General features: G+C 65.0%; 47 protein-coding genes (1 of these 47 only partly in view). 21 read left to right on the forward strand and 26 right to left on the reverse strand.

Translation table 11 applies throughout. From position 1 onward, the window contains the following. Positions 1-462 precede the first annotated feature (462 nt). On the forward strand, positions 463-1,272 hold the full coding sequence (locus ACODSD_RS19570; RefSeq protein WP_488878103.1) for a hypothetical protein: 810 nt from the start codon (positions 463-465) through the stop codon (positions 1,270-1,272). A 609-nt stretch (positions 1,273-1,881) separates the two neighbouring features. Beyond that, positions 1,882-2,976 (forward strand): hypothetical protein, encoded by a 1,095-nt coding sequence (locus tag ACODSD_RS19575; protein WP_488878104.1) that lies wholly within the window; start codon positions 1,882-1,884, stop codon positions 2,974-2,976. Positions 2,977-3,666: 690 nt separating this feature from the next. Here ACODSD_RS19575 and ACODSD_RS19580 read toward each other — a convergent pair. From ACODSD_RS19580 to ACODSD_RS19615, 8 genes are all read right to left on the reverse strand, one after another. Beyond that, positions 3,667-4,590 carry a LysR family transcriptional regulator gene (locus ACODSD_RS19580; protein ID WP_107801104.1) on the reverse strand — a complete coding sequence of 308 codons (924 nt, stop codon included), beginning with the start codon at positions 4,588-4,590 and terminating at the stop codon, positions 3,667-3,669. A 217-nt stretch (positions 4,591-4,807) separates the two neighbouring features. Further along, the gene (locus tag ACODSD_RS19585; protein ID WP_488878105.1) at positions 4,808-5,206 is read right to left on the reverse strand and encodes a hypothetical protein; all 399 of its coding nucleotides are present in this window, start codon (positions 5,204-5,206) and stop codon (positions 4,808-4,810) included. Positions 5,207-5,230: 24 nt separating this feature from the next. Further along, positions 5,231-5,611, reverse strand: a complete 381-nt coding sequence (locus tag ACODSD_RS19590; RefSeq protein ID WP_227106066.1) for a hypothetical protein — start codon at positions 5,609-5,611, stop codon at positions 5,231-5,233. 296 nt (positions 5,612-5,907) lie between these two features. Beyond that, positions 5,908-6,819, reverse strand: coding sequence for a GNAT family N-acetyltransferase (locus tag ACODSD_RS19595; protein WP_488878106.1), 912 nt, complete (start codon positions 6,817-6,819; stop codon positions 5,908-5,910). Continuing rightward, positions 6,816-8,090: a phenylacetate--CoA ligase family protein gene (locus ACODSD_RS19600; RefSeq protein ID WP_488878107.1), complete on the reverse strand. Its 1,275-nt coding sequence runs from the start codon at positions 8,088-8,090 to the stop codon at positions 6,816-6,818. Before ACODSD_RS19600 ends, ACODSD_RS19595 begins: the two co-directional genes overlap by 4 nt. Continuing rightward, positions 8,087-10,510, reverse strand: a complete 2,424-nt coding sequence (locus tag ACODSD_RS19605; protein WP_488878108.1) for an acyl-CoA reductase — start codon at positions 10,508-10,510, stop codon at positions 8,087-8,089. The genes ACODSD_RS19600 and ACODSD_RS19605 overlap by 4 nt, the downstream gene beginning before the upstream one ends. A 1-nt stretch (position 10,511) precedes the next feature. Continuing rightward, positions 10,512-11,645 carry a LuxE/PaaK family acyltransferase gene (locus tag ACODSD_RS19610; RefSeq protein ID WP_488878109.1) on the reverse strand — a complete coding sequence of 378 codons (1,134 nt, stop codon included), beginning with the start codon at positions 11,643-11,645 and terminating at the stop codon, positions 10,512-10,514. Between the two features lie 29 nt (positions 11,646-11,674). Next, positions 11,675-12,865: an MFS transporter gene (locus ACODSD_RS19615; RefSeq protein ID WP_253315151.1), complete on the reverse strand. Its 1,191-nt coding sequence runs from the start codon at positions 12,863-12,865 to the stop codon at positions 11,675-11,677. A gap of 567 nt (positions 12,866-13,432) precedes the next feature. Here ACODSD_RS19615 and ACODSD_RS19620 point away from each other — a divergent pair. From ACODSD_RS19620 to ACODSD_RS19645, 6 genes are all read left to right on the forward strand, one after another. Beyond that, on the forward strand, positions 13,433-13,918 hold the full coding sequence (locus tag ACODSD_RS19620; protein ID WP_488878110.1) for a putative pterin-binding protein: 486 nt from the start codon (positions 13,433-13,435) through the stop codon (positions 13,916-13,918). Positions 13,919-14,310: 392 nt separating this feature from the next. After that, positions 14,311-16,383 carry a M60 family metallopeptidase gene (locus ACODSD_RS19625; protein WP_488878111.1) on the forward strand — a complete coding sequence of 691 codons (2,073 nt, stop codon included), beginning with the start codon at positions 14,311-14,313 and terminating at the stop codon, positions 16,381-16,383. Between the two features lie 230 nt (positions 16,384-16,613). Continuing rightward, positions 16,614-17,570: a choline ABC transporter substrate-binding protein gene (gene choX, locus ACODSD_RS19630; RefSeq protein WP_488878112.1), complete on the forward strand. Its 957-nt coding sequence runs from the start codon at positions 16,614-16,616 to the stop codon at positions 17,568-17,570. Next, entirely contained in the window at positions 17,567-18,469 is a 903-nt protein-coding gene (gene cdhC, locus ACODSD_RS19635) for a 3-dehydrocarnitine:acetyl-CoA trimethylamine transferase CdhC (protein WP_107801498.1), read from the forward strand. The genes choX and cdhC overlap by 4 nt, the downstream gene beginning before the upstream one ends. A 1-nt stretch (position 18,470) precedes the next feature. Continuing rightward, positions 18,471-19,433 (forward strand): L-carnitine dehydrogenase, encoded by a 963-nt coding sequence (locus tag ACODSD_RS19640; protein ID WP_107801499.1) that lies wholly within the window; start codon positions 18,471-18,473, stop codon positions 19,431-19,433. Beyond that, entirely contained in the window at positions 19,426-19,896 is a 471-nt protein-coding gene (locus ACODSD_RS19645; RefSeq protein ID WP_488878113.1) for a thioesterase family protein, read from the forward strand. Before ACODSD_RS19640 ends, ACODSD_RS19645 begins: the two co-directional genes overlap by 8 nt. A gap of 8 nt (positions 19,897-19,904) precedes the next feature. Here the strand turns inward: ACODSD_RS19645 and ACODSD_RS19650 are convergent, their stop codons facing one another. Further along, the gene (locus ACODSD_RS19650; protein WP_488878114.1) at positions 19,905-20,840 is read right to left on the reverse strand and encodes a GlxA family transcriptional regulator; all 936 of its coding nucleotides are present in this window, start codon (positions 20,838-20,840) and stop codon (positions 19,905-19,907) included. A gap of 327 nt (positions 20,841-21,167) precedes the next feature. Here ACODSD_RS19650 and ACODSD_RS19655 point away from each other — a divergent pair, with 327 nt between their 5' ends. The 6 genes from ACODSD_RS19655 (at position 21,168) to ACODSD_RS19680 (ending at position 26,763) form a co-directional block, all read left to right on the forward strand. Then, a complete protein-coding gene (locus ACODSD_RS19655) occupies positions 21,168-21,893 on the forward strand; it encodes a substrate-binding periplasmic protein (RefSeq protein ID WP_227106043.1) in 726 nt (241 codons plus the stop codon). 463 nt (positions 21,894-22,356) lie between these two features. Then, complete coding sequence (locus ACODSD_RS19660; protein WP_107801503.1) at positions 22,357-23,478, forward strand: Re/Si-specific NAD(P)(+) transhydrogenase subunit alpha; 1,122 nt, start codon at positions 22,357-22,359, stop codon at positions 23,476-23,478. Positions 23,479-23,488: 10 nt separating this feature from the next. After that, entirely contained in the window at positions 23,489-23,785 is a 297-nt protein-coding gene (locus ACODSD_RS19665; protein WP_019101645.1) for a proton-translocating transhydrogenase family protein, read from the forward strand. Between the two features lie 9 nt (positions 23,786-23,794). Next, positions 23,795-25,171, forward strand: a complete 1,377-nt coding sequence (locus ACODSD_RS19670; protein ID WP_107801504.1) for an NAD(P)(+) transhydrogenase (Re/Si-specific) subunit beta — start codon at positions 23,795-23,797, stop codon at positions 25,169-25,171. A 174-nt stretch (positions 25,172-25,345) separates the two neighbouring features. Then, the gene (locus ACODSD_RS19675; RefSeq protein ID WP_227106042.1) at positions 25,346-26,020 is read left to right on the forward strand and encodes an META and DUF4377 domain-containing protein; all 675 of its coding nucleotides are present in this window, start codon (positions 25,346-25,348) and stop codon (positions 26,018-26,020) included. A gap of 65 nt (positions 26,021-26,085) precedes the next feature. Next, the gene (locus ACODSD_RS19680) at positions 26,086-26,763 is read left to right on the forward strand and encodes a DUF4377 domain-containing protein (RefSeq protein ID WP_488878115.1); all 678 of its coding nucleotides are present in this window, start codon (positions 26,086-26,088) and stop codon (positions 26,761-26,763) included. A 194-nt stretch (positions 26,764-26,957) separates the two neighbouring features. On the opposite strand, the gene pgi is transcribed toward ACODSD_RS19680, so the two are convergent. From pgi to zwf, 5 genes are all read right to left on the reverse strand, one after another. Continuing rightward, positions 26,958-28,616, reverse strand: a complete 1,659-nt coding sequence (pgi, locus tag ACODSD_RS19685; RefSeq protein WP_107801507.1) for a glucose-6-phosphate isomerase — start codon at positions 28,614-28,616, stop codon at positions 26,958-26,960. A gap of 5 nt (positions 28,617-28,621) precedes the next feature. Beyond that, positions 28,622-29,473, reverse strand: a complete 852-nt coding sequence (hexR, locus tag ACODSD_RS19690; protein ID WP_048415130.1) for a transcriptional regulator HexR — start codon at positions 29,471-29,473, stop codon at positions 28,622-28,624. 4 nt (positions 29,474-29,477) lie between these two features. After that, entirely contained in the window at positions 29,478-30,503 is a 1,026-nt protein-coding gene (locus ACODSD_RS19695) for a glucokinase (protein ID WP_107801508.1), read from the reverse strand. Next, on the reverse strand, positions 30,484-31,161 hold the full coding sequence (pgl, locus tag ACODSD_RS19700) for a 6-phosphogluconolactonase (RefSeq protein ID WP_488878116.1): 678 nt from the start codon (positions 31,159-31,161) through the stop codon (positions 30,484-30,486). Before pgl ends, ACODSD_RS19695 begins: the two co-directional genes overlap by 20 nt. A 369-nt stretch (positions 31,162-31,530) precedes the next feature. Beyond that, positions 31,531-33,009, reverse strand: a complete 1,479-nt coding sequence (gene zwf, locus ACODSD_RS19705; protein ID WP_107801510.1) for a glucose-6-phosphate dehydrogenase — start codon at positions 33,007-33,009, stop codon at positions 31,531-31,533. 254 nt (positions 33,010-33,263) lie between these two features. On the opposite strand from zwf, the gene edd reads away from it, so the two are divergent. From edd to ACODSD_RS19720, 3 genes are all read left to right on the forward strand, one after another. Beyond that, a complete protein-coding gene (edd, locus tag ACODSD_RS19710; protein ID WP_235085418.1) occupies positions 33,264-35,114 on the forward strand; it encodes a phosphogluconate dehydratase in 1,851 nt (616 codons plus the stop codon). 2 nt (positions 35,115-35,116) lie between these two features. Further along, the gene (locus ACODSD_RS19715; protein ID WP_048408066.1) at positions 35,117-35,743 is read left to right on the forward strand and encodes a bifunctional 4-hydroxy-2-oxoglutarate aldolase/2-dehydro-3-deoxy-phosphogluconate aldolase; all 627 of its coding nucleotides are present in this window, start codon (positions 35,117-35,119) and stop codon (positions 35,741-35,743) included. A gap of 184 nt (positions 35,744-35,927) precedes the next feature. After that, entirely contained in the window at positions 35,928-36,749 is an 822-nt protein-coding gene (locus ACODSD_RS19720) for an HDOD domain-containing protein (protein ID WP_107801512.1), read from the forward strand. Between the two features lie 209 nt (positions 36,750-36,958). Here the strand turns inward: ACODSD_RS19720 and ACODSD_RS19725 are convergent, their stop codons facing one another. Further along, on the reverse strand, positions 36,959-38,872 hold the full coding sequence (locus ACODSD_RS19725) for a ribonuclease catalytic domain-containing protein (RefSeq protein ID WP_488878117.1): 1,914 nt from the start codon (positions 38,870-38,872) through the stop codon (positions 36,959-36,961). A gap of 113 nt (positions 38,873-38,985) precedes the next feature. Between ACODSD_RS19725 and ACODSD_RS19730 the strand changes: the two genes are divergently transcribed. Next, positions 38,986-40,575, forward strand: a complete 1,590-nt coding sequence (locus tag ACODSD_RS19730) for a GGDEF domain-containing protein (RefSeq protein WP_488878118.1) — start codon at positions 38,986-38,988, stop codon at positions 40,573-40,575. 171 nt (positions 40,576-40,746) lie between these two features. Here ACODSD_RS19730 and ACODSD_RS19735 read toward each other — a convergent pair whose 3' ends face one another. The 3 genes from ACODSD_RS19735 to argH all read right to left on the reverse strand — a co-directional run bounded on the left by ACODSD_RS19735 (position 40,747) and on the right by argH (position 45,224). After that, complete coding sequence (locus tag ACODSD_RS19735) at positions 40,747-41,514, reverse strand: DeoR/GlpR family DNA-binding transcription regulator (RefSeq protein ID WP_019103455.1); 768 nt, start codon at positions 41,512-41,514, stop codon at positions 40,747-40,749. A 120-nt stretch (positions 41,515-41,634) separates the two neighbouring features. Further along, positions 41,635-43,239, reverse strand: coding sequence for an EAL domain-containing protein (locus tag ACODSD_RS19740; protein WP_158274404.1), 1,605 nt, complete (start codon positions 43,237-43,239; stop codon positions 41,635-41,637). A gap of 599 nt (positions 43,240-43,838) precedes the next feature. Continuing rightward, complete coding sequence (gene argH, locus ACODSD_RS19745) at positions 43,839-45,224, reverse strand: argininosuccinate lyase (protein WP_107801515.1); 1,386 nt, start codon at positions 45,222-45,224, stop codon at positions 43,839-43,841. Positions 45,225-45,383: 159 nt separating this feature from the next. Between argH and ACODSD_RS19750 the strand changes: the two genes are divergently transcribed. The 3 genes from ACODSD_RS19750 to ACODSD_RS19760 all read left to right on the forward strand — a co-directional run bounded on the left by ACODSD_RS19750 (position 45,384) and on the right by ACODSD_RS19760 (position 48,758). Beyond that, a complete protein-coding gene (locus ACODSD_RS19750; protein WP_107801516.1) occupies positions 45,384-46,376 on the forward strand; it encodes a sensor histidine kinase in 993 nt (330 codons plus the stop codon). 145 nt (positions 46,377-46,521) lie between these two features. Continuing rightward, positions 46,522-47,100 (forward strand): TMEM175 family protein, encoded by a 579-nt coding sequence (locus tag ACODSD_RS19755; RefSeq protein WP_081556483.1) that lies wholly within the window; start codon positions 46,522-46,524, stop codon positions 47,098-47,100. A gap of 125 nt (positions 47,101-47,225) precedes the next feature. Then, positions 47,226-48,758 (forward strand): catalase, encoded by a 1,533-nt coding sequence (locus ACODSD_RS19760; RefSeq protein WP_488878119.1) that lies wholly within the window; start codon positions 47,226-47,228, stop codon positions 48,756-48,758. A 429-nt stretch (positions 48,759-49,187) separates the two neighbouring features. Here the strand turns inward: ACODSD_RS19760 and ACODSD_RS19765 are convergent, their stop codons facing one another. The 8 genes from ACODSD_RS19765 to ACODSD_RS19800 form a co-directional block, all read right to left on the reverse strand. Further along, complete coding sequence (locus ACODSD_RS19765; RefSeq protein WP_488878120.1) at positions 49,188-49,637, reverse strand: hypothetical protein; 450 nt, start codon at positions 49,635-49,637, stop codon at positions 49,188-49,190. Positions 49,638-50,654: 1,017 nt separating this feature from the next. Beyond that, complete coding sequence (locus ACODSD_RS19770) at positions 50,655-52,070, reverse strand: alkaline phosphatase family protein (RefSeq protein WP_107801520.1); 1,416 nt, start codon at positions 52,068-52,070, stop codon at positions 50,655-50,657. 4 nt (positions 52,071-52,074) lie between these two features. Then, positions 52,075-52,965: a TatD family hydrolase gene (locus tag ACODSD_RS19775; protein WP_199225975.1), complete on the reverse strand. Its 891-nt coding sequence runs from the start codon at positions 52,963-52,965 to the stop codon at positions 52,075-52,077. Beyond that, complete coding sequence (locus tag ACODSD_RS19780) at positions 52,952-53,650, reverse strand: EboA domain-containing protein (RefSeq protein WP_488878121.1); 699 nt, start codon at positions 53,648-53,650, stop codon at positions 52,952-52,954. Before ACODSD_RS19780 ends, ACODSD_RS19775 begins: the two co-directional genes overlap by 14 nt. 16 nt (positions 53,651-53,666) lie before the next feature. Continuing rightward, positions 53,667-54,608: a UbiA family prenyltransferase gene (locus tag ACODSD_RS19785; RefSeq protein ID WP_199225976.1), complete on the reverse strand. Its 942-nt coding sequence runs from the start codon at positions 54,606-54,608 to the stop codon at positions 53,667-53,669. Then, complete coding sequence (gene eboE / locus ACODSD_RS19790; RefSeq protein ID WP_488878122.1) at positions 54,605-55,840, reverse strand: metabolite traffic protein EboE; 1,236 nt, start codon at positions 55,838-55,840, stop codon at positions 54,605-54,607. Before eboE ends, ACODSD_RS19785 begins: the two co-directional genes overlap by 4 nt. Then, positions 55,827-57,059 carry a 3-dehydroquinate synthase gene (locus ACODSD_RS19795; protein ID WP_253315581.1) on the reverse strand — a complete coding sequence of 411 codons (1,233 nt, stop codon included), beginning with the start codon at positions 57,057-57,059 and terminating at the stop codon, positions 55,827-55,829. The genes eboE and ACODSD_RS19795 overlap by 14 nt, the downstream gene beginning before the upstream one ends. A 140-nt stretch (positions 57,060-57,199) precedes the next feature. Next, a protein-coding gene (locus ACODSD_RS19800; protein WP_227106029.1) for a ferritin-like domain-containing protein crosses the window boundary here: on the reverse strand, positions 57,200-57,462 show its 3' end. The gene runs 799 nt beyond the window's last position; 263 of the gene's 1,062 nt are visible here — the last part of the coding sequence; its start codon lies off the right edge, out of view; its stop codon occupies positions 57,200-57,202.

Raw genomic sequence — 57,462 nt, forward strand, 5'->3', positions numbered from 1 at the left:
AGGACAACAACTTAAGGCTCAATCCACGGTTTCGGGGGGATTTTAAGTGTGTGTGTCTGGCTGAGACTCGACAAAAGCAGGGTTACCAATAGGCCGATCACTGCCGGCTTTGATCATTGTTGGTGAACGGGGTGTTACTGCTATTCGACCAAAGCAGCCCTTCGCATATAGATAGAGATGACGGTTTTCCGATACGAAAGCAGCCATCTAAGAATCTAGCAAAACGGAGGGATTCACTCGCCATGTGTGAGCCGTACGATTTGCCGGGAACTCAGCGGTGGGGTATCGTTGAGTTGGGCCCAGTATCGAGCGATTCGGCGGTGTCGTAAGCTGCCACATATAATGGAGTACGGCGCAAGTGCTGGCTCGTTTTTCCCATCCAGAATTGCCTCCGAACAGAGTAGCAAGTAATGCCATGCAAAGCTCTCTGTATCCCGACGATCACTGAATACTGAGTGTGCAATGGATAATTTTGGCGCGCTTCCGAGATTAGGATGGAACTTTGTTCGAAAGAATCCGCATATGGGGTTGGCAGCGCTGCTCTTTATCGTGGGCATCATTGCTCTTCCAACAAAGCTTGCGATAATTTCAGGTGCTTTGTTTGGAGCAGGTGCATCCCTGCTAGGGGCATGGATAAACGAATTAAACGCGCGACGTTCTAAAGCCGAAGAAAAAACGCGAACTGAAGCCGACGCGCGGCGATACTTTGCCGCAGAACTGAACCGAACTATCCAGCAGGTTCTGTATATTCACGAACGAGCGTGCCCGAACTACATGGCAGCAGTAAATGAGTATATTTCGGTTGAGAACACAGTAAAACCGAACGATCTTCAGACTGATTTTCTTCCAGAGATGCCTGTATTGTATCCGAGTGCCCCACAATTTCGCGAATTGTCCGGTGACGACGCGACGGCTCTTATTGCCTTTTATGATTCGCTCCATGCACTAGATAGCTTCGTGAAGAACTGGTGGCAGAGGGAAGGGCAATTGTCGGTGAACATCTTCAATCAGATACTCCACCTTAGCGAAAGAAGTCTTTCTCTCGCGCTAGTGTGTATTCAGCGGTTCGACTTAGAGAAGTTGTGCCCGCCACAATATGAGGCTTGGGGAACATTGACGTCTCGCATCGTACGCTCGCGATCTTTCGCAAAAGAAATGCTGGAGAAACACATTGATCGAATCGAGGCCTATCACAAGCAGCCAAACGCATCGGTAGTGGCAGCAAATCCAGTAGCGCGGCGCGGCGCGACGTCAACCGGGCGCCATCGATAATCAAACCGGAAACCACCGATCGGACGACACTACCATTAGATTCAAAATAAGTCGAAATTCCGACACTTGTTGGGTTTCATTCAGTGGTCATCATTGATCAGATATTGCTGCATTGTCGACTGTACGCATACGTGCATAACAGCAGAAAGCGGCCGTTCATAAAAATATGCGCGACTGCTGACTTGGTTCAGGCATCTGCTTGCTCGAAAATCTTCAATGTATCCTCTACCTCTATGCCGAGGTACCGCACCGTATTTTCCAGCTTAACGTGACCCAACCCCAGCTGAGTCGCTAGCAGATTTTAGGTGTGTTAATAGATCAGTATGACATTAACCCACCTCATCCAGCAGGATTCCGTAGATTGATCATTCCAATCCTGCCACCTCAACCCAATGATGCACGATCCGTGTGTATTGGCATGTAGAGATATGAGACGAAAACTTGACCCTGCCAATGCATTCTTAATTATTCTCACTGCGTAACTTTGCGACCACAACAGAATAGAGAGAACAAGTATGAGCAATAAAATAATACTCCAAAGGAAATGCTTAAATTTTTCTTCGCTGTCATTTATGGCCGCCCCATACGAAAAAAGGCATATGCACAATTATGGCTGAAACAAAATTTTGTGTGTTTTGTGGAAAACCTCCAGAGTCAAAAAATAAAGAGCACATTCTCCCTAAATGGCTACTCAACTTGACAGGTGATCCGAGGCGAGTCGTAAATCTTGGACACAATTATACAACCGGAAAAAAGGTTTCCTTCGCTTGGCAAGCATTAGTTGTTCCTGCTTGTGAACAATGCAATAGTGAATATGCCGCTCTTGAAGATAGGATAAAACCAATTATCGAGAAAATCCTTAACCGGGAATGCTTACCTGCATCGAATTACGCTACTTTATTAGACTGGTTGGACAAGGTCCGTGTTGGTCTTTGGCTTGCATATCATTTAATACAAAAAAATCCAAATAAAATTTCACCAAAATTTCACATCAAACAGCGGGTACGTAAAAAAGATCGTTTGCTTGCCATATACCCCACACCAGGTCAAAAAAAAGGACTAAACGCATTTGGTGTTGAGACACCACTATTTCACCTACAGCCCTCATCTTTTTGCTTGAGGATAAATGACATTTTAATTTTAAATGCATCATCAGACTATTTAATTGCAAAGAGATGTGGCCTACCAGCTCCTGAAAAAATCGAACTTGACTTAGACATTAACTTGTTAAATCTTTCTAGATTCTCTCTTTCTAGAAAGTTAGAAGCAGAGATCCTGTCATATACAATTCAAAAACCCTCCGTATACATTCTACAGCCGATTATTCCTGCAATAGAAAATGTACTCCCTATTTTGTTGGCAGGAGAAAGAAATTCAGCCGACCCATATGTATGCCAATTCATTAATGGCGACCATTTTGAAGGCGTGGGAAAACTTATTGAGCAACTACCTGGAAAATCACGCCGCATAGATGACAATAATGAACTTATAAAATTCCAAAATATTACTGATCAAGATATGAAAAAAACTGGAGATCTTGTTGCTCAGGTATATGAACTACAAAATTGGTTGCAAAAAAGAATCAAAGCAGTATCCACAGACAACAATAGAACAATAGCCTGGAACAAAAAGCAAGAAGAGCTAACTCTAATAAATTTAGAGTGTGCAACATATTGTCGTGAATTGGGAATGGGGAAATCATGAAAATTTGCGACAGAGCAATTACACCAGACCTAAGCCAAATGCTAGTAATAGATATCCTCACACTACGTTCCATGAAGCCGCCTAACTATTCCGTTGAGAGGGTCTGCTTGCAAGCTGCGCATGCAAATCCCCTTCGTAGTTCCAGGAGCCCTAGTCACGTTGGCATTGAATAATTCCTTGGACCGGGATTCGTCACTAAACCAAGCAAAAATTCCAGGGGGCACATACGGAGGCACCATTAAAACAACCAACAATAAAAAACAATTAAAAATAGATTGTTACAACATCAATTCAATCCCTGTCGGGGCATTGGATAAGCGACGAAATAAAAAAGCAAATAAATTCAATTCATTAAACCACCAATTCGATTCCGTAAAAAGCTACCGATATTCCAGCCTCCTTGAGTTCAATCAGACTGAGCCTTGTCCAAAAATGTAATGACTAAACTGTCCCTGGACCAATTATTAAGATTGCACTTTTCGGATCATCGGCTGTACATCATCGGGTCGCTTCCGATTGATATGGCATCGTAGTCGCTACGGAAAATGCCGATCATTGGCAGGCACATTAATTTTTAGGTACACGGATAGGTACACGATTTCAGAATTTCAACAGACAATACATTTATTTTCAATGCGTTAAGTAAATTTAAAACATTCTGCATCGAAGCCCTCCCCTCCCACGTCGCCGTTAGGCCGCCAGCGTCACCCCGGGGTGGAAGGCTATCGTCGGCAACACCTCGTCCAGCACCTGCAAAAACGTGAAGGCGGCCGGCGACAGCGGCACGCCGCGCCGGGTGAACACGTGGACGTCCCGCTGTAGCTCGGCCGACTCAAACAAGCGGTAGGGCAGATCCCGCGCCGACGGATGGGAGGCCGCCAGCGCAGACAACACGCAAGCGCCCACCCCGGCGCGGATCAGGCAGAACTGCATGTCCAGATTGGTGACGGTGATCTTGCTGGCCACCTGCTGCCAGAGCTCGGGATGGCTGCGCTCCAGCGCGGACATGATGCTGGTGTCGCTTTCATCCTGCAGCAAGGGCCATTGCCGCAGGGATTGGCAGTTGAGCGGCCCCGCCGGCGGCTCGAAGCCCGGCGGAAACATCAGCCCCAGCCGGGCGGACAGCAGCTGGCGCTTGTCCAGCTTGTCTCCGGCCGCGCCCACATAAGAGCCGATGCCGATGTCCACCTCGCCCGATTCAATGCGGCGCACCACGCCGCCGCTGGTATCGTCCAGCAGACGCACATGGATGCACGGGTAATCTCTTCTCAGCCGTTTGAGCACCTCCGGCAGCACGCTGGACGCAAAAGCCATGCCGCTGGCCACGTAGACGCTGCCGCTGCTGCCGGCGGATTTTTCGCGCAGATCGGACAGCAGCAGTTCAAAGTCGTTCAGCAGCCGGCGGGCCACCGGCAGAAAGGCGTTGCCCTGCGTGGTGAGCGCCACTTTGCGGGTGGTGCGCTCAAACAGCGTCAGCCCGATCTCCTGCTCCAGCTCGCGTATGGTCTTGGTCAGCGTGGATTGCGTCAGAAACAGCTGGCGGGCCGCGGCGGTGAAGCTTTCGGCTTCGGCAACGGCCGAAAAGGCGCGCAGGTGGCGAAGGGAGATATTCATGACGAAGTGGAATTGATTGGCTTTATTAATTCATTTTACACCAATAACTTTCAACGCTTGCGCGTTTGAAGTTCACGCCCTTCATCATGGAACGGCCATCCCGGCTTTGCCGATAAAACTCAAGCGCAAGCCGCTGACGCCGGGTTTTGGCCGACATCGAATCCCCCAGATCGTCACCCACCGCAGGCCTCAGAACCTGTTCAAAGTCCGCTGCGCTTCAGCGGGATGGTTGAACCGCTTCTAAGGCCCCGCCCCTTTGGACGGCGTCAGGGTCCGGTATCGGCGCGCCCACCAGCGCCAGGCGGGCGGTAGTTACGTTGCGGAAGCCCGCCAAGAGATAACATTGCCGCGCGCAGAGATCTCGGCTGCTCCATTTCCCGGACGCCCACATCGCCAATAAGGCGGCGCGGGCCGGCTCGTGCTTGCCCTGCCATCGGCTCCAATAATAAAAGTCCGCCAACGCCCGCTTGATCTGCCGCTGAACAGCCGCGGTGTTGTCCGGATGGAGCGGGTTGCTGTCCTTCAGCGCAATCACTCCCAGGCGCATCTCGTAATCGACGATTAAACGCGCCGCGCCTTTGAGCGCCTCATTGTGTTGGATCAGCAGTTTCATCATGGCCATGCCCTCCCTGTCCAAGCGTCACAGCACGCCGTTGACGTGCTCCAGACCGCGTTGCAAACGCTGCTGTATCGGCTCCAGCAAGGCCAGCGCTTCCTCGCTGCTGAACAGCAAGGGCTCGTCGCGGCGTTCCAGCAAGGTCAGCAGCGCCAACAGCCCGGTGTGGGCGGCGCGCATGTCCATCACCCCGCTCAGCAAGGCGGAGTCCAGCTCGATATAGCAATCGTTCAGTTGGCGGCCCAGATCGCCCAGCAGCAGCACATTGCCGGCGGCGGCGGGCAAGCGCTGAGCGCAGGAACGCAGTTGCTCCATCACCGGCGCGGCGGCGGGTTCGGGGCGTTCTCCTGCGCCATGGGGACAGGCGGGAGGGGGCATTGCGGGGGGAAAGGTGGAAAAGGTCATCACGGTCTCCATGTCAGCTTTGGAAACCTGCCCAGGCGAGGCTGAGGCAGGCACGTGACAAGGGTAGAAGACCGGCTAGTTCTACAACGACCGGTAGCCCATGGGGCTCCCTGCCACGGCCCGCCCCGAATGGGTACGGCGTGGCAACAGACGTAACAGCGCCAAAGCGGACCGTTGTGTCTGCGGTAGAACTAATTTATGGGCTTCTACCCCCTGCGGCGTGAGATTGGGCACGACGCGGGACCAAGCCTAAACAGGCTGGCAGAGGCCGTCAAGGCGCTGGGGAGGCACGGGCCTCAGGCGGCAACCGCCGCCGCCACCTGCCGGCTCAACTGATGCAGACGATTGGCCAAGGGGCAGCTCAGCGCCAGTTCCTGCCGGCCGTGTCCGCGCAGCAGCAACGCCTGCCAGCTGCCGTCCGGGCCGGGCACCAGGCCGCCGCAGACGAAGCCGGCCTGTTGCAAGGCGTCCGCCGCGCGCGGGGCGTCCGGCCCCAGCGCCAGCCTGACGTAGACCAGCCGCCCGGCCGGCAGCGCCGCCACTTCCCGCAGCCGGCCGCCGCTGACGTCCTCCAGCCCCACGTCCAGCCGCCGGCCGTGGCTGGCGATGCTGAGTCCGCCGGCCGGCCCCTGCGCCGGCGGCGGCGCGCTGCCGAAGGCGCGGGTCAGCGGCGTCAGCCATTCCCGCCACGCTGCCGGCCAGTTCAGCGCCGGGATCGGCCGGCTTTGCAGCGGCAGGCAGCCCAGCACGATGCTTTCCGGCTGCGGCTGGCCAAACGGCGAGGCCACGTAGTCCAGCAGCAGGCCGGTGGTGTGGAAGCCCAGGGTCTTGGCCAGGCGCTGGCTCTGGCCGTGGGACGACACTTGCTTGATGGTGAGCATGCTCAGGCCCAGGGCAATGCCTTGGGCGCGCAGATGGCGGCCCAGCGCGGTGGCCAGGCCCTGGCCGCGCGCGTCCGGATGCACCACGTTGAGCGCCAGCTCGGCGCTGCCCGGACAATGCGGGTCGCGCCACAGCGCGGCGTGGCCCAGCACCCGGCCGCCGCTCACGGCGACGGCGGAATGCCAGCGGCCGGCGGCGTTGTGGCGGCGGATCATAGACGGCAGATACACGTCGGGATAGACGTAGTGTTCGCCGTAGATGGCGCGGAACAAGGCGCTGACGCCGGCGGCGTCGTCCGCCTGGAAATCGCGGATGGCGATGCTCATGCCGCCACCTCGTCGTAAGCGCGCTGGTCCACCACGCGCATCAGCTTGCCGGAACGCGGATGGGTGAGCATGGCCTCCGGCGCGCAATAAGCGACGTCCAGCCGCAGCAGGCCCTGGCGGCAGAGTTCGGCCAGGGCCGGCTGCGCCGCCAGCAACAGTTGGCGCAGCGGCTCCGCCGCCGGGGCCGGCGCGTATTCGCTGGCCACCCGCAGGCTGAGGGTGTCGACGCCGTCGCGGCGGCCCACCAGCAGCTGCCAGGCCAGCACGCCGTCCTGCCCCCGCAGCAGCGGGTCCAGTTCGTCCGGGAACAAGGACAGCGTGCAGACGCGCACGCGGTGGCCGCGGCTGGCGCGCCCTTGCAGCGCGAACTTGCGTTCCGGCCGCCCGGCCGGCTCGCGCCAGCAGGCCAGATCGCCGGTGGGATAGCGGATCACCGGCATCAGCCGCCGTTGCAGATTGCTGACCACCAGCAGGCCCTTGCGGTCCGGCTCCGTGATCGGCAGGCCGCTGGCCTCGTCGATGATTTCGACGATGGTGTCGGCGTCGAACACGCGGTGTTCGCCCTGGGCGCAATCCGGCCCGGCGGCGCCGATCAGGCCGGCGTCCACGCTGGCGCAGCCGATGGAGCCGATGCGGGCATTGGGAAACGCCCGGCCCAGCAGGGCCAGTTGCTCGGCGAACAGGCTTTCGCCGCCGTAAAGCAGGCAGCGCACGCCGGGCAGCGCGCGGCCGGCCTGTTGCAGCCAGCTGGCGAAGCGCACCAGCTGCACCGGCACGCCGGCCAGCACATTGATGTCCAGCGTGTCGATGGCGTCGGCCAGCGCCGCGTCCTCGACATTGCAGGTGAAGGGAAACTCCACCACCGGCGCCGGCGAGTGCGACAGCGCGCCGTGGATGAACAGCAGGCTGGTGTAGAGATCGCCGGCGAAGAACAGGTTGGCGACGCGGTCGCCGGGCAGCAGTTGCCGGCCCAGGCCCTGGCCGAAGGCGCGCACGAAGGCCTGCCATTCGTCCCGGCGGAACACCGACAGCTTGCCCTCGCTGGTGGAGCCGCCGGTCTTGAACACATGGCCGTCCGCCAGCGGGCCGCTCAGCACCGGCCAGTTTTCCAGCGGCTGGCATTGGCGCCAGTAGTCCGCCGGCTCGATCAGCGGCAGATCGCTCAGCGTCCAGTCCGCCGGCAGCTCGCGGTACAGCGCGCTGAAAAACGGCGAGTGAGCGCGGGCGTGTTCCACCAGCCGGCGCAGCCCGGCCTCCGTGGCGGCCTTCATCGCGCCGGCTCCGTGTTGCGGCGCAGGTCCAACACCAGCGGGGTCTTGCCGCTTTGCGGATGGCGCTGGAACTGGCCGGCCGGGGTGGCGATGACGTCCAGTTGCAGCAGGCCGCCGCTGACCACCTCGTTCAGCATCGGGTGTTGCAGCAGGCGGGCGCGCACCTGCGCGGCGTCGCCGTCGGCCAGCACCCGGATGCGGTCGCCGCCGCTGGCGGCGTGGTCCACCAGCCATTGCACAGCCAGGCCCAGCGGCGCGGACAGCGCTTCCGGGTTGACGAAGATGGTGCCGGCGCGCAGCAGCGCGCCGTGGCGGCCGGTGAGCTGGAAGCGCGGCGCCGGCAGGCCGCAGCCGCAGCGGCCGGGCAGCCAGCGGCCCAGATCGCCCAGGTCGTAGCGCCGCACGCTCTGGCCTTCCCGCGCCAGCGAGGTGAAAGCCAGGCGGCCGACGGCGCCGGGCGCGGCCGGGCGGTCGCTGTCCTGCTCCAGGATTTCCAGCCACTGGATATCGGCCAATAGATGGAATTCGCCGTCGCGGCCGTGGCCGCAGGCGTGACCCAGCGGGCCGGCGTCCACCGATCCGTACATCGCGGAGCGGATCAGCTCCACGCCGAAGCCGGCCAGGAACTGGCGCTGGCCGTCGCTGATGTGTTCGCCGCCGCAGAACAGCTTGCGCACGCCGCCGTAGGCGCGCAGCGCGGTTTCCTCGCATTCGAACAGGCGCTGCAAGGTGCCCGGCATCCCCACCAGGGTGTTGACGCCTTGGGACACGATGAAGTGGGCGATCTGGCTGAAGTCGTCGTCCACCGGGCCGCCCATCGGGTATTGCGGCACGCCCAGCTTGTCCAGGATGGTGAAGAAGCTGAGCATGCCGCCGTAGAGGTTGCCGCCGTAGAGCAGATTCATCACCCGGTCATGCGCCGGGTCCAGGCCGGCGGCGAGCAGGCCGTCCGCCGCCGCCTGCATCTGGCGGTGGTAGTCGCGGTAGCTGAAGCCGGCCAGTTTGGGTTCGCCGCTGCTGCCGCCGCTGCGGAAGAACAGCTGGGCGGCCGGCCCCATTTCGGCTTGCTGGAAGGCCGTTTTGTCCATCACCGGCAGCGCGTCCAGGCCGGCCGGCGGCGGCGGCAAGGCGTCCAGCGTCGCATGGCCCGGCAGTTGGCCGTCGCGCAGGCTGACCGACACCCGCCGCGTCAGCCGGCTCAGCGCGTACACGCCGTCGTGCGGCTCGCCGGCGTAGCCGTCGTGCATCGCTCCCGCCGGGCACAGCCGGCCGACGCCGGCGTCCAGCAGCAGGCGGCTGAGCGCCGGCAGCTGTTCCGGCGCGGCGATCAGCCCGCAGCTTTGCAAATGGGTGCGCCAGGGCAGCAGCAGCTCCACCAGCCGCGCGCGCGGCGCCGGCCGCAGTTGCAGGGTGCGGAACAGCGGCGAGGCCGCCAGTTCCTGGCGCTGCGCCCAGGCCACGCGCCAGCCCTCGCCCTGCTCCACCGCGCCGGCCACGCCGGCGAAAGACTGGTCCAGCCGCAGCATGGCCAGCTGGCTGGAGATTTCCGCGGCTTCCTGCACGTCCGGCTGCAAGGCCGGCCAGGCCGGCGCACGCCGCGCCAGCGCGGCGGCCATGGCCTGGGCCGCGCCGCGCAAGACGGCTTCGTCCTCGCTGTCCACCAGCAGGCATTGCGGGCTGGAGCAGGCTTGCTGGTCGAAACGGCAGACGTCGTCGGCCAGCGCGTCGTAATCGGCCTCCGTCGCCGCGGCCGGGTCCAGGTAGGCGAAGCTGATGCGGTGGCCCCAGGGTATCCAGCGGCAGCCGGCCGGCACTTGGCGGCGGATCGCTTCCAGCGCGGCGTCGCCGCCCCAGGCGGACACGGCGTCGGCGCGGGCCAGCAGGCCGGCCAGTTGGTCGGTGGCCAGCGGCAGCACCGCCACGTGGGCGGCCAGATCGCCGGCGGCGTCGTGGCTCAGAAAATCGGCCAGCAGCCGCGCGCTGCGGCCTTGGTCGCTGCCGCTGGGGCGCAGCCAGTTGACGTTGCCGGCCAGCAGGCTTTCCAGTACCGCCATGAAGGGCAGCAGCGGCGCGTTGGCCGGGGTGATGTGGGCCACCAGGCCCAGCGGCCGCCAGCTTTCGAAGCGCGGCTGACGGTAGTCGAAGCGGCGCAGCGAGAAGGCCTGTTCGCCCAGCTCGCGGCCGACCTTGGCTTCCAGCGCCTCGCGCCGGCAAAAACCTTGCAGCGCGTCGACGGCGGCGGCATCCAGGCCCAGGGCCTCCGCCCGTGCCGGCAGCGCGGCGGCGAAGCGCTCGGCGCAATCCAGCACCGCGTCCAAGGCCGGCGGCCGGGCCAGCGCGGCCGGCAGGCCGGCTTGCAATTGCGCCAGCGCGGCGGCGGCGTCCGCGGCGGCGTTCAGTGTTCCGTTCAATAGATACATATCAGGATTCCTTGATCAATTCGGAGGCGGCCACCGCGCAGCTGCGGCTCTTGCTGGTGCCGGCGCGGCCCAGCAGTTCGAACCAGTCGGTGGCCAGGCCGCAGCCGCAGCTCTCGGCCGGATGCAGCACGGCCAGATCGCCCATCACGATGCAGTGGGCCGGGCTGGAGGTGATGTAGGGCGACAGCAGGTTGAGGAAGCCGGCGGCGCCGTAAGGCTGCGGCCGCAGGCTGGCGGTGTCGCGGATCACGGCGCGGGCGTAGCTGGGCAGGTGGAAGCGGTGGCGTTCGCATTCCACGTAAGGCACCGGGTGCTCCACCGCGCCGTAGCCGTCGCGGCAGCGCGCGTCCGGAATGCCCAGTTGCTCGCCCAGCCGCCGGTACAGCTCGGCCTTGGGAATGGCGCGGTCGGCGTGGGTTTTCCAGCCGCCGCCCAGGAACACCAGCGATTCCGGGTGCAGTTGCAGCGGCGGCAGGCCCAGTTCCCGCATCCGTTCCAGCGCGAACCACAGGAAGGCGGGGAAGCCCAGCATGCGCACCGGCAGGCCTTGTTCGGCGAAGTCCTGCAAGGCGCGGATTACGCCGAAGGGATCGAACTCATTGCCGTGGCCGTTGTGGCGCAAGGCGTAACAGGCCTGGTTCACCGGCGCGTACTTGCACAGGAATTGGTCGGTGTAGGCGGTGCCCAGGGTGATGGCGCCGGCCGGCTCGTAGCTGAGCAGCAGGTAGTTGCACGGCTGTTGCGGCGTGTCCCAGCCGTAATGCCGGAAGATGCGGTCCACCATGCTTTGCGCCGCGCCCAGGCTGCGCGCGTCGTAACGCATGCGGCTTTTCTGGCCGGTGGTGCCGGAGGAGGTCAGCTCCAGCGCGTCCTGGCCGGCGGCGCTCACCACCAATTGGCGTTTGAAGTAGTTGGCGAACAGCGGCGGCAGCCGCGACCAATCGTCCAGACCGTCCAGACCGTCCAGCGCGGCGGCGTCCAGGCCGTTGGCCTGCAGCCAATGGCGGTAGCCGGGCGTGTGTTCGCAGTGGTAATGGCTCAGCTCGCGCATGGCGGCGTCGAACAGACGGTCGCCGTCGGCATCGGCGCGATAAGGGTGTTCCAGCGCACACAGCGCGTCGACATGGTTCAGCATGGTGGAGCTCCGGGAATGAGGAAGGGGATTCAAGCCGCTTGCAGCGCGTAAGCGCGCTGCTTGAGCAAGCGCCACAGCGGCCAGGCCGCCAGGCCGGCGCCCAGCGCGGCCCAGCCGGCGAAGGCTTGCAGGCCGGTGCCTGCGCCCAGCCAGGCCAGCGCGCTGCAACCCAGGCCGAGCAAGGCGGTGGAGATCATGCCCAGCATCGCCGCCACCGCGCCCTTGCCGCTGTCGCTGGCGTAGAGGGTGAAGCGGTACAGGGTGGCGTGGCCCAGGCCCAGGCCGAAGGCGTACAGCGTCAGGCCCGCCGCCAGCGCCGGCAGCGCGCCGCTGGACCAGGTCAACGCCAACATCGCCGCCAGGCCGCCGAACAAGGGCAGCAGCGCCAGCCGCAGCACCCGCTCCAGCTCCAGGCGCGCCGCCAGCCGGTTCAAGGTCAGATTGCCGGCGATCAGGCCGCCGAACACCGGCAGCTGCCACAGGCCGTATTCAACGCCGGACAGGCCCAGGCCGCGCATCAGCAGCAAGGGCGACAGGCCGATCCAGCCCACCAGCGGGATGGACAGCAGGCCCAGCGCCACGCTGCCCTGCATGAAGGGGGCGTTGCGCAGCAGCGCCGCGTACTGGCGCGCGCTGCGGCCCAGGCGCAGCGGGCTCGCCGCCAGCCGGCTGCCGTCGCGACGCTCCGCGCCCAGGGTTTCCGGCATCCAGCGCCACAGGCCGACGGCCACCAGCGCCGCCAGCGCGCCGATCAGCGCGAACAGGCCGCGCCAGGGCAGCAGGCCCAGCAACAAGCTGCCCAGCAGCGGGCCGACCAGCGGCGACAGCAGCGCGATATTGGCCAGCAAGGCCATCAGGCGCACCGCGTCTTTTTCCGGAAACGCTTCTTGCAGCGCCGGATAGCTGACCACCATCACGAAGCCCAGCGACAGGCCCTGGATGAAGCGCAGCAGATTGAACAGCTCGATGTCGCGGCTGCCGACGGCGGCGAGACAGGCCAGGGCGAAGCCGACGGCGCCGGCCACCAGCAGCGGCTTGCGGCCGTAACGGTCGGACAATGGGCCAATCAGCCATTGCAGGGCCACCCCGCCCAGCAGATAGGCGTTGAGCGCGGTGGGCACGTGGCGGGCGTCGGCGTTCAAGTCCGCGACGACTTGCAACATGGCCGGCATCACCATATCGCTGCCGATATACGTCAGCAGTTCAAAAGCGGCCAGCAATAGGCAAAAGCCTAACGCCCGGCCCCGGGAAATAGGCAGCAGGGATTGAATTGAGTTTTGACTCATAAAATATCTAGGTAATTTAATGGCGGCCCTATAAAAAACACGGACCATTTAAAACCGACAATAAAAAACGACGCGGAAAAGTGAACTGCGCGGCATTTGTTTCGGTGATCAAGTAGCGCCGAAGAATGACATCGGCGTACTTAGAAGGGGCGAGATTATAGACAGGCTTGCGAATTGAATTGACTGCCCTATTGGACAGTTATCCTAGAGTAAATATATTAATATCCAAGTTTGGCGACGGATATTTATACAAATAAACCACAACATAAAATAATATGCAAATGGCAAGTCAATTAATATTTGGAGGGACGATTCCAATCAAAACCACCAATGGATTGAATGATGATTTTCCAAATCAGAATTTAAACCGCGTCGCCTCATGCCGGCGGCCAGCCCGCAAAGAGCTCGTTTTCATTGCTTTGCAGCAAGCATGACAATGGATTCCCATGGTTAAAATGTCATCTTCACTGACATCCCCCATGCCTTCAGGAGCCCATCCCCATGAGATCCGTCCTGCCCCTTGCCGCCTTCCTGTCCTTGTTCTGCGCCGCGCTAGCGCTGGCCGGCGCGCCGCCGGCGCTGGTGGTCACCGGCCAGATCAAGGTGTCCAATCAGACCCGCGCCGGCGAATACCACTTCAGCAAGGCCGATCTGGAGCGCCTGCAGCAGCGCACCATCCAGACCAAGACCACCTGGACGCCGAAGTCGGCCTTTACCGGCCCCACGCTCTCCGCCATTCTGCGCGCCGTGGGCGCGACCGGGCGGCCGGTGGAAGTGGTCACAGAAGACCAGTACAAGGTGGTGATTCCGCCCGGCGACCAAAGCCGCTATCAGCCCATCCTGGCGCTGCGCATCAATGGCCGGCCGCTGGAGGAGATGGGCTTCAGCCAGTGGATGATGTATCCGCTCAACGACTTCCGCGAACTGCAAACCGCCGACATCGACGCCAAGCTGGCCTGGCGGGTGAAGGCGCTGGTGGTGCGTTGAGCGCGGCGTAGCGCTTAGACCCGCTAACAAAACCCCTGATGCTGCGTTGCGCCGACTTGCCTCAGCCGTAAAACTGAGTTTTGTTAGCGGCTCTTAAGCCGCTAACCAAGCGCTGATGCCGCGTTGCGCCGATTGGCCTCAGCCGCGAGAGCGGTTTTTATGAGCCGCTTTTAGCCGAATTCTCGACTAAAAATGTCAATGCGCTGAATAAATCCAGTTAGTCCCAAGTAAATATTTACCTGAATAAAATAAGAACTTTGGAATAAGAAGCGGACTCCAGTGGGTAGGCTCCCGCCCTTCATGCCGGCGGGAGCCAGGGCGCAACCCGCAACTGGACAGGCCGTGCCCTGCGCCCGCAGCAGTCCGGCATGGCCTGATGGAATAAGAGAAATATGCACGCATTTAAGCTCAGTTCCTGTCTGTGGCTTGGCGCCGCGATGGCCGCCAGCCTGCCCTCTCTGTCCGCCTTCGCCGACGCGCCGCGCCAGCTAACGCTGGAACAGCGCGGCGATCCGGGGGAATGGCTGCTGGCGCACCGCCGCGGCTTCCTCACCCATCCCACCCAGTCCACCGGCTATTGGGCCCGCAAGGGCGAAGCGCTGAGCGTCAATATCGCCTATCAGGGCACGCCGCCCAATCTGCCCCCGGAGCTGTGGCTGGTGCCTATCGCCAACGCCAACAGCGCCATGCCGTCCAATCAGGTGGTCCAGCTGCGCCCCGGCCTCAATCAGATCACCGCGCAGAACGACGGCGTGATCTATTTCGCGCCGCGCAGCCAGCCCGGCAGCGGCAAGATCGTGGCCACGCTGCAAAGCGGCGGCCGCGAAATACCGCGTTTCGTGCTGGGTCAGCACAGCAGCGCGGACTGGAACGCCATGCTGAACCGCCTGTCAGCCGAGCCCTACGCGGAGCTGGTGGGCAAGCGCATGATCGTGACCATGCCGCTGCCCATCCTGCGCCAGCAAGTGGACGATCCAGCCGCCGCCATGACGCTGTGGGATCGCATCGTCACCCTGGCCGAGGAACAATACGGCCTGGCCGCCGGCAATCCTTACCCGCACGCGGCGACGCCGTTCCAGTACCAGTTCGTCACCAAGCCGGACAGCAGCGGCGGCTATATGTCGGCCAGCAATTACTGGCTGGGCACCAATGTCGGCGGCGCCGGCTCGGTGGCCAACTCCAAATTGCTGCAGCAGGACGGCTGGGGCCCCTGGCATGAGCTGGGTCATCACTACCAGATGCCGGCGATGACCTGGAACGACCAGACCGAGGTGACGGTGAACCTGACCTCGCTCTATGTGCAGCGCGCCTTGGGCCAGCGTTCGCGGCTGGAAACCGGCGGCAAATGGGACCTGGTGCGCCAGCACCTGAACCAGGCGCAACCGTCTTACGAGGCGCAAACGGACTTGTTCGTGCGCGCGGCGATGTTCTGGCAGCTGGACCTGGCTTTCGGCAAGGACTTCTACAGCCGCCTGGGACAGCGCTACCGCAGCATGCCCTTCGCCGAGCTGCCCGCCAGCGACGAGGACAAGCGCCAGCGCTTCATCATCGAAACCAGCCGCGTCGCCGGCCAGAATCTGACCCCGTTCTTCGACAAATGGGGCTTGAAGGCCAACTCGAGCACCCGGCAAACCGTGAGCAGCCTGCCCGTCCTGTCGCAGCCGATCTGGCTGAACCGCGACGAAAACCTGCTCTATCGCTATCCGCTGGAACAGCAGGGCCTGGCCGGACGCGTGTCGCTGCCGGCCTCCGTCAACGCAGGCGGCACGTTCAACGTGGAGGCACGGGTCGTCAACGCCGGCGGCAAGACCCTGCGTTACCAGTGGCAGGTGCCGACCGGTTTCGGCGGATCCCCCGGCAATGGCGCGACGGCGACGCTGACCGCGCCCGCTCAGGCGCTGCAAGGCGCGTACGCGCCGATACGCGTCACCGTCAGCGACGGCGTCACCCAGATGACGCTGGGCAGCGCCATCCAACTGCGCCGCCCCGGCGCGCAAGGCTACGACGCGATGATTCTGGCCGCCTACAACAAGGGCGCGCTGCAAAAATGGAGCGAGAGCCGCGCGGGCACGCCGGGCGACGTTTACGTCTACGACAACCCCTACCGCAACACCCGCGACTACTTCCAGCTGAAAACCGCCAGCTACGGCTATTTCCCGACCGAAGGCGGCAGCAACGCCGGCTGGCAGTTCCTGGACAGCTACAACGGCGCCCCGCTGTCCGCCACCCAGTCCTACGATCTGGCGATATTGACCGCGCAGCGCAAGAGCCGCCTGAACAGCTGGAGCGACAGCCGAACCGGCACGGTGGGGGACGTCTATGTCTACGACAACCCCTATCGCTCCACGCGCGACTACTTCGTGCTGAAGAACGCGAACTACGGCTACTTTCCCACCACCGGCGTCAGCAACAGCAATTGGACCTTCGTCGGCTCCTATGACGGCAGCCAGTACCTGACCCCGTAAACCCGGGTTCCGCAACCGGCGCCGGCCTCCCTCGTCGAGGCCGGCCCGGTCGCCCGGGTGACGGCATTGGTCGCTCCCGTGCGCTACTATTCGGTGCCGCCCGCCTAGATTGGTCCTTGCGCTCCGGCTCCCTCCGAGTCCGCGGCGTCGACATGGCCACGGCCATGCCTTCCAACCCAGCGGCCCGGCGCTGCCCGTCGGCAACGGAACCGCTTGCGGGAGAAGCCGACATGAAACTCTCCACCCCCTGGCTGGCGCTGCTGTGCGGCGCGCTGGCCGCCCAGGCCTGGGCCGCGGAGCCGGAAAGCTGTCGCAAGATACGCTTCGCCGACATCGGCTGGACCGATATCGCGGCCACCACCGGCCTGGCCTCCGCCGTGCTGCAAGGCTTGGGCTACCAGCCCAGCACCCAGCTCGCCTCGGAACCCATCGCCTTCACCGGGCTCAAGAACCAGCAGATCGACGTGTATCTGGGCTACTGGGTGCCGTCGCAAACGCCGGCCATCACGCCCTTTCTACAGGCCAAGGCGCTGCAAGTGCTGCCCGAGCCCAATCTGAGCGGCGCCAAATACACGCTGGCGGTGCCCAGCCAGCTTGCGGAACAGGGCCTGCGCACCTTCGCCGACATCGCGCGCTTTCGCAAACAGCTGGACGGCAAGATCTACGGCATAGAATCCGGCAGCCAGGGCAACGCCATCATCAAGCGGATGATCGCCAACAACAATTTCGGCCTGAAAGGCTTCACCCTGGTGGAGTCCAGCGAAAGCGGCATGCTGGCCGCGGTATCCCGCGCCATCCGGCAACAACGCATGGTGGTGTTCCTCGCCTGGGAACCGCATCCGATGAACTACCTGATGCGGCTAAGCTATCTGGCCGGCGGCGACCAGGTCTTCGGCGCCGAATACGGCGGCTCCAAGGTCTATACCGTGGTGGCCAACGGCTTCATGCAGCGCTGTCCCAACGCCGGGAAGCTGATCAGCCAGCTGCGCTTCAGCCTGGACATGGAAAACCAGGTGATGAACGCCATCCTCAAGCGGGTCCCGCCCGCGCGCGCCGCGCGCCAATGGCTGCAAGCCAACCCTCAGCCGCTGGAACGCTGGCTGGACGGCGTCTCCTCCTTTGACGGCAAAGCCGGCCTGCCCGCGGTCCAGGCCTATCTGCGCCAAGGCGAAGGGAACGGGCCATGAACCGGGACATCGTGCTGAGCTGCGCCGTCACCGGCGCCGGCGACACCGTGGGCAAGCACCCGGCGATACCGGTCACGCCCAAGCAGATCGCCGCCGCCGCGGTGGAGGCGGCCCGCGCCGGCGCCACCGTGGTGCACTGCCATGTGCGCGACCCGCTCACCGGCAAGGGCAGCCGCGAGCCGGCGCTGTATCGGGAGCTGGTGGACCGCATCCGCGCGTCCGGCGTGGACATGATTCTGAACCTGACCGCCGGAATGGGCGGCGATGTGGAGATCGGCCCCGGCGAGCGGCCGCTGCCGCTGGGGCCGGGCACGGACCTGGTCGGCGGCCTGGAGCGCCTGCTGCACGTGGAGGAACTGCGCCCGGAAATCTGCACCCTGGACTGCGGCACGCTCAACTTCGGCGACGGCGACTTCCTCTACGTGGCCACGCCCGGGCAGTTGCGCGACGGCGCGCGACGCATTCAGCAACTGGGCGTCAAGCCGGAGCTGGAAGTGTTCGACACCGGCCACCTGCGCTTCGCCAAACAATTATTGAGCGAGGGGCTGCTGGACGCGCCGCCGCTGTTCCAGCTCTGCCTGGGCATCCCCTGGGGCGCGCCGGCCGACACCACCACGATGAAGGCCATGGTGGACAGCCTGCCGCCGGGCGCGCAGTGGGCGGCCTTCGGCATCGGCCGGCTGCAAATGCCCATGGTGGCGCAAGCGGCCTTGCTGGGCGGCCATGTCCGGGTGGGGCTGGAAGACAATCTGTATCTGGCCAAAGGGGTGTACGCCAGCAACGGCGCGCTGGTGGAACAGGCGCGGCGATTGCTGGACCTGATGGGCGCGCGGGTGCTGACGCCGGCGGAAGGCCGGATCCGCCTGGGCCTGCCGCCGCGCGGCGTAAAAGGAGATTGAGATGCACCGTACCGACATCGCCACCCTGGGCCTGCTGGGCGCCGGCGTCATCGGCGGCGGCTGGGCCTGCCGCGCGCTGGCGGCCGGCCGCGACGTGCTGGCCTGGGACCCCGCGCCGCAGGCCGAAGCGCGTCTGCGCGCCCAAGTGGAGCGCGCCTGGCCGGCGCTGGAACGCCGCGGCCTGGCCGCCGGCGCCGCGCCCGAGCGGCTGCGCTTCGTCTCCCGGCTGGAAGACTGCGCCGCCGCCGCCGACTTCATCCAGGAAAGCGCGCCGGAAACGCTGGCGCTGAAACGGGAGCTGCATCGCCGCGCCGACGCGGCCGCGCCGGAGACGGTCATCATCGCCTCTTCCACCTCCGGCCTGCTGCCTTCCGAGTTTTACCAGGATGTCCGCCGTCCGGCGCGCTGCGTGGTGGGTCACCCCTTCAATCCGGTCTATCTGCTGCCGCTGGTCGAGGTGCTGGGCGGGCGCGACACCGCGCCGCAGGCGCTGGACGCCGCCGAGCGCGTCTATACGGCGCTGGGCATGCGGCCACTGCGCGTGCGTCACGAGGTGCCCGGCTTCATCGCCGACCGGCTGCTGGAGGCCCTGTGGCGGGAAGCGCTGCACCTGGTCAACGACGGCGTGGCCACCACCGGCGAAATCGACGACGCCATCCGCTTCGGCGCCGGCCTGCGCTGGGCCTTCATGGGCACCTTCCAGACTTACGCCCTGGCCGGCGGCGAAGCCGGCATGCGCCACTTTCTGAGCCAGTTCGGCCCGGCGCTGCAACTGCCCTGGACCCGGCTGCCGGCCCCGGACTTGAGCGAGGCGCTGATAGACCGGGTGGTGGACGGTTGCGCGCGCCAGCTGGGTCAACGCTCCATCGCCGATCTGGAACGCTATCGCGACGACTGCCTGATTGGAATCATGGAAGCGGTGGCGGCCGCCAAGCGCAAGCATGGGCTGGCCGCGCATGAATAAGCGCCTCGTTCTGCTCCGCGCGCAAACGCGGCCGGAATGGCTGGACTACAACGGTCATGTCCGCGACGCCTATTACCTGCTGGTGTTCAGCCACGCGGTGGACGCGCTGATGGAGCGCATCGGCATGGACGCCGCGGCGCGCGAGCGCGGCGGCCACACCCTGTACACGGCGGAGCTGCATCTGCGCTATCTGCGCGAAATCCGCCAACAAGCCGAGCTGAGGGTGGAGGGGCGGCTGCTGGAGCACGACGCCAAGCGGCTGCGGCTCTATCTGAGCCTGCATCGCGACGAGGAAGCCGACGCCGCGGCCGGCTGCGAGCTGATGCTGCTCAATGTGGACCCCGGGCTGGGCCGGAGCGCGCCGTTCTCCGCGCCGGTGCGGCACAGCCTGGACGCGCTGGCGCGGCGACACGCCGGCCTGCCCTGGCCCGAGGATTGCGGCCGCCGCATCGAGATGCGCTGAGAAGCGGCTCACGCCTCGCGCCGCTCCGTCCCCGGCGCGCAGCCGAAGCGGCGGCGATAAGCGCGCGCGAAGTAGCTGGCGGACTCGAAGCCGCACGCCGCGCTGACCTGGGTGACGTTGAGCCCGCTCTGGCGCAGCAAGCGCCGGCCGTGTTCCAGGCGCAGGCCCAGGTAAAAGACATTGGGCGCCGCGCCCAACTGGGCGCGGAACAAGCGTTGCAGCTGACGCGCCGTCACCCCCGCCCCGGCCGCCAAGGCCGCGCTGTCCAGCGGCGCGTCCATATGTTTTTCCATCAGGGCCAGGGCCTGGATCAGCTTGCGGCTGTGCACGCCGTAACGCGCGCCCAGTTCCAGCCGTTGATGATCGCTCTGGGCGCGGATGCGCCCCAGCACGAATTGCTCCGAAACCTGCACCGCCAGATCATGGCCATGGCTGCGCGCCATCAGGGCCAGCATCATGTCGATGGAGGCGGTGCCGCCGGCGGAACTGATGCGCCGCGGCCCCAGTTCGTAAAGCTCCTGCGTGGCGTTGAGCAAGGGATAGCGCTCGCGGAACGCCGGCAGCGCCTCCCAGTGCAGGGTCAGCCGCTGCTGCCGGAACAGTCCGGCCTCGGCCAGGACGAAACAGCCGGTGTCGATGCCGCCCAGCACCCGGCCGGCGGCGTCCTGAGCGCGCAGCCAGGCCAGCAGGCCGGCGCCGCCGTGGCGCAGCGGATGAAAGCCGGCCACCACCAGCACCGCGTCGGCCGCCTCCGACTCGCCCCAGCCGCCATGCGCCGCCAAGGACATGCCGTTGCTGGCGACCACCGGCTGGCCATCGGCGCTCAACAGCCGCCAGCGATAGGCGCCGCCGTGAAAGCGGTTGGCCACGCGCAAGGGCTCGGTGGCCGCCAGCAAACCCAGCATGGAAAACTCGGGCAGCAGCACAAAGCTGAAATCCCGCATGCTCAGCCCTTGTCCGCGGCAATGATGAAACCCATGGCGCGCCTTCGTTAAACATGTTTACAATCAACAGCCTACCGTTCATCCACTGAAAACGGCAAGCCGACGCGCGGCGATCCACGCCGGTCCGCGCCGCGCCAGCCAATGGGACAGGTTGCCGATGCGGACATTTCCAATACCATATTGTTTCCATGGTTTTTTTCGGAACGGTGAATTTTTCCGCCCGCGCCGCGCCAGGCCGTCCGATAATGACCCACTGGCCGCAGTCGGCAGCGCGGGGCCGCCGACGCCCGTTCGCACCTGTTCATCATTGTGAAACTCAAGTCTCTTTTGGCTCTGGTCTGCCTGCTGGCAGGCATGCAGTGCGCGGCGGCGGAGCCGACACTGGTCTTCGCCTACAATCTGTTCCCGCCCTGGAAGACCATGGACGCCCATGGCGTGCCGCAAGGCCCGTACACCGAGCTGATGCGGGAGGTGGCCAGGCGCGCCAAGCTGCGGCTGGTCTTCCTGCCCTGCCCGCTGGCGCGCTGCCTCCAATACCTGCGCCAGGGCAAGGCCGATGTGGTGATCGGCGTGAAGAACACCGCCTCCCGTCGCGAATTCATCGACTTCATCGAGCCCGCCTTCGCCAGCGGCAGCCGGCTGGCCCTGTACCAGCGCGCCGACGACCCGCGGCCGCTGCGCAGCTATCGCCAGCTCTATCCCTTTTTGATCGGCGTGGTGGAAGGCGTCCGCTATCAGGACGAGTTCGACGGCGATCTGCGCCTGCGGCGCGAGCCGGCCCCGTCGCTGGACTCCAACTTCCGCAAGCTCAAGGCCGGCCGCATCGACGCCTTGATCGCCGACGAGCGCCAAACCGCCGAGCTGGCCGCCGAAGCCGAATTCCGCCAACACGTGAGACGCGCGCCGCTGCTGCTGTATTCGCCGGAGCCGCGCCGCATCGGCCTGTCTCCGCGCTCCCCGTACAAGCGCCGCATCTCGCTGGCGATGCGCTCCATGCTGCAGGACGGCACCGTGGCGCGGCTGCTGGCGGAAGCCCAGCGGCCGGCCTCCTAGCCGGCCCCGCCGTCGCGCGCGCGCAACAGCCGGCGCCCGCCTCCGCGGCCGCGCGCGCCGGCTGGCAACTGGCGCTTGTCGCAGCTTTACAAGCCGCGCCATCAACGCTAGTGTCCTGCATAAGCCTTGCCGGCAGCATATGCGCGTCGACCGGCCGCACCCGCCTCCGCGCCTTGTTCCGCCTGCCCGCCAACGGCCGCTTCGCCGTCTTTCTTCCGCATTCCCGCTCCAACAGCCGCTGACTGGCCTCTGTCTGATTCACGTCACATCGCTGCTGTAGGGTTTTGCTAGCATCCGGCCCTTTCACTGTCGAAATTGTCCGACGGTATACGGTCGGCAATATAAGTGTTGCGCGGAAAAATCCCGCATGCCTTTAATTGAATTCAAACGCTCGTTCGATTTTGCGCCGCACGGGCGTTCGCTATCTGGAAACTTTGTTATCTAATCGCAGGAAAGGAAGACCATGCATATCGCTATCCCAGCCGAGAGGCTGGCCGGTGAACACCGCGTGGCCGCTACGCCGGACACGGTGAAGAAGCTCGTCGCCGGCGGCCACGCCGTCACGGTGGAAAGCGGCGCCGGCCTCGCGGCCGCGCAGCCGGACGCGGCCTATCAGGAAGCCGGAGCCGCCATCGCGGCGGACCGCGCCGCGGCGCTGGCCCAGGCCGACATCGTGCTGACGGTGCGCCCGCTGGACGAGGACGGCATCGCCGCGCTGAAGGACGGCGCGGCGCTGATCGGCCAGCTCAACCCCTATCACAACCACAGCCTGCCGGCGCTGGCCGCCAAGCGCGTCTCCGCCTTCGCGCTGGAGCTCTTGCCGCGCAGCACCCGCGCGCAGAGCATGGACGTGCTCTCCAGCCAGAACAATATCGCCGGCTACCGCGCGGTGCTGCTGGCCACCCAGCACTATCCGCGCTTCATGCCCATGCTGATGACCGCGGCCGGCACGGTGAAGCCAGCGCGGCTGCTGATCCTGGGCGTGGGCGTGGCCGGCCTGCAGGCCATCGCCACCGGCAAGCGCCTGGGCGCGGTGGTGGAGGCCTTCGATGTCCGGCCGGCCACCAAGGAGCAGGTGGAGTCGCTGGGCGCCAAGTTCATCGAGGTGCCGATGAGCGAGGAAGAAAAAATGGCCAATAGCGGCGTCTACGCCAAGGAAATGTCCGAGAGCTACCGCCAGCGCCAGGGCGAACTGGTGGCCAAGCACGCCAAGGCGGCGGACATCGTGATCACCACCGCGCTGATCCCCGGCAAGCCGGCACCCAAGCTGCTGTCGGCCGATGTGGTGGCGGAGATGAAGCCCGGTTCGGTGATCGTGGACCTGGCGGCGGAAACCGGCGGCAACTGCGCGCTGACCCGGCCCGGCGAGACCGTGCGCCTGGACAACGGCGTCACCGTCGTCGGTCAGACCAATCTGCCCGGCCTGCTGGCGGCGGACGCCTCCAGCCTGTACGCCAAGAACCTGCTGACCTTCCTCGGCCTGCTGCTGACGCCGGAAGGCCTGAACCTCAATCTGGAAGACGAGATCCTGTCCGCCACGCTGGTGACCCACGCCGGCCAGGTCCGCTTCCCCGCCGCCGATTAAGGAGAACAAGATGGTCGATCCTTTCATCACCAGCCTCACCGTCTTCGTGCTGGCCGTCTTCGTCGGCTACCACGTGGTCTGGAACGTCACCCCGGCGCTGCACACCCCGCTGATGGCGGTGACCAACGCCATTTCCGGCATCATCATCGTCGGCGCCATGCTGCAGGTGGTGGACATCAACGGTTCCGAAATCACCCTCACCTCGGTGTTGGGCACCATCGGCATCTTCCTCGCCAGCATCAATATCTTCGGTGGCTTCCTGGTCACCCAGAGGATGCTGGACATGTTCAAGAAAAAGAAGAAATAAGGGACCACGATGGAAAACCTGTCCGCAATTCTTTATCTCGTAGCCGCGGTGCTGTTCATCCTGGCGCTCAAGGGCCTGTCCAGCCCCGCCTCCGCCTTGCGCGGCAACCTCTACGGCATGATAGGCATGCTCATCGCCGTGGCCACCACGCTGCTGATCATGGACAAGCCGGTGCTGGCGCTGATCGCCTCCGCCATCGTCGCCGGCGGCGCCATCGGCGCGTGGAAGGCCAAGACCGTGCAGATGACCGGCATGCCGGAACTGGTGGCGGCGATGCACTCGCTGGTGGGCCTGTCCGCGGTGCTGATCGCGGTGGCGGCCATCTTCCACAGCGGCGTGGAGCACACCCAGGTGCAAAAGGTGGAGCTGTTCATCGGCGCCTTCATCGGCGCCATCACCTTCACCGCCTCGGTGATCGCCTACGGCAAGCTGTCCGGCCGCTTCGGCTCCAAGGCCGTGAACTTCAAAGGCCAACACCTGCTTAATCTGCTGCTGGCCGTCGCCATGGTCGGCTTCGGTGTGGTCTATTTCCTCAGCGACAGCCAGGCCGCCTTCCTGACCATGCTCGCTATCGCGCTGGCCTTGGGCGTGACGCTGATCATTCCGATCGGCGGCGCCGACATGCCGGTGGTGGTGTCCATGCTCAACTCCTACTCCGGCTGGGCGGCCGCCGGCATCGGCTTCACGCTGAACAATCCGGTGCTGATCATCGCCGGCGCCTGCGTCGGCGCCTCCGGCGCGATTCTGTCCTACATCATGTGCAAGGCGATGAACCGCTCCATCGTCGCGGTGCTGCTGGGCGGCTTCGGCGCCGAGGCGGGCACGGGCGGCGGCGCCGGCGACGGCGGGCCCAAGAACCACAAATCCGGCTCCGCCGAGGACGCGGCCTTCCTGATGGCCAACGCCGACAGCGTGATCATCGTGCCCGGCTACGGCCTGGCGGTGTCGCGCGCCCAGCACGCCTTGCAGGAGTTCGCTGAAATCCTGCATCAGAAAGGCGTCAACGTGCGCTACGCCATCCACCCGGTGGCGGGCCGGATGCCGGGCCATATGAATGTGCTGCTGGCCGAAGCCGAAGTGCCCTACGAACAGGTGCAGGAGATGGAGGAGATCAACTCCGACTTCTCCAACACCGACGTGGTGCTGGTGATAGGCGCCAACGACGTGGTCAACCCGGCCGCGCAGAAGGACAAGACCAGCCCGATCTACGGCATGCCCATCCTGGACGCGCACAAATCGCGCAGCGTGATCGTGGTCAAGCGCTCGATGAACGCCGGCTACGCCGGTCTGGACAATGAGCTGTTCTATATGGACAAGACCATGATGGTGTTCGGCGACGCCAAGAAGGTGGTGGAGGAACTGCTCAGGGGAGTGGAGCAGCTGTAAGGCTCCACCCCATGCCTCCGGCATTTCAAAACCGCCCAATGTTTTAAGCTTGGGCGGTTTTTTGTTTCCATCTATTTCTATCCCCGCTTTTCCGCCCCGCCGCGCTTCACAAGCGGCGCCCGCCCGGTGTATTGTAAACAAATATTAGTTTTTGTTTATACATGGAGTATGGCAATGCAAAATACTGGCTTCTCCGCCCGGCGCCTGGCGGCGCTGTGGCTGGGCGCGCTGGCCTTGCCGCTGCCGGCGCTGGCCATGCCCAATCTGCAGGGAACCGAATGGCGGATGGTGGAACCCGCGCCGGTGGGCCAAACGGCGCCCACCCTGGCTTTCCACCCGGGCAAGATGACCGGCTTCGCCGGCTGCAACCGCTTCGTCCGCACCCTGGACGCCCAGGGCAAGCCGCAGGTGGCCACCACCCGCATGGCCTGCCGGCCGCCGCTGATGGAGATGGAGCAGCACTTCGTCGCCTTCCTCTCCAGCCCCTTCCGCGTCTTGCCGGACGGCCGCGCGCAGAAACTGGTGCTGAAATCGGAGCGCGCCGAATACCGCTTCGTGCGCCTGACCCCGGACGCCGATCCGGCGGCGCAGCCGGCCAAGCTGCAATACCTGTACGTGGCGCCGGAACGCCAGGCCTGCCGCAACGGCGAAGCCGCGCGCGATTGCCTGCAGGTGCGCGAACGCGCGGAACAGAGCTGGCGGCCGCTGCAAGGCGAAATCGCCGGCTTCCACCCCAAGCCCGGCGTCAGCTATTACATCAAGCTGAAACCGGCGGAGCAGGCCGACGCCGGCTCGCGCTGGACGCTGGACCGCATCGTTTACAGCGAGGAAGTCAGCAAGCTGCGCTGAACTCTTGAGAACGGCGGGCGCTCCAACCGCAGCCCGTCCCCGCCTTTAACCACGGAACATCGATAATGAAAAAATCGCTTTTGCTCGCCGCACTGACCGCAGCTGCCCTGAGCGCCTGCGCCACCCCGCAAACCGGAGCCAAAATGGACGCTCAAGCGGATATCAAACTGGAGGCGCTGGCCGGCCAATGGAAGCAGGACGCCGCCGAACACCCGATCACTCTCAGCTTCAAGGACGGCGGCGTGTCCGCCCGCGCCGGCTGCAACGGCATGTTCGGCCCGGTGTCGCTGGACGGCGGCAAGCTGGTCAGCAAGCAGTTGGCCAGCACCTTGATGATGTGTCCGCCGGAGGCGATGGAGCGCGACCGCGCGCTGGCCGCCTTCCTGGGCGCCAAGCCCGCGGTCAAGCTGGCCGGCGACAAGCTGACCCTGCAGGCCGGCGACAAGACGCTGAGCTTTGACCGCCTGCCCTCGCTGGAAGGCGGCGTCACCCGCTTCGTCTACGTGGCCGCCGAGCGCAAGCCCTGCACCGGCGTGGCGCCGATGCAATGCCTGCAGATCCGCGAAAGCAAGGATCAGCCGTGGCAGCTGCACTACGGCGAGATCGAGGGCTTCAAGCCGGAGCCGGGCATCGCCTACCGTCTGCGCCTGAAGGAATTCAAGGTGGCGAACCCGCCGGCCGACGCTTCGTCCCTCCGCTGGGTGCTGGACATGGTGGTGGAGCAGGAAGTCGTTAAGAAATAACAGCCCATTCACGAGCTCGCGAGCAAGACCGGGCGTTGCGGCGGAGAAAGCGGAGCGCGCACAGGGCGCATGAGCATGTCGAGGCTGTTTTCAACGCCGTATCGCCGCCGCGCGGCAAATCGTGCACAACGGTGGCGTGATCCAAACAAAACGCGAGGCCTCGGCCTCGCGTTTTCATTGGTCCGCCGTCCGGCTCAGCACTTGCAGTCGTCGGCGTTGACCTGGCGGTACAGCTCGATCAAACGGCGGGTGGAGCTGTCGTGCTCGGCGTGCTTGAGCTTGCCGGTCAGTTCCGCGTGTATGGTCTTGGCCAATTGCTTGCCCAGTTCCACGCCCCACTGGTCGAAGCTGTTGATGTGCCAGATCACGCCCTGAACGAAGATCTTGTGCTCGTACAGCGCGATCAGCGAACCCAGATTGCGCGGGTTCAAGCGGCTCATCAGCAAGGTGTTGGTGGGGCGGTTGCCGCCGAACACCTTGTGCGGCACCAGCGCTTCCAGCGCCTCGCCCTTGAGGCCCTGCTCCGCCAGCTCCGCGCGCACCTCGTCCGCGGTCTTGCCGCGCATGAAGGCCTCGGCCTGGGCGAAGACGTTGGCCAGCAGGATTTCATGGTGGCCGGGCAGGCTGGAACAGTTCTGCACCGAGGCGATCAGGTCGATCGGCGAGATATGGGTGCCCTGGTGCAAAAGCTGGAAGAAGGCGTGCTGGCCGTTGATGCCGGTCTCGCCCCAGATGATGGGCGCGGTTTCGAAATTCACCGGCTGGCCGTCCAGCATCACCTGCTTGCCGTTGGACTCCATGTCCAGCTGCTGGATGAAGGCCGGCAGACGGTGCAGGTATTGATCGTAGGGCGCGATCACATGGCTGCCGCCGCCGTAGTAATTGATGTACCAGACGCCTATCATGGCCAGCAGCACCGGCATGTTCTGCTCGAACGGCGCGTTTCTGAAATGCTGGTCCATGATGTGGGCGCCGTTGAGGAGTTCGGTGAAGTTCTCCTCGCCCAGGTAGAGCATGATGGGCAGGCCGATGGCCGACCACAGGCTGTAGCGGCCGCCCACCCAGTCCCAGAATTCGAACATGTTCGACGGGTCGATGCCGAAGTCCGCCACCGCCTTCTGGTTGGTGGACACCGCGACGAAGTGCTTGGCCACCGCGCTTTCATCGCGCGAGCGCTGCAAGAACCAGTCGCGCGCGGTCAGCGCGTTGGTCAGCGTCTCCTGGGTGGTGAAGGTCTTGGACTCCACCACGAACAGCGTGGTCTCGGAATGAACCTTTTTCAGCGTTTCCTTGAGCTGGGCGCCGTCCACATTGGAGACGAAGTGCATGTTCAGCCGCGGGTGGCCGAAGGGCTTGAGCGCGCTACAGACCATCAGCGGGCCCAGGTCCGAGCCGCCGATGCCGATGTTGACGATGTCGGTGATGGGCTGATTGGTATAGCCCAGCCATTCGCCGGAGCGCACCGCGTGGGCGAACTTGCCCATGCGCTCCAGCACCGAGTTGACCTTGGGCATCACGTCTTCGCCGTCCACGTGGATGGGCGAATTGGTGCGGTTGCGCAAGGCCACGTGCAGCACCGCGCGGTTTTCGGTGCTGTTGAGCTTCTCGCCCTTGAACATGGCCTTGATCTTGGCCGGCAGCCCGGCTTCGCGCGCCAGCTGCATCAGGCCCTTCAGGGTGTCGTCGGTAATGCGGTTTTTGGAGTAATCGAGGAACAGGCCGCCCACCTCCAGCGCATAGCGCTCCGCCCGCTCCGGATCGGAGACGAACAAATCGCGCATGTGCTGGTGCTTGGCCTCGGCAAAATGGTCCCATAGTGCCTGCCAGGCCGGTAGTTCGGTCAGTTCGCTCATGATGGTCAATCCTCTTCGGTTTTGTTGTCCAGCCTTCGGTTCTTCAGGCTGTGCTTGGTTTTTTCCAGCTGGCTGATCAGGCCCGGCCCGCGCTTGAGCGCCACGCTCACCGCCAGGATGTCGATCTGCACCAGGTGCACGATGCGCGAAATCATCGGGCTATAGGTTTCATTGTCTTCCAGCGTGTCTGCGATCAAGGCCACGGTGGAGCGGCGCGCCAGCGGCGAACCGCTGGTGGTCAGCGCCACCACGCTGGCGCCGGCGGACAGCGCCACGTCCACGGCCTCCAGCAATTCCAGCGTGCGGCCGGAGCTGGAGATCGCCACCAGCACGTCGCCCGGGCCCAGCACCGAGGCCGCCATCATCTGGATGTGGGTGTCGGAATAGGCGACGGTGGGAATGCCGAAGCGGAAGAATTTGTGCTGGGCGTCCGCGGCGATGATGCCGGAGTTGCCCAGGCCGTAGAATTCGATGCGGCGCGCGTCGGTCAACAAGCGGACCGCGGATTCTATCGATTGCGGATTAACGTCGTTGCGGCACTTGAGCAGCGCGGACACGGTGTTGTCGAACACCTTGGCGACGATTTCCGAAGTCGGATCTTCCGGGCGCACGCTGGAATGCACATAGGGCACGCCGGTGACCAGGCTGCCGGCCAGCTTCAGTTTGAAGTCCGGCAGGCCGGAACAGCCCACGGTGCGGCAAAAGCGGATCACGGTGGGCTGGCTGACGCCGGCGTTCTTGGCGATGTCGGCCACCGCCGCCTGGATCACGGTGTAAGGCTGTTCCAGCACCAGCTCGGCCACTTTGCGCTCGGCCGAGGACAGGATCTCCAATTGGCTCCTGATACGTTCAAGCATGTATTTACTCTCCTGCCGCGCCGTCGTCAGGATGCGCCCGGAGTCGGGCGCGGGCGCTCGCCAGTTCGGCCGCCAGATGGGCGGCCACGCCCGGCAGAGCCGGGTAGGAGCTGACGATCAGATAGACCGGAATCGCGGCCAGATAGCCGGACATCCGTCCCTTATCCTCGAAGCGGCGGCGGAATGGTGATTGTTCAAAAAAACCGCGTAGACGCGGCACGATACCACCACCTAGATACACGCCGCCACGGGCGCCGAGATTCAGGGCCAGATTCGCCGCCGCGCCGCCCAGCATGCCGCAGAACACTTCCAGGGTTTCGCGGCAGCGCGGACAGGCGCCGGACAGACCGCGCGCGGTGACCTCGGCCGGGTCCAGCGCTGCGGCCGTTTCGCCGGCCCGCTCGCACAAGGCCTGATAAATCAAAGGGATGCCGGAGCCGGACAACAGACGCTCGGCGGACACGTGGCCGAAGCGCCGCATCGCGTAAAGCCAGATGTCGGCCTCGCGCTCGTCGAAGGGGGCGAAACCGACGTGGCCGCCCTCGCCGGACAAGGGCGCATGGCCGCCCGGATAGGGAATCAGCGCCGACACGCCCAGGCCGGTGCCGGGGCCGATCAGCGCCAGCGGCGCGCCGGCTTCCGCCTCGCCGCCGCCGATTTGCAGCAGTTCGCTCGCAGGCAGATGCGGCAGGGCCAGCGCCAGCGCGGTGAAATCGTTGATCACCAACAGCGTGGTCAGGCCCAGCGCCTGGCGCGTGGCCTCGATGGAGAAGGCCCAATGGTGATTGGTCATCTGCACCCAGTCGCCCAGCACCGGGTTGGCGATGCCGAAAGCCGCGTGGGCGACCGCGCGCGCGCCGGCCAGGTCCAGATAGGCGCGCACCGCGTCCAGCAGCGTGGGATGGCCGGCGCAGGGCAGCACCTCGATGTCCTCGATCACGCCGGGCGCGGTCTCCAGCGCGAAGCGGGCGTTGCTGCCGCCGATGTCGGCCAGCAGCCGCGGCCATTGCTCAGGCAGACCAGTAGACATCCAGCTCCACCTTGTTCTGCGCCAGGAAATGGCTGATGGGCAGCGCGTCGCTGACGCCCTGGGCGGCGGCGTCCAGCACCTGGCGCTTCTTGTCGCCCTGGATGGACAGGATCAGGCAGCCGGCGCGCAAGAGCGCGGCGTAACTCATCGACACCCGGCGGTGCGGCGCGGTCTTGGGCGTCACCGCCAGAAAGGCGGCGGCGGACGCCGGGTCCAGGCCGGCCGCCAGCTCGTCGGCGCCGGGGAACAGCGAAGCGGTGTGACCATCCTCGCCCATGCCCAGGATGGCGACGGTGGGCGGAACGAAAGCGGCGTTGGCGCGCGCCACGTCGGCGTCGATGTCCGCGGCGTCTTCTACCAGAGGCAGGAAGCGCGCCTCCACGGCGCGGTCGCGCAGCAAGTGGACGCGCACCAGCGCGGCGTTGCTGTCCGGATGGCTGTCCGGCACAAAACGCTCGTCCACCAGGGTGACGGTCACCTTGGACCAGTCTATCGCCATGGTGCTGAGCATATGGAAGAAGGGGATCGGCGATTTGCCGCCGGACACCGCCAGCACGGCGGCGCCCTGGCTGGCGATGGCGGCGGACAGCCGCGAGGCCACGCTATTGGCCAGCGCGGTGGACTGTTGCTCGCTATCGGAGAATTCTACGCAGTTCATCAGCGGCGCTCCGCGGGTAAGAAGTGAAGGTCAAACACTGGTGCGGTCATCGTCGCGAGCGCCTTGAGATCGAAGCGAGACGCGCAGCCGTACGGTAGTACGGCGAGCACCGCGGCATTCGAGATCGAGACGCGCAGCAAACGGTCAGCATGGGACAGCCATCGTCGCGAGCGCCTCGAGGTCGAAGCGAGACGCGCAGCCGTACGGTAGTACGGCGAGCACCGCAGCATTCGAGATCGGGACGCGCAGCAAACGGTCAGCATGGAGCAGCCATCGTCGCGAGCGGCCCGAGGTCGAAGCGAGACGCGCAGCCGTACAATGGTACGGCGAGCATCGCAGCATTCGAGATCGAGACGCGCAGCAGATGGATCAGCATTCCTCGTGCCAGCCTATCCCATCGCGTGATAGTAAAGCGCTGGACGCCGCCGGGCCCCAGGTGCCGGCGGTGTACTGCTTGGGCGGCAGATTGCTGCTGCGGCTCCAGCTGTCCATGATGGGCTCCACCCAGCGCCAGGCCTCGATCAGCTCGTCGCGGCGCATGAACAGCGCCAGCTTGCCGCGGATCACGTCCAGCAGCAGGCGTTCGTAGGCGTCGGCGCGGCGCACTTTGAAGGCTTTATAGAAGTCCAGGTCGAGGTAGGCCGGCTGCAGGCGCATATTGTCGCCCGGCTCCTTGGCCAGGAAGTACAGGCGGATGCTTTCTTCCGGCTGCAGGCGGATCACCAGCCGGTTGGCGGTGTGGCTGCCGCTCATCGGGCCGTTGAACAGCTGGTGCGGCACGTCGCGGAAGTTGATGACGATCTCGGCGACCCGCTCCTGCATCCGCTTGCCGGTGCGCAGGAAGAAGGGCACGCCGGCCCAGCGCCAGTTGTCGATCTCGGCCTTGAGCGCGACGAAGGTTTCGGTCTGGCTGTCGGCGGGGATGCCTTGCTCGTTCAGATAGCCGACCACCGGCTGGCCGCCGACGGCGCCGGCCTTGTACTGGCCGCGCACGGTCTTGGCCGCCACGTCCTGCTCGCTGAACGGGCGCAGGGCCTTCAGCACCTTGAGCTTTTCGTCGCGCACCGCGTCGGCTTCCATATTGGCCGGCGGCTCCATCGCCACAATGCACAGCAGTTGCAACAGGTGGTTCTGCACCATGTCGCGCAGCGCGCCGGTGCCGTCGTAGAAATCGCCGCGGCTGCCCACGCCCAGATCTTCGGAGATGGTGATCTGCACATCGTGTATCCATTCGCGCCGCCACAGCGGCTCGAACAGCGCGTTGGCGAAGCGGATCGCCATCAGGTTCTGCACCGATTCCTTGCCCAGGTAGTGGTCGATCCGGTACAGCTGCTCTTCCTTGAAGAAGCGCGCCACGTCGTCGTTGATCTCGTTGGAGGAATCCAGGTCGGTGCCCAGCGGCTTTTCCAGCACCACGCGCACATTGCCGCTATTGAGGCCCACCGCCGCCAGGTTCTCGCAGATGCCGGCGAACAGATTGGGCGCGGTGGCCAGATAACAGACCACCACGCGGTCGTCGTCGCCCTTGAGCTTGTCCGCCAGCGCCGGGAAATCCCGCGGCTGCGAGGCGTCCACTTTCAGGTATTCGATCCGCGCACAGAAGCTGTCCCAGGCGGCGGCGTCGAAATGGGCTTTGACGTGCTGGCGCGAGTTCTTCTCGACAAAGGCCAGGTAGTCGTCGCGGCTCAAGTCCTTGCGGCCCAGCGCCAGGATGCGGCCCTGCTGATTGAGCAGGCCGGCGGCGTGCGCCTGATACAAGGAGGGCAGCAGCTTGCGCATCACCAGATCGCCGGCGCCGCCGAACAAGACCATATCGAAGGCCGGGGTTGGCGTAGTACGGGTATCCATCCTGATCTTCCATCTCGAGACGTTTGTAGATGTAGTTATATTACCACCAGCTTTTACCTTGTCCATGTCATCTCACTGACGCAGGCCGCTTTTGCAACACCTTTTGCCCCAAAGCAAACAATTCTCCCAATCGCAGCACTGGCGGGTGTTGCCTCGCGCCGCCGGGCGTATCATGGCGGGACGGCGCTGGAGCGCGTCTTGCATTTTGAGTGTAGTAAAACTACTATCAACCCACTTCAACACGGAACGTCATCATGGCCTTGCATTCCACCCTGTCCGCCGTTACCGAGCGCATCGTCAACCGGAGCCGGGCAACGCGCGCCGCCTACCTGGACCGCTTGCGCGCAGCAGCCCATCAGGGAAGGGTGGAGCGCTCGCAATTGTCGTGTACCAATTTGGCCCACGCCTTCGCCGCCATGCCCGACGGCATCAAGATACATCTAAAGGAAGAGCACCGCCCCAATCTGGCCATCGTCTCTTCCTATAACGACATGCTGTCCGCCCACCAGCCGCTGGAAACCTATCCGGCGCAGCTGAAGGAGGCGGCGCTGGCGGCCGGCGCCACCGCCCAGTTCGCCGGCGGCGTGCCGGCGATGTGCGACGGCGTGACCCAGGGCCAGCCGGGCATGGAGCTGTCCCTGTTCTCCCGCGACATCATCGCGATGAGCACCGCGGTGGCGCTGTCCCACCAGATGTTCGACGCCGCGCTGTATCTGGGCGTGTGCGACAAGATCGTGCCCGGCCTGCTGATAGGCGCGCTGTCCTTCGGCCACCTGCCGGCGGTGTTCGTTCCCGCCGGTCCGATGACCACCGGCATCGCCAACGATGAAAAAGCCAAGGTGCGCCAGTTGTACGCCGAAGGCAAGGTGGGCCGCGACGCGCTGCTGGAATCCGAATGCCAGTCCTACCACGGCCCCGGCACCTGTACCTTCTACGGCACCGCCAACTCCAATCAGATGCTGATGGAGATCATGGGCCTGCACCTGCCCGGCGCCGCCTTCGTCAACCCGGGCACCCCGCTGCGCGAGGCGCTGACCCGCGCCGCCGCCCATCAGGCGGCCAAGATCGCCGCCCAGGGCAAGGCCTTCACCCCGGTGGGCGAGATGATAGACGAGAAGTCCATCGTCAACGCCATCGTCGGCCTGCTGGCCACCGGCGGCTCCACCAACCACACCATGCACATCGTCGCCATCGCCCGCGCCGCCGGCATCGACGTGAACTGGGACGATTTCGACGAGCTCTCCGCCGTGGTGCCGCTCTTGGTCCGCGCCTACCCCAACGGCAAGGCCGACGTGAACCACTTCCACGCCGCCGGCGGCATGGGCTTCGTGATCCGCGAACTGCTGTCCGCCGGCCTGCTGCACGAGGACGTGGGCACCGTGGCCGGCCGCGGCCTGTCTCGCTACGCGCAGGAACCGTGGCTGGATCAGGGCGAACTCAAATGGCGGGACGCGCCCGCCGACAGCGGCGACGACAGCGTGCTGCGCACCGCCGCCGACCCCTTCTCCGCCGACGGCGGCCTCAAGCTGCTGTCCGGCAAGCTGGGCCGCGCGGTGATCAAGGTGTCCGCGGTCAAGCCGGAACACCGGGTGGTGGAAGCGCCGGCGGTGATCTTCCACGACCAGAACGACATGCTGGCGGCGTTCAAGCGCGGCGAGCTGGAAAAAGACTTCATCGCGGTGATCCGCTTCCAGGGCCCGCGCGCCAACGGCATGCCGGAACTGCACAAGCTGACCCCCGCCCTGAGCATTTTGCAGGAGCGCGGCTTCAAGGTGGCCCTGGTCACCGACGGCCGCATGTCCGGCGCCTCCGGCAAGGTGCCGGCCGCCATCCACGTCTCGCCGGAAGCCCTGTCCGGCGGACCGATCAGCAAGGTGCGCGACGGCGACCCGGTGCGGCTGGACGCCAATAGCGGCGAGTTGACCGTGCTGGTGGACGAGGCCGAATGGGCCGCGCGCGAACCGGCGCAGGCCGACCTGACGCATAATGATTTTGGCATGGGACGGGACTTGTTCGCGGTGTTCCGTTCGGTGGCCGACCACGCCGAAGCCGGCGCCACCAGCTTCCGCCATCCCGACTTCCACCCCGCTTCTTGGAGAAAATGAATATGGACGCATTGACCCTGCTGCGCCAAGGCCCGGTTGTTCCGGTGATCATCGTCAACGACGCGGCCGTGGCCGTTGAGCTGGCCCAGGCGCTGGTGGCCGGCGGCGTGCGCGTGCTGGAAGTGACGCTGCGCACCAAGGCCGCGCTGGCGGCGATGCGCCGCATGCGCGACGAAGTGCCGGGCGCCATCGTCGGCGCCGGCACGCTGCGCACCCGCGCCCACGTGGAGGCCGCCATCGACGCCGGCGCGCAGTTCGGCGTCAGCCCCGGCTTCACCCCGGAGCTGGGCGCCGCCGCCCGCGCCGCCAATCTGACGCTGATTCCCGGCATCGCCACCCCGTCCGAGGCGATGCGCGCCCAGGACGAGGGCTTCACCATCCAGAAGCTGTTTCCGGCCGAGGCCGTGGGCGGCGTCAAGCTGCTCAAATCGCTGGCCAGCCCGTTCTCCGATCTGCGCTTCTGCCCCACCGGCGGCATCGACATCAAGAAAGCGCCGGAATACCTGGCGCTGCCCAATGTGCTGGCCGTGGGCGGCAGCTGGCTGACTCCGGACGACGCCATCGCCAACCGCGATTGGGACCGCATCACCCAGCTGGCCTTGGAAGCGAGCCAGCTGCACAGGAATTAAACGACGTTGCTTCTTTACAGGGCCTCCCGGCCCTGTTTTTTTTGGCGGGCCGCCCGCCGCCGGCCCGCCCCTGTCCGGTTTTGTCCTTCCTTTCCCCCGCCAATTGCCTAAGCTCAAGAAGCAGGACTTCATCGCCTGCCGGCCCACGCCCGCGCCGGCGACGGCTCACCTATTGGAGACCCCTATGCAAGTGGCGGAAATATTTGAAAAAGCGTCGGGCAAACTGCCCATGGTGCCCAAAGTGGTCCAGGAGCTGGTGGCCAGTTTTCACCGCACCGACGTGAACATCGATGAAATTACCGACAAGGTGGGACATGACCAGGTGCTGACCGCGCGCGTGCTGCGGCTGGCCAATACCGCGCGCTTCGGCGGCAGCCGGCGCGTGGGCTCTCTGGACGACGCCATCATCCTGCTCGGCTTCGACAACCTCAGGGTGCTGGTGATCGCCTCCGGCGTCACCGGCGCCACGCTGGGCATCCAGGGCTTCGACATGAAGGCGTTCTGGCAGCGCAGCTTCGCGATGGCCAACGCCGCCAAACGGCTGGCCAAGCTGGCCCGGCTGGACCCGCAGCTGGGCTATACCTGCGGCCTGCTGTCCAATATCGGCGAACTGGTGCTCTATGTGGCGGTGCCGGAACAGGCTTTGCAGATAGACCGCATCGTCGCCGGCGGCGCCGACCGGGTGGCCACCGAGCGCATGCTGCTGGGCATGGATCTGACCGAGGTGGGCGCCGAGCTGGCGCGGCGCTGGAATTTTCCGGACGAAATCCAGGAAGCCATCTTCAACCAGCACGATCTGCTGAACGAGGAAGTGTCGCCGTTCGCGCTGCTGATCGGCCTGGCGTCCTTCATGACCTCCGGCTTCAATCACGATATGAGCGAGGAGGACATGCTGGCCACCCTGCCGGTCAGCGTGATGGAGCGCGCCGGCTTGAAGCGCGAGGACCTGGCCGCGGCGCTGCCGGAGTTGCGCGAGGCCTGCACCGCGCTGGATGAAATGTTCTAAGAACCTATTCAATGTCTGCTGCGCATCGGCGATCCGGCGTTGAAAACAGCTTCGAAATGCTCATGTACCACGCGTACATTCCGCTTTCTCAGCTGTTTTCGCCTTGCCTCGCCTTAGCTCGCGAAATCTTGAACAGGCTCTAAGCACCGTCCGGCCGGACGCAAAAAAGGCGGCCCAAGCCGCCTTTTCGCACGTTTCGCATTGCGGACTCAACCGGCCTGGCCGTCCGCCTCGCCCGTCTCCGTCTCGGCTTCCGACGCCTCGTCCTCGGCGGCGTCGACATGGCCGAGCACACCAACGCAGCGCAGTTCGATCTCCTGCATCAGCTCGTCGATGCGGATCACCGACAGCTGGATGCGGTCGCCGCGCGCCAGCTCCGGCAGGCCCGGGATGCGCACCCGCATCGGCAGGCCGTCGATGCGCACCAGGTCTTCCTTGATGAAGGCGGCGGTGGGATCGGACACCCCCTCCTGGCTGAACCAGCGCAGGCACCAGAAATGCTCCATCCGGTCCTGGAAGCCCAGGTAGGCGGAGTAGGTGGTGTCGAAATCGCGCAGGATGGCGAACAGCATCGCGTCGCCCTGCTCGAACTGCGGCTTCTCGCCGCGGATCATGGACATCAGCTGGCGCTGGTTGATGAAGTCGGTGGCGCGGCGCAGCGGCGACGTGGCCCACGCGTATTGAGCCACGCCCAAGCCGGTGTGCGGCTCGGGCCGCGTGGTCATCCTCACCTTGCCCATGCTTTGCGCGCGGTACATGCCGGGGATGTCGGCCTCGGCCAGCATCCGGCCCCACTCGCTGTTGGCCAGAATCATCAGCTCGGACACCAGCTTGTCCATCGGCGCGCCGCGCTTGCGCAAGGTGATCAGCACCTTGCCGTCGACCACGTCGAAGTTGTAATCCATCTGCACCGGCCGGGTCGGGTCGTATTTGCCGCGGCGCTTCTCCAGCGCCTCGGCGAACTGCCAGAACCAGATCAGTTCCTGCTTGAACGGATAGTCCACGCCCGGATCGCAAGCCAGCGTCTCTTCGTTGAAGAACTGCTCCAGCGCGGCGTGGCGCAGGTTGGCGGCGATATGCACCTTCTCGATGCGGTTCTCGTAGGCCACCGGCTCGAACTCAGGCGTCACCTCCACGTAGAGGCTGAGCGCCGGGCAGTCGTGCCCTTCCTTGAGGGTGAACATCTCCACCAGATCGTCCGGCAGCATGGTGATCTTGTCGCCGGGGAAATACACGGTGGACAGCCGGGACAGCAGCAGCTTCTCTAGCGGGGAATCGATGGCGATGCCCAGCGACGGCGCGGCGATATGAATACCGACGCGCTTGTTGCCGTTGGGCAGGTCCTGCACCGACAAGGCATCGTCGATCTCGGTGGTGTTGGCGTCGTCGATGGAGAAGGCGCGCACCGGCGACAGCGGCAGCTCTTCCGGCAGCGTGGGCAGTTCGTACTTGCCGAAGCCGCGGCCCTTGGGGAAGAACTCCAGCATGAAGCCGGCCATCAGGTAGTCCGGCACCGAAGAGATGCCGCCCACCTTGTCCGCCAGCCGCAGCGGCGGCAGGCTCAGCTCGCGCGAGGCCTGGTCGAAGGCCTTGAACTCCAGCGTGTTCTTGTCGGGTTTCCACAACAAGGTCATCAGTTGGCCGCGGATCGCCTCCGGCAGCTGGCCGGCTTTCAGCTCCGCCACCCACTGGTCGATCTGCTCCTGCTCGCGCTTCTTGCGCTCCAGCCCGGCCAACGCCGCCTTCAGCGCGTCATCCGGCGCCTTCTTGTAGCGGCCCTTGCCTTTTTTGTAGAAATACATCGGCGCGCCGTACAGCCGCGACACGATGGCGGCGGCCTCGGCCGCCGACGGCGCGCGGCCCCAGTAATCGGCCGCCAGCGCCTCATAGCCGAACTCGTCGTCCGGGCAGCATTCCCACAGGAAATCCAGGTCAATATCCGCGGCAAGTTGCTCTACCATGGGCAGAAAATCGCCCAATGCGGAGCTAAACTCCAGAAAAACATTCGCCGCCTTGATCTTGGCGCGCTTGCCATGCTGGGTATCCACTTGCAGACTAGCGTCATTGCGCGAAACGATGCTGCCGACCTTAAAGCCGCCGCTCTCTTCGTAAAAAACGTTCATTAAAAATTTTTGCCAGGCCGTTGCAATCCAACGGCGGATTATAACAGCGCGCCTCAGGCGCGGCTTCAGAACTTGAATATTGGACGACCGGGTCCACCGGGGAATACTTGATCATGTCGCAACATCAGGCTTTCAAACAACGTGTGCATCTGGCACAGGAAATCGATCGCATCGGCCACCTGCTCGTCACCCGCTGGGAGCGGCCGCTGGCCGCCCACCTGCTGTCGCTGATCCTGCGGCTGGAGGACATGGTGCGCGAGCAGGACCTCAACGAAATCACCGGGGAAATACAGACCCTGTCGCGGCTGCTGCAAGGCTGGATCCAGCAACCGCAGACCGCGCCGTCGGAAAACGAGCGCTACAACCGCCTGCGCCACCACCTGGGCCTGGTCAGCCAGCTGGGCATGATGGAGCGCAAGGACGGCCTGCCGGAGATCGACTACGACGCCCTGCTGGGCGGCGGCCTGGTCACCCTCTATCTATGGCTGCCGCAAGACGTGGACGCCACGCCGCTGATCCAGCAGCTGTCCTGCTACGGCATCCACGCCAAAGTGATCCAGCAGGCGGCCAAACTGGCCCAGGCGCTGCAGGACAAGGCGCCGGAAGCGGTGGTGGCTTTCACCGAGTTCGCCGCCAACGACCCCATCCTTTTGCTGGCCCCCACCATCAGCAGCATCTGTCCGCTGATCCTGACCTCGCCGCTGCACGATTTCCAGGCGCGGCTGGCGGCGGTGCGCGCCGGCGCCGGCAGCCTGCTGGACTGGCCGCTGCAAGCGCATCAGCTGATTGACCAGCTGAGCTTCAGCGACCTGGGCGAGAAGCGCGAGCCCTTGCGCGTGCTGATCGTGGAGGACATGGAATCGCTGGCCGGGCTCTACTCCAGCGTGCTCAACGCCCAGGGGGTGGAAACCCGCGAGGAGACCCAGCCGGAACGGGTGCTGGACATGATAGAGCAGTTCCGCCCCGACCTGATCCTGATGGACATGTACATGCCGCAGTGCAGCGGCATGGAGCTGGCCAAGGTGATCCGCCAGCAGCGGCTGCTGGACGGCATCCCGGTGGTGTTCCTGTCGGTGGAAAAGCGCCAGGCGGTGCAGCTGGACGCGCTGACCCTGGGCATAGACGGCTTCCTGACCAAGCCGGTGGCGCCGGAGGAGTTGATCGTCACCGTGATCAACCGCGCGCGCCGCTACCGCAAGCTGCGTTCCTACATCATCAACGACAGCCTCACCGGCCTGCTCAACCACTCCCATCTGCACGGCCAGCTGGAGTACGGCATCCAGCGCGCGCGCCGCGATCAGCGGCCGCTGTCGCTGGCGATGCTGGACCTGGACTTCTTCAAGACCATCAACGACAGCCACGGCCATCCGGCCGGCGACGAGCTGCTGATCAATCTGGCGCGCTTCCTCAAGGAACGGCTGCGCAGCAGCGATCTGGTGGGCCGCTACGGCGGCGAGGAGTTCGCCATCGTGCTGCCCGGCACCCATCAGACGCAGGCGCGCGAGTTGATGGACCAGCTGCGCCAGGACTTCAGCCAGATAGAGCAGCGCGCGCCGGACGGCGACTTCCGCCAGACCTTCAGCGTGGGCATCAGCTCGCTGGACACCGCCGCCAGCAGCACCGAGCTGGTGCGTCAGGCCGACGAAATGCTGTACCGGGCCAAGGCCAACGGCCGCAACCGGGTGGAGATCATGCAGGACTGAGCCCCGCCGCCGGGCCCCGGCCCGGACGCGAAAAAGCCCGGACCACCGAGAGGTTCCGGGCTTTTTTTCGGGCGCGGCGCTCAGCGCCGCATCCAGGACGCCTGTTGACGATCCGCGTGCTCAAAGCCTGTTAACGCCTATCGCCGAAGCGCGGCAGGCTTTGAAAGCGTCTCAGGCCTCGGTCAGCACCAGGCGCACGCCCTGCTCTTCCAGCAGCTTGGTCACCGGCTCCGGCGGCAGCGCGTCGGTGAACACGGTGTGGAACTCGCTGATGTGTCCCATGCGCACCAGGGCGTTGCGGCCGAACTTGCTGTGGTCCGCCGCCAGGTAGCGGTGACGGGCGTTGGACATCATCGCCTGCGCCACCCGCACTTCGCGGTAATCGAAGTCCAGCAGCGAGCCGTCCGGCTCGATGCCGGACACGCCGATGATGGCGTAGTCCACCTTGAACTGGTTGATGAAGTCCAGCGTGGCCACGCCGGTGATGCCGCCGTCGGACGCGCGCACCGTGCCGGAGGTGATCATCACCGTGAAATCCGGATTGGTGGACATGATGGAGGCGACGTGGATGTTGTTGGTGATCACCCGCAAACCCTTGTGCGTGCTGGTCAGCGCCTGGGCCACCGCCTCTATGGTGGTGCCTATGCTCATGAACAGCGAGGCGTGATCGGGAATGCTGCTGGCGATCATGTCCGCGATATGCGCTTTTTCGCTCTGGAATTTTCCTTTGCGCGCGAAATAGTCCTCATTCTCCACGCTGCTGCCCAGGGCGGCGCCGCCGTGGTAGCGGCGCAACAGATTGGCCTCGCACAGCTGGTTGATATCGCGGCGAATGGTTTGCGGGGTGACATCGAGCAGTCTGGCCAACTCTTCGATCGGCATGAAGCCGTTTTCGCGGACCAGCTGCAGAATCTTGTCGTGACGGGGTGAGCGGCTCATAACTATTCGGAATCGAAAATCACGTCACTTTAGTAACATATTTTGCGGGTCAGCGGCAAACAGAACCACTATTCCGGCTTGATATCGGCCAATAGTGTTCGTTTATTGCGTATTTTTTGCTCAGGAGACCGGCTGGCCCTCCGCCAGCGGCGGACGCCCCCACAGAAAATCGCGCAGCTGTTCCAGCGGCATCGGCCGCGCCAGCAGATAGCCTTGCAGATAATGCACGCCGCTTTGCTGCAGATAGGCGCGCTGCTGTTCGGTTTCCACGCCCTCGGCCACCATGGAGATGCGCAGCTGCTTGGCCAGATCGATGATCATCTCCAGGATGCGGTTGGCGATGGAGTCGCTGCCTATCGCCGCCACGAACACCCGGTCTATCTTCAGATGATCGGCGTGAATGCGGTTGAGCTCGGCCAGGCTGCTGTGGCCGGTGCCGAAGTCGTCGATGGCGATCTGCACCCGCATCCGCCGCAGCGCGGCCATCACCTGCTGGCTTTGCGGCGTCACCCGGATGGGCTCGCGCTCGGTCACTTCCAGCACCAGCCGCGGCGGCGTCTTCGGGAAGTGTCGCAAAAACGCCTGACAGTCCTCCACCAGTTGCGCGTGCTGCAGATGGCTGGGCGACAGATTCAGCGCCACGAAAAAGCGATCGGGCAAGGGCAGCGACGCCATGTCGGCGGCCACCCGCCGCATCAGATAGCGGGTGATCTGGATGATCATGCCGGAGGCCTCCGCCACCGGGATGAACAGATCCGGCGGCGTCAGCCCCTGACGCGGATGCTGCCAGCGCAGCAACACCTCCACCCCCATGCAGCGGCGGCCGCAGGCGTCGAACACCGGCTGGTAGTAAGGCAGGAACTCCTGATTGCGCAAGGCCAGCAGGATTTCCCCGCTGACCGAGCCGCGCTTGCGCAGATAACCCAGCAGCAGGACCGCGCCGACCACGCCCACCGGCAGCAACAAGAGCAGGGCGCGCAGCAGACGCGCCGACGCGCCGCGCCACAGGTAGTCGGCGTCCACCCAGCTGTGCACCGCCAGCGGAAAGCGCTCCGAAGCCGCGATCACCCGCAGCACCGCGCTGGCCGGCACCTCGGCGGCGCCCGGCAATGTGGACTGCACCGCCTCCTTGTGATTCAGCACCAGCAGCGAACCGCTGTGGCCGTCGTCGGCCTGCCAGGGCAGCAGAGGGCTGAAATAGGCCAGCTCCACGCTGGCGACGACGGCCTGCCCCCGCTCCCCCAGCAAGGTGCGCATCAGGAAGGGACGCTTGGGGTACAAGGGGCCGGAGTCCAGACGGTAGATCAGCTGCTGCGGCGCCGACGGGGTGAAGGGCAGATCCGAGTACTGCGCGCCCAGCACCGAGGTGCAGTACAGGCGGCGGCCGTCCATCAGCCCCAGCGAGCGGATATAGGGATCGAAGGCCGCCAGCGACACCAGCTTGCCGCGCGCCTGCGGGCAGGGCTGGCCGGCCAACGGCGCGGCCTCCCGCAATGAGCGGTCCACCTGGCTGAACACCCGGTCCACCGAATTGACCGCGCGCCCCGCCGCGCTTTGCAGCTGCGCCTGCACGTCCAGCTGGTAGCGGTTCCAGGTCAGGGGCAGGCCTATCACCGCCGGCAACACGGCCACCAGCAAGACCAAGGCCCATTCCGCGGCGTTGAGGCTGCCGCGGAATTGATTGCCTCGGCTGATCAGGTGACGGAAGCGATGGCGACAAAACACATTGTTCCCCGGCGTGACTGAGTGACTGTAATGACAAGAAGCGGCCCCGCGTCCGGCCATGGCGGCGCGCGCCAATCCGCGGCACGGCTGGCGCTGGCGAGAACAGCATGGATAGACGGGGACTGCCAGGATGAGGGATAGGCGGGCGTTGCCGCGCCGTCCCTTGGAACCTGTTTACGATCTGCCGCGCGCCGTGAGACGCGACACGGTGAGCAGCGCTTCGAAACACTCATGCACTACGTGTGCATTCCGCTTTCTCAACCGCAACGCCTGGTCTCGCTCTGGCTCGCTGGATCGTAAACACGTTCTTGGAGAAATTTGGAAAACCAGCCGCGCGGCGTGTCGGCCGCCGTCGCGATTTTTCGAAGCTCCCGCAAGTCTGGCGCTAAAGATAACGGTTTAGCCGGAGACAGAAAAGCTAATTAGAAAGATTTATTTAATAAAATGTCTTTGATTGACTGTTGTTTGATATAAATTGCCGCAATCGGCAGGCCCCCAAACAAGAACAGGCCGCGCGCCGCCGGGATGGCGGGGCGCGGCCTGACGGCCATCAAAGGCCTATTCAAAGGCTTGCGGGCAAGAGCGAGACGAAGCGGCGCTCAGCGCGGCTGCAGGCGTTGACGATGGCGCTCGATCTGCAAGCGCACCTGGCGCGGCGCGGTGCCGCCCACGTGGTCGCGCTGCGCCAGACTGCCTTCCGGGCTCAGCACCGCGAACACGTCCTCGTCGATCAAGGGCGAGAACTCGCGCAGCTTGGCCAGCGACAGGTCGGCGATGTCCACGCCCTGCTGCTCGGCGTGGCGCACCGTCAGCGCCACCACCTCGTGGCTGTCGCGGAAGGGCACACCCTTCTTCACCAGGTAGTCGGCCAGATCGGTGGCGGTGGCGAAGCCTTGCAGCACCGCCGCGCGCATCGCCTCCGGCTTGACGGTGACGCCGCGCATCATGTCGGCGTAGATGCGCAGGGTGTCGATCAAGGTGTCCGCGGTGTCGAACAGCGGCTCCTTGTCCTCCTGGTTGTCCTTGTTGTAAGCCAGCGGCTGCGCCTTCATCAGCGTCACCAGCGCGATCAGATGGCCCACCACGCGGCCGGACTTGCCGCGCACCAGCTCCGGCACGTCCGGGTTCTTCTTCTGCGGCATGATGGAACTGCCGGTGCAGAAACGGTCGGCGATGTCGATGAAGCCGACGCGCGGGCTCATCCACAGGATCAGCTCCTCGGACAACCGCGACAGATGCACCATCACCAGGCTGGCGGCGGCGGTGAATTCAATCGCGAAGTCGCGGTCGGACACCGCGTCCAGCGAGTTGTGGCAAACATCGTCGAAGCCCAGCAGCTGGGCGGTGTAATGACGGTCGATCGGGAAGGTGGTGCCGGCCAGCGCCGCCGCGCCCAAGGGCAGGCGGTTGACGCGCTTGCGACAGTCGCTCATGCGTTCGGCGTCGCGCGCCAGCATTTCCACATAGGCCAGCATGTGGTGGCCGAAGGTCACCGGCTGCGCCACCTGCAAATGGGTGAAGCCGGGCAGCACGGTTTCGGCGTGCTGTTCCGCCAGGTCCAGCAGGCTGTGCTGCAACTCGCCGATCAAGCCGACGATGGCGTCGATCTGCGCGCGCAGCCACAGGCGGATGTCGGTGGCCACCTGGTCGTTGCGGCTGCGGCCGGTGTGCAGGCGCTTGCCGGCGTCGCCGATCTTGTCGGTCAGCCGGCGCTCCACGTTCATGTGCACGTCTTCCAGATCCACGCTCCACTCGAAGCGGCCGGCGCGGATATCGTCCAGCACTTCGCCCATGCCTCGTCGGATCGCTGCCAGGTCTTCGGCGGACAGAACGCCGGCGCGCTGCAACATGGCGGCGTGGGCCAGCGAGCCCTCGATGTCGAATTCGGCCAGTCGTCGGTCGAAATCCACCGAAGCGGTGTATTTCTTGACGAGTTCGGATACCGGCTCCGAGAAACGGCCGGACCAGGCGTGTTGATCTTGCATGGCGATGCTTTCTACGATGGCTGCGGACGAAAAACTTGGCGAAACTCCGGGGGCGCGCGGCGCCGCCGGGAATCTCCTACTATGCCAGCGGCGAGCGCCTTCGGCCAGTGCGGGTTTTCCTTGCTATGATGCGGCTATCCTATTTCCGGCCGCGCCCTCATGCCGCTACCGCCCCCGTCCGACCTGCCCGACTACCGCAACCTGGGCGTGCTGCTGCGCGCGCTGCTGCTGCTCGGCCTGTTTCTGCTGGGCGGCCTGTTGCTGGACGACGGCGGCGAGCCGCTGCCCTGGCGGCTGCTGCGCCTGTCCAGCCTGCTGGTGCCCGGCGCCTTGCTGAGCCTGGGCCTGCTGGCCTTGCTGGGCCGCCGCCTCTACCGCGGCCGGCGCGTGACGCTGAGCGCCGCCGCCATCTGCCTGCTGTCCTTCGCCTTCTGCGGCCGTCTGCTCAACCCGCTGGCGCCCATGCCCTGGGGCCAGGTGCTGCTGGCCGGCGCGGTGGGCGGGCTGATGCAGCATTACCTCAATCTGCGCGCGCGCGCCTTGTCCCCGGCGCTGTCGGAGGCGCGGCTGATCGCGCTGCAGGCGCGCATCCGCCCGCATTTCCTGTTCAACAGCCTCAACGCCGCCATCGCGCTGATCGGCAAGCAGCCGGACAAGGCGGAAATGGTGCTGGAAAACCTGGCCGATCTGTTCCGCGCCCAGCTGGGCGATCCGGCGCGGCAATCCACGCTGGGCCGCGAAATCGAACTGGCGGCGATGTATCTGGCGATCGAGGCCGAACGGCTGGGCGCGCGCCTGCAAGTGAGCTGGGACGTGCAAGCCCCGCTGGACGCGGCGCTGCCGCCGCTGATCCTGCAGCCGCTGGCGGAAAACGCGGTGTTCCACGGCATAGAACGGCTGGCCGACGGCGGCGAAATCCGCATTCAGGCGCGCCAGCTAGAACAACAGCTGGAGCTGACGCTGAGCAATCCGGTCAATCCGGAGCCGGCGGCGGCCGCGCCCGGCCACCACATGGCGCTGGACAATCTGGCCGAGCGGCTGGAGCTGTATTTCGACGCCGAGGCCTCGCTCAGCGCCCGGCTGGACGGCGAACGCTTCATCACCCGCATCCGCCTGCCTTATCGCCCGGCGCCGGCCCAGCGGCCGGGCTAAGAACCTGTTGACGCTCTGCTGCGCGTCGCGGAGCGTTGCGCGGTGAGTACGCCTTGTCCCACCCTTGCTCGCCCGATCGTAAACACGCTCTGAAAGCCGTCTATACTGCCCCCATCATTTACTTGAAACAGCTGATAGGGACATCATGGGAAAGAACCGGCTGGAAGCCTTCAGCGACGGCGTGCTCGCCATCATCATCACCATCATGGTGCTGGAACTGAAAGTGCCGCACGACACCAGCTGGACGGCGCTGCAAGACCGTTGGCCGGTCTTTCTCAGCTATGTGCTCAGCTTCATCTACGTGGGCCTGTACTGGAACAACCACCACCACTTCTACCACGCCATCCAGCGCGTGGACGGCCGCGTGCTGTGGGCCAATCTGCACCTGCTGTTCTGGCTGTCGCTGATTCCTTTCGTCACCGGCTGGATGGGGGAAAACCACTTCGCCCCGCTGCCGCTGGCCCTGTACGGCGTGGTGTTGCTGATGTGCGCGCTGGCCTGGTGGCTGATGCAGCAATCGCTGCTGTGCCTGCCCGGCAACCGCACCCGGCTGTCCGAGGCCTTGGGCAAGGACATCAAGGGCAAGATCTCCCCGCTGTGCTATCTGATCGGCATCGCCGCCGCCTTTTACTGGGAATGGCTGTCCGCGGCGATGTATGTGCTGATGGCCCTGATCTGGCTGGTGCCGGACCGCCGCATAGAACGACTGCTGGCGGAGAAATGAGGACGTCTTCGTTCCATTAATAAACACTATCAAACAAATTGCAATTTAAGATTTAACAAAACTATCGCCACTTCCGATAATGGCCGCTCCCTTAGTAAATGTTCTAATAATTTATGGGAGTGCCAATGTCAGTTCTGACCTTTTCCGTGAACCGCAAGCTTTTCACCCTGGCGCTGGCTTGTAGCGCCGCTCTGAGCCAAGCCGCCAACCTGACCCAGGACAACGGCGCGCCGGTGGGCGACAACCAAAATAGCCAGACCGCCGGCCCCAACGGCCCCACCCTGCTGCAAGACATTCAACTGCTGCAAAAGCTGCAGCGCTTTGACCGCGAGCGCATCCCGGAACGCGTGGTGCATGCGCGCGGCGTGGGCGCTGGCGGCGTCTTCGTCGCCAGCGAAGGCTTGCAGGACGTCAGCCGCGCCCTGGTATTCCGCAAAGGCGAAAAAACGCCGGTGTTCGTGCGCTTCTCCACCGTGATCGGCAGCCGCGGCGCGCCGGAAACCGACCGCGACCCGCGCGGCTTCGCCACCAAGTTCTATACCGCGCAGGGCAACTGGGACCTGGTGGGCAACAACCTGCCGGTGTTCTTCATCCGCGACGCGATCAAGTTTCCGGACATGGTGCATTCGCTGAAGCCGGACCCGGTCAGCAATGAGCAAGACCCCAACCGCGTCTTCGACTTCTTCTCCCATCTGCCGGAATCCACCCATATGCTGACCCGGGTGTACTCCAACTACGGCACCCCGGCCAATTACCGCGAAATGAACGGCAGCAGCGTGCACGCGCTGAAACTGGTGGCCGCGGACGGCCGCTACCAATACGCCAAGTTCACCTGGAAATCGCATCAGGGCGAACGCAATCTGCGCCCGGACGAACTGCCCAAGGTGCAGGGCCAATCGGTCAGCCACGCCACCGCGGACCTGCTGCAAAGCATCGAACAGAAACGCTACCCGTCCTGGGACTTGTACGTGCAATTGATCCAGCCTGAGGACATGAACCGTTTCGCCTTCAACCCGCTGGACCCCACCAAGGTGTGGACCGGCGTGGCGGAGCGCAAGGTGGGCACCATGACGCTGAACCAAGTGCCGGCCAACTTCTTCGAAGCCACCGAGCAGGTGGCGATGTCGCCGGCCAATCTGGTGCCGGGCATCGAGGCCTCGGAAGACCGTTTGCTGCAAGGCCGGCTGTTCTCCTATCTGGACACTCAGATGCACCGCGTCGGCACCAATTTCCAGGCGCTGCCGGTGAACCGTCCGCGGGTGGAGGTGGTGAACAATAATCAGGACGGCGCGCAAAACGCCTCCGGCCGCCAGGGCAGCGTCAATTACGAGCCCAGCCGGCTGGCTCCCAAGCCACAGGACCCGCAGTTCAAGCACAGCCGCCTGCCCTTGCAGGGCAATACCCAGCAGGAGGCCATCGCCAAGACGCTGAACTTCCAGCAGGCCGGCGAGTTCTACCGCTCGCTGAGCGCGCAGGACCAGGCGGACTTGATCCGCAATCTGTCCGGCGATCTGGCCAAGGTGCGCAATGTCGAGACCCGCGACATCATGCTGTCGCACTTCTACAAGGCGGACCGCCAGTACGGCGAGCGTCTGGCCAAGGCTTTGAAGGTGGAGGTGAAGGGGATTGAGCGCAGAGCGGTGCTGTTGCAGGAATAAGCTCGGCCGCATGAGTGAAGCGGGGCGGCCCATGGCCGCCCCGTTTTTGCGTGCGCGCCGCGCCGTGGCAGCGGTGTCGGCGGGGTTTGGTGGGTATCGCCTGCGGCTCCACCCACCCTACAAGACCATCCGCCGTAGGGTGGGTGGAGCGCAGCGATACCCACACGGAAACGCGATGGAATCGATGCTTGGACCTTGGCGGCGGGCTTTGGTGGGTATTGCCTGCGGCTCCACCCACCCTACAAGACCATCCGCCGTCGGGTGGGTGGAGCGCGGCGATACCCACGCGGAAACGCGATGGAACCGATGCTTGGGTCTTGGCGGCGGGCTTTGGTGGGTATCGCCTGCGGCTCCACCCACCCTACAAATACCCCGACAAACCATCCGCCGTAGGGTGGGTGGAGCGTAGCGATACCCACCGCAAGGTGCTTAGCGGTTTCGCAGGCGGATGCGGCGGAAGCGCGCTTCCAAGCTGAAGCGCTGTCCCAGCGCCAGGTAGATCTGGTGCTGGCTATCGACATGGCGGTAGACCCGGACCCGGTCGGCGCCCAGCAGCATCATGATTTCCAGATAGTTGAAGAAACCCATCCACTGGCCGCGTCCGGCGCGGTCGTCAAAATCGATGTCGCGCGCCACGCGGCTGAGCAGGCCTTTGCCGACGTATTCCCGGTTGTCCTTCAGCCATTGCAGCAGGTGGGCCGCGCATTCGCGGCCGTAGGCGTGGTCGGCGAGGAGATCCTTGCTGGGCGTAGGCATTTGCCAGTAATGCGGGTAGGTGCGGCCGGGGCAGAAGCGGACGAAGGGCAGCAGTACGCTTTGTTGTTCCAGAGCGTTCAATTTGTAGCGACGGCGCGGGGGAAAGTTTTGAGCGTGTTGCATGGTGTTTCTCCTGCTGTGACACAAGATAAACCACCTGCCGGGTGAGGCTGAGGTGAGGCAGGCGCGTGGCAGGATTGGCGTACCGGTCCGAAGTCTTGCCGGCGAGCGCATAGCGCTCTCCCACCATGCGCCTGCCAAAACGGCCTTGCCATGGATAAAGCAGCCAACGCAGCATGCTGCGTTGGCTTGTCGACTTCGGAAACGGGACGCCAATCCCGTGTGCCGCGTGTAGGCGGCAACGGGGGGATTGTTGCCGAGGGGGCGGGCGGGGTCAAGGTAGGGTGGTTGGTGTGGCTCGGTGTGTGGGTTTTGTATCCGCTGCGCGGATGATGATTTTCATTGCCGGGGCTGCCCGGCGAGCAGGGAGAGGATATTTGCTTGGCCAAATATCCTCTCCACTCCTAAAGGCCACCCTGCAAGCCTGGCCTACGGCTTCCCGCCGGGACCCGTCAGGCCCGAGGCGCGGCTGAACTCGCAGCGCGCTAACGTCGCGCTGCTCGAACAAGCAGCCGCTTAAAACCTCGGGCCCGCCACCCGACGGCAGGCTTGAAGGGATCTGGGGTGCGTCGGAGACGTGCTTTCTTCTTGATTTGTCTTAGATACCCACAGGCAGGGTCAAACTGGATAGTTATCCACAGAACTAGCCAGCAAAGCTAAATCACTCTTTCTTTTCAAAAAAAGACCACCTCATGTAGCGCCCAGGTGTCCCCTCGGGGCGCGCCGGAGAAAAAGGGGTCTGCAAGGTTTTAAGCGGCTGCTTTGTTTGAGCGATTTGACGCTAGCAAATCGCGAGTTCAGCCGCGCCTTGCAGGCCCCTTTTTCTTCGGGGTTTCGCGTCCTGGGGGACGAGGGGGGCTGGAAGGGGGCGGCGGCCCGCCCCCTCCCCGTTCGCCGCGCGGAAAGCGGCACCCAAAACATTATCCGCGCAGCGGATTCAACAGAAAAACCATCACCCATCACAGCCCTAATCAAAGGAGAACCAGTCAATAAGCGTCGCACCGGAATAAACCCAAACCCCTACTCCATCACCCCATGCGCCCCATACGCCAGCCGCGTCTCCACCTCCCCAAACATATGATCCATGATGATGTCCCGCACCGCCGTCGCCGGCACCGACCCCGGCGGCAAACTGTCCGGCAAGGAACTGATCATCAACGGCCCGTGCTCCGGGTTCAAGGTGGGACGGCCATGCGAACCCCGCACCAAGGACGGGTCCAGCGGAATCACCTCCAACAAACTGCGCATGCCCAGCTTGCGCTTGAGCAAAGTCCAGCCAATGCTCAACTTCGGCCAGTTCAAGGTCGGGTCCAGGAATAACTCCACCGGGTCGTAACCCGGCTTGCGGTGGATATCCACCGTGCGGGCGAAGTCCGGCGCGTGCGCGTCGTCCAGCCAATAGTAATAACTGAACCAGCGATCCGGCCGGCTCACCGCCACCAGCTCGCCGGAACGCGGATGATCCAGCCCCAGCAAACGCTTGCCGGCCTGATCCAACACCATCTCCACCCCGTCCAGCTCCAGCAACAAGGCCTTCACCTCCGGCACCAGCTCCGGCTGGCGCACATAGACATGTGCGATCTGATGGTCCGCCAGCGCAAAGGCCGCCGACGCGCCGCAATCCAGCTTGTCCTCGCCCTGCTCCTCCCGCACCTTGAGCCAGCCGGCCATGCGCAGGATGCGGTTGATCGCGATATCGTTGCTGACCGGCGTGACCCCGTACTCGGACAGCGCGATGACGCGGCTGCCGTCGCGCTCCGCCTGCTCGATCAGTTCGCCGCACAACTGGTCCACCGCCGCCACCTCCGCCGCCACCTCCGTATGGTCCGGCCCCAGCCTTTGCAGGCAGTAATCCAGATGCGGCAAGTAAACCAGGGTCAGCGTGGGCTGGCGCGAGCGGTACAGATGCAAGGCGCAGTCCGCGATCCAGCGGCTGGAGCGGATGTCCGCCGCCGGCCCCCAAAAGTGGAATAACGGGAAATCGCCCAGCTTCTGGCGCAGTTCCGCGTGCAGTTCCGGCGGGTTGCAGTAAAAGTCCGGGAGCTTGCGGCCGTCTGCCTTGTAGATGGGCCGCGGGGTCACGCTCCAGTCCACGTCGGCGTACATGTTGTACCACCAGAACAACTGCGCGCAGCTGAAGCCGGCGTGCAGGCGCCGGGCCTCGTGCCAGAGTTTCTCGCCCTGGATCAAGGCGTTGTTCTGCTTCCAGAACAAAGGCTCCGCCAGTTCGCGCGAATACCAGCCGTTGGCGACGCAACCGTGCGCCTGCGGCAGCTGACCGGTCAGATAGGTGGCCTGCGCCGGGCAGGTCAGCGCCGGCGTCACCGCGGTGATCGGGCGCTGCGCGCCGCGCTCCGCCAGCCGGCTCAGGTGCGGCGCGTGCCGCAGCAGCTGCGGCGTCAGGCCCACCACGTTGAGAACGAGGGTGCGTTGCATGATGTCAGTCCACGATGTCCACCTGCGGATTTTGGCCGCGCAGCACGGAGTTGCCCTGGTACAGCCGGCGCTGGTCCACCGCCAGCGGGCTGTTGGCTTCTTCGATGTCCAGACGGCCGCTCTGGGCGAAGAAGTCCAGCGGATTGCGCCAGACTATGGTTTCGATGTCGCGCTCGGCGATGCCGGCGGCGCGCATCGCCTCCACGGTCTTGGGCACTTTCAGCGGGTCGCTGACGCCCCAGTCGGCCGCGCTGTTGATGATGATGCGTTCGCTGCCGTACTGGCGCACCAGCGCTACCATCCTCGGTTCGTCCATCTTGGTGTTGGGATAGATGGAGTGGCCGGCCCAGCAGCCGGAGTCCAGCACCAGCGGCAGGGTTTCTTCGGTGTTGTGGTCTATCAGCACCCGTTCCGGCGCGATGCCGCTGTCGCGCACCAGGGCCAGGCTGCGCAGGGTGCCGGCCTTTTTGTCGCGGTGCGGGGTGTGGACCAGCGCCGGCAGGTCGAACTGTATCGCCAGTTCCAGCTGGCGGGCGAAGTAGCGCTCCTCGGCCTCGGTTTCGTCGTCGAAGCCGATTTCCCCCACCGCCACCACGCCGTCCTTGTCCAGATAACGCTCCAGCAGCGCCATCACGCCGTCGGCCACGTCCGGGTTGTTGGTTTCCTTGGGGTTGAGGCCCAGGGTGCAGAAGTGGCGGATGCCGAATTGCGCGGCGCGGAAGCGCTCCCAGCCCAGCAGCGACAGGAAATAATCGTCGAAGCTGCCGACGTGCCGCCGCGGCTGGCCCATCCAGAACGCCGGCTCCACCACCACGCTGATGCCGGCCCGGCTCATCGCCTGGTAATCGTCGGTGGTGCGGGAGGTCATGTGGATGTGCGGATCAAACATTTTCATGATGCAGTCCTTGCAGTAGGAAAACGACGTCGTCGGACACGCTGCGGCCGGCGGCGCGGCGCTCGCTGGCGTAAGCGGCCACCATCTGTTCCAGCTCCGGGCTCCAGCGCCGCTCCAGGCCGGCGATGTGCCGCGCCGGCGCGCCGGTGAACAGCGCCTTGAGCACCAGCTGGTTGAAATTGAGATCGGGAAACTGTTGCGCCGGGTAGGCGTTGTCGCAGGCCAGCGCCTGGAACACGCCGGCCACGTGGCTGCGGCTGGCGTCGGTGGCCAGCGCCAGCCAGTCTTCCGGCCTGGGCAGCAGGATCAGCGCCTTGACCACCGCCTGCTGTTCCAGGCTGTCGCCGCCGCGATACAGATCGAAGGCCAGCGCCGCGCCGGCGCCGGCGGCCAGGGCGCGCAGCAGCAGCAGCGCGCGGCCGGCGTCGCCCGGCGACCAGGCTTCGGCGGCCAGCACATGCTGGGCCTGCAAGGCCTTGATCGCGCCCTTGGGCAACAGGGTCAACGCCGCCAGTTGCCGGTTGGCCACGCTGAACAGCCGGCGCGCGGCGGCGGGCTCCGGCACGGCGGCGGTCAGACGGCGACAGGCCTCCAGCCACACCAGCGCCTGGGCGGCGTTGTGGCGGTCCGCCGCGTCCAGCAGGCTGGCGTGCAGTTGGTCCGCCAGCATGGTTTGCGTTTCCATCGCGCAGATTCTCCGTTCAAGTGCCCGGTACCCGGCGTTGCCAGCTCCGGGTCAGCCAGGCGGCCAGGACCGCCAGCGCCGCCCACTGCGGCAGGCCCGCGGCGGCGATGAACAAGGCGTCCGCCAGGGCGATGCCGGCAATCAGGCCGCCGACGGCGCGCGGCATGTCGCGGCCGGGTCCGGGCCGGGCCAGCCGCAGGCAATGCGCGCTCCAGCCCAGGCTGAGCAGCAGGAAGGGCAACGCCCAGGGCTGGAACGGTTGGCTGAGCAGGTAGAGCGGCGGCGCGGCCAGGCCCAGCAGCGGCGCCAAGCGGCCCAGGCCGGCGCGGCCTTCCTGCTTGGCCACGTAAGTCAGCGCGATCAGGTAAGCCAGCAGCGCCAGCGCCGCCAGCAGCAGCGGGCCAGACAGCGCGCCGGCGCCGAGCGCCAGGCCGCTGACCAGATAGACCTGCATCCGGCACAGGCCCATCAGCAGCGGGCTCAAGGGGTTGCCCTTGTGCCAGAGGTCGTAAAGCACCACGGTGGCGGCCAGGCATAGGCCGGCCAGCAAGGCGGACAGGCCCAGCGCCGCCAGCAGGGCGACGCCGACGGCCAACTGCGCCGAGCCGGCCAGCAGCACCAGCCGGGCCGACGCCAGCCCGGCGGGTATCGGCCGTTCCGGCCGTTCGCGCGCGTCGATATGGCGGTCGCAGACGTCGTTCAGATACATGCCGGCCACATAGATCAGCGACAGCGACAACAGCAGCAAGGCGAGCGGGCCGCCGGCCGCGACGTGGCCGGACAGCGCGGCGCCGACGAGGACGTTGCTCCACACCGTAGGCAGGTTGGACACCCGGCCCAGCCGCAGCGCCAGCGACCAGACCCCGGCCACGCGCCGGCGGGTCTGGCGCGCGTGCCGCCGCGACAGCCGCCGCCGGGCGCTGGTCTTGGGTATGGGCAGCGCGGGCTGTCCGCTCATCGCAGCTGGCCCTCCGCCCATTGCAGTTCCCGGCAGATCGCCTCGCCCAGGTCGCCCTGGCGGTGGGCCGGCGGCAACACGCCCCAGCTATAGGTTTCCACTTCCAGATGTCCGCTCAGCGGGCGCTGGCGTTGCAGCGCCAGCAGCCGCGACAGGAAATCCTGGGTGCTGGCGAACGGCCCCAGCGCGGCGTGGCAGATGGGCACGTGGAAGTGGATGCGCCATTCGTCGGCCGGCTGCCGCGGCAGCGCCGCCAGCGCCGCCGGCAGGTCCGGATAACGCCACAGCTCGCTGCCGCGCCGCGCCACCACTTGGTGCAGATAGGTGTCTTCGGCGAAGGCGCGCAGCGCCTCGGCCGCCATCCGGTCCGGCCGGGTCACGCGCAGGCCGGCGCTGAGCTGCAGCTTGGCGATGGCGATGCCGGCCTGGTCCAGCCGCGCCACCGCGTCTTCCGGCTGTTCGTACTCCACCGCGGCGTGGCAGGCGTCCAGGCATACGCCCAGGTGGCGGCGCACGATGGCTTCGGCTTCCTCGCGTTTGACGCCGCACCATTTGGCCACCTGGTTGAGCGCGGCCCGGCTCAGGAGGTGCAGTTCGAAGAAGGCGACCGCGTCTTCGCTGGTGGCCAGCAGGCAGTCCGGTTCCGGTTCCAGCGCCAGCACGATGCGGCGGCCGCTGTCCTGCCGCAGCCGGTGCAGGAAGGCGGCGTGTTCCAGCAGATGGGTGGCGATCCACAGCGCGCCGCTGCCGTCGCCGCTCAGGTGCTGGCGGTAGCCGCCGGGCACGGTGCTGACGCTGCCGTATTCCAGTTCCGCCGGCAGCAGATCCGCCAGCAGCAGGGCCAGCCGGTTGCTGTAGATCAGCCGCTGCGGGTCGCGCCAGTCCGGCAGGTAGACGCCGTCCTTCACCGCTTGCCGGTGGAAGGCGCCGAAGGGGAAGCCGTTGAGGGTGAACACATAGCATTGGTGCTCGGCCAGAAAGTCGCGGAATTCCGCCTGCGCCGGCGGCTCTTCCAGTTGCCGCGCCGCCAGCGCGGACAGCCGCAGGCCAAGGCCGAACGGCCGGTCCGGCGCCACCCGCGCCTTGATGCGCGGCAGGTGGAAGCCCAGTTGAGCGCGCAATTCCTGCCAGCTTTCGCCGGGATGGATATTGCTGCAGTAGCTCATGTGGACCGCGGGCAAATGGGGGGCCGACACGCTGTCCGGCCGTTGTTGGGGGTCAAGCAGCAACATGGTCATCGCTCCTGTCGCGCAGCCAGTCTATGGCCGCGTTCATCCGATCCGCGTCGATGGCGTGCACTTCCACCCCCTGCCCCAGACGCTGCAGCAGGGTGATGGTCAGATCGCCGCCAAGGTGTTCGCGGAACTCATCCAGCCCGGCCAGCACCTGGCGGCGCTCGCCGTCGCGCCAGTCCAGCGCCGGGTGCCACAGCGCAAAGCCCAGCCGCAGCAGCAGCCGGTGCAGGCTGAGCTGGGCGGCTTCGCGCAACAGGCCGGTCAGCACCGCGTAGCGGCAGTCCAGCGCCAGGCCTATCGCCACCGCCTCGCCGTGGCGCAGCGCGTAGCCGCTCAGCGCTTCCAGCTTGTGCGCGGCCCAGTGGCCGAAATCCAGCGGCCGGGCGCTGCCGAACTCGAAGGGGTCGCCGCCCTGGCCGATGTGGTTCAGGTGCAGTTCGGCGCAGCGCCGTATCATCCATTGCATCGCCTCGTCGTCGCCGGCGGCCAGCGCTTCGGCGTTGGCGTCCAGCCAGTCGAAGAAGGCGCGGTCGCGTATCGCCGCCACTTTCACCGCCTCGGCGATGCCGGCGATGCGGTCGCGGTGCGGCAGGCTGGCGATGAAGTCGTAATCGTTGAGCACGGCGAACGGCGGGGCGAAGGCGCCGAGGAAGTTCTTGGCGCCGAAGGCGTTGACCGCGGTTTTGACGCCGACGCCGGAGTCGTTCTGCGCCAGCACGGTGGTGGGCATGCGCACCACGCGCACGCCGCGGTGCGTGGTGGCCGCGGCGAAACCGGCCATGTCCAGCAGCGCGCCGCCGCCGACGATGACCAGGCAGCTGTGACGGTCCACATGGCATTGCTGCAGCCAGCTTTGCAGCGCGAGCAGCTGCTCCGGCTCGTTCTTGCACGCCTCGCCCCCCTGGGCCAGACGCGGCGGCGCGGCCAGTTCCAGCGCGGCGCGGTGACGCCGGGCGTAGCGTTCGAAAGCGGCCGGCAGCTGCGGGTGGGCGGCGGCCACTTCTTGGTCGATGAGCGCCACGAAGCGGTGCCGCCGTTCCGGCTCCCGCCGGCAGATGGCTTGCCGCAACAGCGGGTTGCCGGGGTCGCTCAGCAGGCCGCGCCCGAAATACACCGGGTATTCGAACGGCACGCTGAAACGCTGCATGGTCATGGCCCCGGCGCTGCGGCCGCCCGCGGCGTCGCTGAGGCCTGGCTTGCTGGCTGACAGTGGCATGGCTGTGCTCCTAGAAAACCGGTTCATGATCCGCCGCGCGCCGCGACATCCTCGCGCGGCGCGCCGACGAGGCGGAAGAGACGGCAAACGCGGTCCGGCGCTAACCGGACCGCTTGGGCGCTACTCCTCCGCCGACGCGTTTAATCGCTGGTGTCCATGCCTCCTTGCGTGTTGACGTAGCGATAGCTGGGCCCGGCCGTCTGCGCGCTGCCCGGCGCCACCGGGGTCTCCATCAGGCTGACCGCCTGCACCTTGAGGTCGTACATCAGGCCGATGGCGGTGTCGATGCGCTTGGGTTCGCCGTTGAAAGCCTGGTGCAGGGCGTTGAGCAGGCTGCTGTAGCTGTAGGCGTAGGCTTCCACCCTCACCTTGGCCTGGGTGTTGTCCTGGTAGTCGTAATCCT

The sequence above is a fragment of the Chromobacterium sp. FG22 genome (genome assembly GCF_057809415.1).

Coding starts and splice junctions, on each gene's coding strand:
- ACODSD_RS19660 (WP_107801503.1), top strand. CDS start 22,357: ATGCATATCGCTATCCCAGCCGAGAGGCTGGCCGGTGAACACCGCGTG.
- ACODSD_RS19715 (WP_048408066.1), top strand. CDS start 35,117: ATGGACGCATTGACCCTGCTGCGCCAAGGCCCGGTTGTTCCGGTGATC.
- ACODSD_RS19610 (WP_488878109.1), bottom strand. CDS start 11,645: ATGCTGAACCATGTCGACGCGCTGTGTGCGCTGGAACACCCTTATCGC.
- eboE (WP_488878122.1), bottom strand. CDS start 55,840: ATGTTGCTGCTTGACCCCCAACAACGGCCGGACAGCGTGTCGGCCCCC.
- ACODSD_RS19650 (WP_488878114.1), bottom strand. CDS start 20,840: ATGCGGGATTTCAGCTTTGTGCTGCTGCCCGAGTTTTCCATGCTGGGT.
- hexR (WP_048415130.1), bottom strand. CDS start 29,473: ATGCTTGAACGTATCAGGAGCCAATTGGAGATCCTGTCCTCGGCCGAG.
- zwf (WP_107801510.1), bottom strand. CDS start 33,009: ATGGATACCCGTACTACGCCAACCCCGGCCTTCGATATGGTCTTGTTC.
- ACODSD_RS19755 (WP_081556483.1), top strand. CDS start 46,522: ATGGGAAAGAACCGGCTGGAAGCCTTCAGCGACGGCGTGCTCGCCATC.
- ACODSD_RS19620 (WP_488878110.1), top strand. CDS start 13,433: ATGAGATCCGTCCTGCCCCTTGCCGCCTTCCTGTCCTTGTTCTGCGCC.
- ACODSD_RS19770 (WP_107801520.1), bottom strand. CDS start 52,070: ATGCAACGCACCCTCGTTCTCAACGTGGTGGGCCTGACGCCGCAGCTG.
- ACODSD_RS19720 (WP_107801512.1), top strand. CDS start 35,928: ATGCAAGTGGCGGAAATATTTGAAAAAGCGTCGGGCAAACTGCCCATG.
- ACODSD_RS19605 (WP_488878108.1), bottom strand. CDS start 10,510: ATGTATCTATTGAACGGAACACTGAACGCCGCCGCGGACGCCGCCGCC.
- ACODSD_RS19730 (WP_488878118.1), top strand. CDS start 38,986: ATGTCGCAACATCAGGCTTTCAAACAACGTGTGCATCTGGCACAGGAA.
- cdhC (WP_107801498.1), top strand. CDS start 17,567: ATGAACCGGGACATCGTGCTGAGCTGCGCCGTCACCGGCGCCGGCGAC.
- ACODSD_RS19675 (WP_227106042.1), top strand. CDS start 25,346: ATGCAAAATACTGGCTTCTCCGCCCGGCGCCTGGCGGCGCTGTGGCTG.
- ACODSD_RS19735 (WP_019103455.1), bottom strand. CDS start 41,514: ATGAGCCGCTCACCCCGTCACGACAAGATTCTGCAGCTGGTCCGCGAA.
- ACODSD_RS19575 (WP_488878104.1), top strand. CDS start 1,882: ATGGCTGAAACAAAATTTTGTGTGTTTTGTGGAAAACCTCCAGAGTCA.
- ACODSD_RS19570 (WP_488878103.1), top strand. CDS start 463: ATGGATAATTTTGGCGCGCTTCCGAGATTAGGATGGAACTTTGTTCGA.
- edd (WP_235085418.1), top strand. CDS start 33,264: ATGGCCTTGCATTCCACCCTGTCCGCCGTTACCGAGCGCATCGTCAAC.
- ACODSD_RS19795 (WP_253315581.1), bottom strand. CDS start 57,059: ATGCCACTGTCAGCCAGCAAGCCAGGCCTCAGCGACGCCGCGGGCGGC.
- ACODSD_RS19600 (WP_488878107.1), bottom strand. CDS start 8,090: ATGAAGGCCGCCACGGAGGCCGGGCTGCGCCGGCTGGTGGAACACGCC.
- ACODSD_RS19590 (WP_227106066.1), bottom strand. CDS start 5,611: ATGACCTTTTCCACCTTTCCCCCCGCAATGCCCCCTCCCGCCTGTCCC.
- ACODSD_RS19640 (WP_107801499.1), top strand. CDS start 18,471: ATGCACCGTACCGACATCGCCACCCTGGGCCTGCTGGGCGCCGGCGTC.
- ACODSD_RS19695 (WP_107801508.1), bottom strand. CDS start 30,503: ATGTCTACTGGTCTGCCTGAGCAATGGCCGCGGCTGCTGGCCGACATC.
- ACODSD_RS19775 (WP_199225975.1), bottom strand. CDS start 52,965: ATGAAAATGTTTGATCCGCACATCCACATGACCTCCCGCACCACCGAC.
- ACODSD_RS19670 (WP_107801504.1), top strand. CDS start 23,795: ATGGAAAACCTGTCCGCAATTCTTTATCTCGTAGCCGCGGTGCTGTTC.
- choX (WP_488878112.1), top strand. CDS start 16,614: ATGAAACTCTCCACCCCCTGGCTGGCGCTGCTGTGCGGCGCGCTGGCC.
- pgi (WP_107801507.1), bottom strand. CDS start 28,616: ATGAGCGAACTGACCGAACTACCGGCCTGGCAGGCACTATGGGACCAT.
- ACODSD_RS19680 (WP_488878115.1), top strand. CDS start 26,086: ATGAAAAAATCGCTTTTGCTCGCCGCACTGACCGCAGCTGCCCTGAGC.
- ACODSD_RS19765 (WP_488878120.1), bottom strand. CDS start 49,637: ATGCAACACGCTCAAAACTTTCCCCCGCGCCGTCGCTACAAATTGAAC.
- ACODSD_RS19785 (WP_199225976.1), bottom strand. CDS start 54,608: ATGAGCGGACAGCCCGCGCTGCCCATACCCAAGACCAGCGCCCGGCGG.
- ACODSD_RS19595 (WP_488878106.1), bottom strand. CDS start 6,819: ATGAGCATCGCCATCCGCGATTTCCAGGCGGACGACGCCGCCGGCGTC.
- ACODSD_RS19760 (WP_488878119.1), top strand. CDS start 47,226: ATGTCAGTTCTGACCTTTTCCGTGAACCGCAAGCTTTTCACCCTGGCG.
- ACODSD_RS19625 (WP_488878111.1), top strand. CDS start 14,311: ATGCACGCATTTAAGCTCAGTTCCTGTCTGTGGCTTGGCGCCGCGATG.
- ACODSD_RS19725 (WP_488878117.1), bottom strand. CDS start 38,872: ATGAACGTTTTTTACGAAGAGAGCGGCGGCTTTAAGGTCGGCAGCATC.
- ACODSD_RS19780 (WP_488878121.1), bottom strand. CDS start 53,650: ATGGAAACGCAAACCATGCTGGCGGACCAACTGCACGCCAGCCTGCTG.
- ACODSD_RS19580 (WP_107801104.1), bottom strand. CDS start 4,590: ATGAATATCTCCCTTCGCCACCTGCGCGCCTTTTCGGCCGTTGCCGAA.
- argH (WP_107801515.1), bottom strand. CDS start 45,224: ATGCAAGATCAACACGCCTGGTCCGGCCGTTTCTCGGAGCCGGTATCC.
- ACODSD_RS19750 (WP_107801516.1), top strand. CDS start 45,384: ATGCCGCTACCGCCCCCGTCCGACCTGCCCGACTACCGCAACCTGGGC.
- ACODSD_RS19645 (WP_488878113.1), top strand. CDS start 19,426: ATGAATAAGCGCCTCGTTCTGCTCCGCGCGCAAACGCGGCCGGAATGG.
- ACODSD_RS19585 (WP_488878105.1), bottom strand. CDS start 5,206: ATGATGAAACTGCTGATCCAACACAATGAGGCGCTCAAAGGCGCGGCG.
- ACODSD_RS19665 (WP_019101645.1), top strand. CDS start 23,489: ATGGTCGATCCTTTCATCACCAGCCTCACCGTCTTCGTGCTGGCCGTC.
- pgl (WP_488878116.1), bottom strand. CDS start 31,161: ATGAACTGCGTAGAATTCTCCGATAGCGAGCAACAGTCCACCGCGCTG.